At 42.7% G+C, this 57,671-nt stretch carries 42 protein-coding genes (2 of these 42 cut by a window edge); 28 read left to right on the forward strand and 14 right to left on the reverse strand.

What is annotated here, in order from left to right:
• Both LJ707_RS06495 and LJ707_RS06500 read left to right on the forward strand, forming a co-directional pair.
• Positions 1–2,609: the 3' portion of an efflux RND transporter permease subunit gene (locus LJ707_RS06495; protein ID WP_228949999.1), read on the forward strand. The gene continues 553 nt to the left of window position 1, outside the view; only the last 2,609 of its 3,162 coding nucleotides appear in the window; its start codon lies beyond the left edge, outside the window; its stop codon occupies positions 2,607–2,609.
• A 44-nt stretch (positions 2,610–2,653) separates the two neighbouring features.
• On the forward strand, positions 2,654–4,069 hold the full coding sequence (locus LJ707_RS06500) for a TolC family protein (protein ID WP_228950000.1): 1,416 nt from the start codon (positions 2,654–2,656) through the stop codon (positions 4,067–4,069).
• A 1,103-nt stretch (positions 4,070–5,172) separates the two neighbouring features.
• Here the strand turns inward: LJ707_RS06500 and LJ707_RS06505 are convergent.
• Positions 5,173–6,414 carry a glycoside hydrolase family 27 protein gene (locus tag LJ707_RS06505; protein ID WP_228950001.1) on the reverse strand — a complete coding sequence of 414 codons (1,242 nt, stop codon included), beginning with the start codon at positions 6,412–6,414 and terminating at the stop codon, positions 5,173–5,175.
• A gap of 193 nt (positions 6,415–6,607) precedes the next feature.
• Between LJ707_RS06505 and LJ707_RS06510 the strand changes: the two genes are divergently transcribed.
• From LJ707_RS06510 to LJ707_RS06565, 12 genes are all read left to right on the forward strand, one after another.
• Positions 6,608–7,690 (forward strand): glycosyl hydrolase, encoded by a 1,083-nt coding sequence (locus tag LJ707_RS06510; RefSeq protein WP_228950002.1) that lies wholly within the window; start codon positions 6,608–6,610, stop codon positions 7,688–7,690.
• 169 nt (positions 7,691–7,859) lie between these two features.
• The gene (locus tag LJ707_RS06515) at positions 7,860–8,681 is read left to right on the forward strand and encodes a DNA-binding response regulator (protein WP_228950003.1); all 822 of its coding nucleotides are present in this window, start codon (positions 7,860–7,862) and stop codon (positions 8,679–8,681) included.
• A 24-nt stretch (positions 8,682–8,705) separates the two neighbouring features.
• A complete protein-coding gene (locus LJ707_RS06520; RefSeq protein WP_228950004.1) occupies positions 8,706–12,479 on the forward strand; it encodes a two-component regulator propeller domain-containing protein in 3,774 nt (1,257 codons plus the stop codon).
• 549 nt (positions 12,480–13,028) lie between these two features.
• Positions 13,029–16,211, forward strand: a complete 3,183-nt coding sequence (locus LJ707_RS06525) for a TonB-dependent receptor (protein WP_228950005.1) — start codon at positions 13,029–13,031, stop codon at positions 16,209–16,211.
• 23 nt (positions 16,212–16,234) lie between these two features.
• Complete coding sequence (locus LJ707_RS06530) at positions 16,235–17,845, forward strand: RagB/SusD family nutrient uptake outer membrane protein (protein ID WP_228950006.1); 1,611 nt, start codon at positions 16,235–16,237, stop codon at positions 17,843–17,845.
• Between the two features lie 44 nt (positions 17,846–17,889).
• On the forward strand, positions 17,890–19,146 hold the full coding sequence (locus tag LJ707_RS06535; RefSeq protein WP_228950007.1) for a glycan-binding surface protein: 1,257 nt from the start codon (positions 17,890–17,892) through the stop codon (positions 19,144–19,146).
• 307 nt (positions 19,147–19,453) lie between these two features.
• Positions 19,454–22,318: a beta-galactosidase GalA gene (galA, locus tag LJ707_RS06540; protein ID WP_228950008.1), complete on the forward strand. Its 2,865-nt coding sequence runs from the start codon at positions 19,454–19,456 to the stop codon at positions 22,316–22,318.
• 185 nt (positions 22,319–22,503) lie between these two features.
• Positions 22,504–23,964, forward strand: coding sequence for a glycosyl hydrolase (locus tag LJ707_RS06545; protein WP_228950009.1), 1,461 nt, complete (start codon positions 22,504–22,506; stop codon positions 23,962–23,964).
• Between the two features lie 148 nt (positions 23,965–24,112).
• Positions 24,113–25,408, forward strand: coding sequence for a serine hydrolase (locus tag LJ707_RS06550; RefSeq protein WP_228950010.1), 1,296 nt, complete (start codon positions 24,113–24,115; stop codon positions 25,406–25,408).
• Positions 25,409–25,551: 143 nt separating this feature from the next.
• Positions 25,552–26,757, forward strand: a complete 1,206-nt coding sequence (locus tag LJ707_RS06555; protein ID WP_228950011.1) for an Ig-like domain-containing protein — start codon at positions 25,552–25,554, stop codon at positions 26,755–26,757.
• A 173-nt stretch (positions 26,758–26,930) separates the two neighbouring features.
• Positions 26,931–27,902 (forward strand): alpha/beta fold hydrolase, encoded by a 972-nt coding sequence (locus LJ707_RS06560; RefSeq protein WP_228950012.1) that lies wholly within the window; start codon positions 26,931–26,933, stop codon positions 27,900–27,902.
• A 100-nt stretch (positions 27,903–28,002) separates the two neighbouring features.
• Positions 28,003–29,964: a hypothetical protein gene (locus tag LJ707_RS06565; protein ID WP_228950013.1), complete on the forward strand. Its 1,962-nt coding sequence runs from the start codon at positions 28,003–28,005 to the stop codon at positions 29,962–29,964.
• Positions 29,965–30,639: 675 nt separating this feature from the next.
• Here the strand turns inward: LJ707_RS06565 and LJ707_RS06570 are convergent.
• Entirely contained in the window at positions 30,640–31,434 is a 795-nt protein-coding gene (locus tag LJ707_RS06570; RefSeq protein WP_228950014.1) for an alpha/beta fold hydrolase, read from the reverse strand.
• Between the two features lie 33 nt (positions 31,435–31,467).
• Positions 31,468–32,262, reverse strand: a complete 795-nt coding sequence (locus LJ707_RS06575) for a thioredoxin family protein (RefSeq protein WP_228950015.1) — start codon at positions 32,260–32,262, stop codon at positions 31,468–31,470.
• Positions 32,263–32,543: 281 nt separating this feature from the next.
• Here LJ707_RS06575 and LJ707_RS06580 point away from each other — a divergent pair, with 281 nt between their 5' ends.
• The gene (locus LJ707_RS06580) at positions 32,544–33,353 is read left to right on the forward strand and encodes an SDR family oxidoreductase (protein ID WP_228950016.1); all 810 of its coding nucleotides are present in this window, start codon (positions 32,544–32,546) and stop codon (positions 33,351–33,353) included.
• Positions 33,354–33,362: 9 nt separating this feature from the next.
• On the forward strand, positions 33,363–34,283 hold the full coding sequence (locus tag LJ707_RS06585; protein ID WP_228950017.1) for an AraC family transcriptional regulator: 921 nt from the start codon (positions 33,363–33,365) through the stop codon (positions 34,281–34,283).
• 130 nt (positions 34,284–34,413) lie between these two features.
• Here LJ707_RS06585 and LJ707_RS06590 read toward each other — a convergent pair whose 3' ends face one another.
• Positions 34,414–35,154, reverse strand: a complete 741-nt coding sequence (locus LJ707_RS06590; protein ID WP_228950018.1) for an SDR family oxidoreductase — start codon at positions 35,152–35,154, stop codon at positions 34,414–34,416.
• A gap of 74 nt (positions 35,155–35,228) precedes the next feature.
• On the opposite strand from LJ707_RS06590, the gene LJ707_RS06595 reads away from it, so the two are divergent.
• From LJ707_RS06595 to LJ707_RS06610, 4 genes are all read left to right on the forward strand, one after another.
• Complete coding sequence (locus LJ707_RS06595) at positions 35,229–35,594, forward strand: helix-turn-helix domain-containing protein (protein ID WP_228950019.1); 366 nt, start codon at positions 35,229–35,231, stop codon at positions 35,592–35,594.
• Positions 35,595–35,714: 120 nt separating this feature from the next.
• A complete protein-coding gene (locus LJ707_RS06600) occupies positions 35,715–36,191 on the forward strand; it encodes a DoxX family protein (protein WP_228950020.1) in 477 nt (158 codons plus the stop codon).
• A gap of 41 nt (positions 36,192–36,232) precedes the next feature.
• Complete coding sequence (locus LJ707_RS06605; RefSeq protein ID WP_228950021.1) at positions 36,233–37,285, forward strand: alpha/beta fold hydrolase; 1,053 nt, start codon at positions 36,233–36,235, stop codon at positions 37,283–37,285.
• Between the two features lie 54 nt (positions 37,286–37,339).
• The gene (locus LJ707_RS06610) at positions 37,340–37,780 is read left to right on the forward strand and encodes an organic hydroperoxide resistance protein (protein WP_228950022.1); all 441 of its coding nucleotides are present in this window, start codon (positions 37,340–37,342) and stop codon (positions 37,778–37,780) included.
• A gap of 48 nt (positions 37,781–37,828) precedes the next feature.
• Here LJ707_RS06610 and LJ707_RS06615 read toward each other — a convergent pair whose 3' ends face one another.
• Positions 37,829–38,416 carry a TetR/AcrR family transcriptional regulator gene (locus LJ707_RS06615; protein ID WP_228950023.1) on the reverse strand — a complete coding sequence of 196 codons (588 nt, stop codon included), beginning with the start codon at positions 38,414–38,416 and terminating at the stop codon, positions 37,829–37,831.
• A complete protein-coding gene (locus LJ707_RS06620) occupies positions 38,416–40,020 on the reverse strand; it encodes an ABC-F family ATP-binding cassette domain-containing protein (protein WP_228950024.1) in 1,605 nt (534 codons plus the stop codon). The genes LJ707_RS06615 and LJ707_RS06620 overlap by 1 nt, the downstream gene beginning before the upstream one ends.
• Positions 40,021–40,188: 168 nt before the next feature.
• Here LJ707_RS06620 and LJ707_RS06625 point away from each other — a divergent pair, with 168 nt between their 5' ends.
• The 4 genes from LJ707_RS06625 to LJ707_RS06640 all read left to right on the forward strand — a co-directional run bounded on the left by LJ707_RS06625 (position 40,189) and on the right by LJ707_RS06640 (position 43,426).
• A complete protein-coding gene (locus LJ707_RS06625; RefSeq protein ID WP_228950025.1) occupies positions 40,189–41,151 on the forward strand; it encodes a heme-binding domain-containing protein in 963 nt (320 codons plus the stop codon).
• A gap of 10 nt (positions 41,152–41,161) precedes the next feature.
• Positions 41,162–41,593 (forward strand): hypothetical protein, encoded by a 432-nt coding sequence (locus LJ707_RS06630; RefSeq protein ID WP_228950026.1) that lies wholly within the window; start codon positions 41,162–41,164, stop codon positions 41,591–41,593.
• Between the two features lie 71 nt (positions 41,594–41,664).
• Entirely contained in the window at positions 41,665–42,684 is a 1,020-nt protein-coding gene (locus LJ707_RS06635; protein WP_228950027.1) for a sensor histidine kinase, read from the forward strand.
• Positions 42,665–43,426: a LytTR family DNA-binding domain-containing protein gene (locus LJ707_RS06640; protein ID WP_228950028.1), complete on the forward strand. Its 762-nt coding sequence runs from the start codon at positions 42,665–42,667 to the stop codon at positions 43,424–43,426. The genes LJ707_RS06635 and LJ707_RS06640 overlap by 20 nt, the downstream gene beginning before the upstream one ends.
• A 758-nt stretch (positions 43,427–44,184) precedes the next feature.
• Here LJ707_RS06640 and LJ707_RS06645 read toward each other — a convergent pair.
• Complete coding sequence (locus LJ707_RS06645) at positions 44,185–44,592, reverse strand: hypothetical protein (RefSeq protein ID WP_228950029.1); 408 nt, start codon at positions 44,590–44,592, stop codon at positions 44,185–44,187.
• A gap of 110 nt (positions 44,593–44,702) precedes the next feature.
• On the opposite strand from LJ707_RS06645, the gene LJ707_RS06650 reads away from it, so the two are divergent.
• Both LJ707_RS06650 and LJ707_RS06655 read left to right on the forward strand, forming a co-directional pair.
• The gene (locus LJ707_RS06650) at positions 44,703–46,610 is read left to right on the forward strand and encodes a hypothetical protein (RefSeq protein WP_228950030.1); all 1,908 of its coding nucleotides are present in this window, start codon (positions 44,703–44,705) and stop codon (positions 46,608–46,610) included.
• On the forward strand, positions 46,594–47,568 hold the full coding sequence (locus LJ707_RS06655) for a hypothetical protein (RefSeq protein WP_228950031.1): 975 nt from the start codon (positions 46,594–46,596) through the stop codon (positions 47,566–47,568). The genes LJ707_RS06650 and LJ707_RS06655 overlap by 17 nt, the downstream gene beginning before the upstream one ends.
• A 50-nt stretch (positions 47,569–47,618) precedes the next feature.
• Here LJ707_RS06655 and LJ707_RS06660 read toward each other — a convergent pair whose 3' ends face one another.
• Entirely contained in the window at positions 47,619–49,430 is a 1,812-nt protein-coding gene (locus LJ707_RS06660; RefSeq protein ID WP_228950032.1) for a DUF262 domain-containing protein, read from the reverse strand.
• A gap of 753 nt (positions 49,431–50,183) precedes the next feature.
• On the opposite strand from LJ707_RS06660, the gene LJ707_RS06665 reads away from it, so the two are divergent.
• Positions 50,184–50,921, forward strand: coding sequence for a class I SAM-dependent methyltransferase (locus LJ707_RS06665; protein WP_228950033.1), 738 nt, complete (start codon positions 50,184–50,186; stop codon positions 50,919–50,921).
• 248 nt (positions 50,922–51,169) lie between these two features.
• On the opposite strand, the gene LJ707_RS06670 is transcribed toward LJ707_RS06665, so the two are convergent.
• Genes LJ707_RS06670 through LJ707_RS06690 form a run of 5 tightly spaced genes read right to left on the reverse strand, consistent with a single transcriptional unit; the run spans position 51,170 to position 55,412 of the window.
• Positions 51,170–52,078 carry an NmrA family NAD(P)-binding protein gene (locus LJ707_RS06670; RefSeq protein ID WP_228950034.1) on the reverse strand — a complete coding sequence of 303 codons (909 nt, stop codon included), beginning with the start codon at positions 52,076–52,078 and terminating at the stop codon, positions 51,170–51,172.
• Positions 52,079–52,135: 57 nt separating this feature from the next.
• Positions 52,136–52,558, reverse strand: coding sequence for an organic hydroperoxide resistance protein (locus LJ707_RS06675; protein WP_228950035.1), 423 nt, complete (start codon positions 52,556–52,558; stop codon positions 52,136–52,138).
• A 22-nt stretch (positions 52,559–52,580) separates the two neighbouring features.
• On the reverse strand, positions 52,581–53,336 hold the full coding sequence (locus tag LJ707_RS06680) for an NADPH-dependent F420 reductase (RefSeq protein WP_228950036.1): 756 nt from the start codon (positions 53,334–53,336) through the stop codon (positions 52,581–52,583).
• Positions 53,337–53,338: 2 nt separating this feature from the next.
• A complete protein-coding gene (locus LJ707_RS06685; protein ID WP_228950037.1) occupies positions 53,339–54,697 on the reverse strand; it encodes an NtaA/DmoA family FMN-dependent monooxygenase in 1,359 nt (452 codons plus the stop codon).
• A 10-nt stretch (positions 54,698–54,707) separates the two neighbouring features.
• The gene (locus LJ707_RS06690; RefSeq protein ID WP_228950038.1) at positions 54,708–55,412 is read right to left on the reverse strand and encodes a nitroreductase; all 705 of its coding nucleotides are present in this window, start codon (positions 55,410–55,412) and stop codon (positions 54,708–54,710) included.
• Between the two features lie 105 nt (positions 55,413–55,517).
• On the opposite strand from LJ707_RS06690, the gene LJ707_RS06695 reads away from it, so the two are divergent.
• Positions 55,518–55,880, forward strand: coding sequence for a helix-turn-helix domain-containing protein (locus LJ707_RS06695; RefSeq protein WP_228950039.1), 363 nt, complete (start codon positions 55,518–55,520; stop codon positions 55,878–55,880).
• A 322-nt stretch (positions 55,881–56,202) separates the two neighbouring features.
• Here LJ707_RS06695 and LJ707_RS06700 read toward each other — a convergent pair whose 3' ends face one another.
• Positions 56,203–57,671 carry the 3' portion of a DUF262 domain-containing protein gene (locus LJ707_RS06700; RefSeq protein ID WP_228950040.1) on the reverse strand. The gene runs 121 nt beyond the window's last position, so the window shows 1,469 of its 1,590 coding nt (coding positions 122–1,590); the start codon falls outside the window, past its right edge; it ends in the stop codon at positions 56,203–56,205.

The following is a 57,671-nucleotide window of genomic DNA, read 5'->3' on the forward strand; positions in this document are numbered from 1 at the left end:
TGCGTGTATGGCTTAAGCCTGATAAAATGCTGGCCTATAAAGTATCAACCGATGAGGTGATCGATGCTATCCGCGCGCAGAACGTAGAGGCCGCACCGGGTAAAACCGGACAAAGCTCTGATAAATCGCCGCAGATGCTGCAATACGTACTACGCTATCCGGGTAAATTTTTTGATCCGAAGCAGTACGAAAACATTGTTATCCGTGCTGATGAAGGCGGCGCGGTGCTGATGCTGAAAGAGGTTGCCGATGTGGAATTTGGCTCGCTTACCTACAGCATGGTATCCAATACCGATGCCCGCCCGTCAGCCTCTATCATGATCAAGCAAAGGCCGGGTTCCAACGCGCGCGATGTGATCAACAACATCAAAACCCGCATGGCTGAGTTAAAGGAAACCTCCTTTCCAACCGGCATGACGTATAATGTAAACTATGATGTATCCCGCTTTTTAGATGCATCGATACATGAAGTACTACGTACGCTTGTTGAAGCGTTTTTGTTGGTATTTGTTGTAGTCTACATCTTCCTTCAGGATTTCCGGTCAACATTGATACCAGCCCTCGCTGTACCGGTGGCCTTGATAGGTTCACTATTCTTTATGCAGATGCTGGGCTTCTCTATCAACCTGCTCACGCTGTTCGCGTTGGTGCTTGCCATTGGCATTGTGGTTGATAATGCCATTGTGGTGGTTGAGGCCGTACACGTAAAAATGACTGAGGAACATTTAAGCCCGATGGATGCCACTATCAGCGCCATGCGCGAGATCAGCGGGGCTATAGTTGCCATAACCCTCGTAATGTCGGCTGTGTTTGTGCCGGTGGCGTTCATGTCGGGGCCGGTAGGGGTGTTTTACCGGCAGTTCTCGTTAACGCTGGCTATATCTATTGTTATATCGGGTGTTAACGCGTTAACACTTACACCGGCGCTTTGTGCCCTGATGTTAAAGCATGATCATGCCCCGCGTAAAAAGAGTTTTATTCAAAAGTTCTTCTCCGGGTTTAACAAAAGGTACGATGGTTTGCAAAACCGGTATGCTAAGTGGATGAATTACCTTTCGCCACGCAAAGGATTAACGCTCATTATCCTGGCTGGCTTCTTTATCCTAACCTGGGGAACTAACGCGTTATTGCCTACTGGTTTTATTCCGACTGAGGATCAGGGTATGCTGTATGTGAACGTAACCACCCCGGCGGGTGCTACGGTTGAGCGTACGGAGCAGGTGCTGAAACAGGTTGAAGCGCAAACCAAATCTATTAAATCCATTGAGTCAGTATCAACCCTTGCAGGCTATAGTTTAGTGAATGAGATAGCCGGCGCATCTTACGGTATGGCTATGATCAGCCTTAAGCCATGGGATGAACGGGAAGAATCATTAACGGATGTGATCAGGCTATTGGAGGACAAAACGCGCAACATCAGCGATGCCTCCATACAATTCTTTCCGCCGCCAACAGTGCCGGGTTTTGGTAATGCCAGCGGTTTTGAGATACGGATGCTTGACCGCAGCGGCCGGGGTGATCTGCAAAACGCGGCTACCGTAACCCAAAAGTTTGTAAAGGCGCTTAATGACGCGCCGGAGATTATGGGCTCGTTCACCAGTTTCGACCCTAACTTTCCGCAGTACATGATCACCGTCGATCAGCAAACGGCAGCGAAAAAAGGCATCACGATAGACAAAGCCATGTCGACCCTGCAAACGCTGATGGGGAGCTATTATGCTTCAAACTTTATCCGTTTCGGGCAAATGTATAAGGTAATGGTACAGGCTTCGCCGGAGTACCGCTCAAAACCGGAGGATGTGCTAAACCTGCAGGTTAAAAATAATAAAGGCGAGATGGTACCATTTGCCACCTTTATTAAAATGGAAAAGGTTTTCGGGCCTGAGCAGTTAACGCGATATAATATGTATACCTCGGCCATGATAACCGGTGATGCCGCGCCAGGTTACAGTAGTGGCGATGCGCTGAAAGCCATCCAGCGCGTGGCTGATGAAACCCTGCCTAAAGGCTTTGAGTTTGAATGGTCGGGCATGACACGGGAGCAGGTACTCTCCGGCGACCAGGCGATATACATTTTTGCCATCTGTTTGGTGTTTGTTTACCTGCTGCTTGCCGCGCAATATGAGAGCTTTTTGCTTCCGCTGCCGGTTATCCTTTCGCTGCCTACAGGTATTTTCGGGGCCTTCTTCTTTTTGAAAATATGCGGATTAGAGAATAATATCTACGCGCAGGTTGCCTTGGTTATGCTTATCGGTTTGTTGGGTAAAAATGCTATCCTGATCGTAGAGTTCGCTATTCAGCGCCAAAAAGAAGGTTTAACCGTAGTTAAAGCCGCTATTGAAGGTGCTGTATCCAGGCTTCGCCCGATTTTGATGACTTCGCTGGCATTCATTGCCGGTTTAATACCCTTGTGTATCGCCAGCGGCGCGGGCGCTATGGGTAACCGCTCCATAGGTACGGCATCAGCAGGAGGGATGCTATTGGGTACCATATTCGGGTTGATACTTATACCCGGCCTGTATGTAATTTTTGCCTCAATGGCCAATCGTGGTAATAAAAAGAAAGACAAAATTGTACCGGCCGAAGCACCTGAACCAATAACTAATTAACATTAACAATTAATAAGATGCTTAAAAAAGCAAACAGATATATAATGCCTTTAGCTTTTGCAGCCACGTGTTTAGCGGCCTGCAAAAACTACAAGGCTACAACGGCCGAAGCCAACATTAAATTGCCCGATACATTTACGGGCAGTACTGATACGGCCAGTATTGCAAAACTGCCTGTAAAGCAGTTTTTTACTGATCAATACCTCGTCAATCTGATAGATTCGGCATTGGGTGCCAATCCGGATATTTTGACCGCCTTGCAGCGTGTTGAAGTGGCCAGGGCAAATGTGCGGTTCAATGCATCAAAATTACTACCGCAAATAAATGCTACAGCCAATGCCGGCGTTGAAAAATATGGCGACTACACCCAAAACGGCGTAGGTAACTACGACACTAATTTTTCGCCCAATATAAACGACAAGCAGCGTATACCCGACCCGGTTCCAAACTACTTCCTGGGTTTTCAAACCTCGTGGGAGGTTGACCTGTGGGGTAAGTTAAGCAGCCAGAAAAAAGCGGCTTATGCCCGTTTTTTAGCCAGCCAAAGCGGCTACAGGTTGGTGATCACCTCGTTAACAGCGCAGATAGCGCAATCCTATTACCAACTGTTAGCCTTTGATACCGAGCTCAAGATCATCAAAAAAAACATAGCGCTACAAGAAAAAGCCTTAGAGATTATCAGGATACAAAAGCTGGGCGGCCGCGCTACCGAACTGGCTGTGCAGCAGTTTAAGGCGCAGTTGCTGCGTACCAAAAGTTTGGAATACCTTACCCGCCAGCAAATCACCGAAACTGAAAATGAGCTGAATTTTTTAACAGGTAATTTTGATAAGCCAATAAACAGGGATACATCAATCAATTCATCGGCCTTACCGGCTGTACTATCAGCCGGTGTTCCAAGCCAGCTATTATTGAACAGGCCCGATGTGCAGGCGGCAGAATTAGAATTGGCCGCCATGAATGCAGATATCAAGACCGCCCGTCGCAGCTTTTTGCCATCATTAACGCTTACACCCTATGTAGGATATAATGCGTTTAAGTCATCGTTATTATTTGATCCCGGCAGTTTAACCTGGGGTGTTTTGGGCGGACTAACCGCGCCAATATTTAACCGCAAAGCACTAAAGGCCGACCTGCAAAGAACCATAGCTGAAAGTAAGGTTGCCGTTTACAATTATCAAAAGACCATATTAGCCGGTTTTCAGGAAGTTAGTAACGGGTTGAACGGCATCGATAACTATAACAAGTTTTACCAACTAAAGCAGGATGAACTAAAATCTCTGAATAACGCGCTTTCGGTAGCGAATGATCTGTACCTGGTTGGCCGTGCTAATTACCTCGAAATTATTACCGCGCAGCAAAGTGTACTTAATGCCGAGCTTGACCTGGCAAATACTAAGCGTAACATTTATTTAAGCGCCGTTGGCCTGTATAAGGCAGTAGGCGGAGGCTGGCGCTAAAAAGTCATGTCCTTAAATCTTATAAGTTAGTTACAGGAGTTTTATCGAAATCCTTGCCTTCAAGGATTTCGATTTCCTGGTTATGTTCATCAAATACCTCCGATTGCCTCAAATTTAGGTAACCGAATGATTCATTTTTGTTAGTCTGAAACGAGCGCTTTTGACGTAAAAAAGCGCCTAAATCATTGATTTAAGCGCTTTTGGTGGGTTTTGATATCCTTTTAGCGGAATGGACGGGTCCGTTGATTTTTCCGCAATGGCTTTATTATCAATACTTGATCTTTCTGAAAATTAAAAGGTAAGCAATTAGTTAACCTAATAATTTGATCTGTTTTGATTGAGTTTGAAAAAACTAAATCAGATATAACCATTAAAAACTGCGTTTACTAATACTATCTTATCACCAATATTTTCATAATGCTATGATGAATCCAAAAGCACTTTTTGGCATTGAGTCTTAGTGGCCCATCTTGGTGGATATTGAATCGGCGGTTTATCGCCTTGAGCTTTCTGTCGCGGTATAATAACTTTTACAACTTCTTCAGGTCACAATGATCTTATGTAATTGTGCCACCGGCTCTTTTGACTCCGATAGATTTAGCCTGAATTCTTACTTCTTGTGCATAGAAAAAGCAACTTCAATTTGTTCAACTTATAATACTTCCTGTGCTCCAGCTTCGTGAAAAAATATTGTTTTTGATGATTTTTGTGTTTATTTTATCTTTTAAATGCTGTAGTGTTTGTCATTTTGCTAAGGCAAAAGATGCAATGACTATACCGCCTAAAAAGCCGTTGATAGATGTCAACGGCTTTTTAATAGATTATATAATCAATAATTGCAATCTTTCAAATAACTCAATCAAAGCGTAAAAGCTTTAATTATGTATGATTATTAAGTTAAGCATGAACACTGGACTTGTTTGAAAGGAGGCTACTAAATACGCAACGATTTGTTCAAAGGATATGCTCAGCTAAAGATATAGCATTGATAAATCTGATTAATTTATTCAAACATCATAGTCTATTGTATGCATTTTATTAATCGTCTTAACAAATTAACGAGGTTGAGAACGAGTTATATTTGAATTTTGGTTATAAATTCATTATTTCTTAGCAGGCATTAAACGCAATAGCACCACATCACGTGAGGGAATCAAGCGCTTAAACGGTTTTTTGGTCGAGGCCGGTTTACCGGTTTTCCAAAGGTCGGTTATAGCATAGGTTGTACTTTTAGCATTTAAAACCAATTTTGATACAGAATCGGTGATAACCTCCTTTTGCCAGTCAAACGACACTTCTTTTGCAGAAGCATTGCGGTTAAGAAAGCAAACAGCCCATCCGCCGCCTTTAAGTGGCTTCAACCAAGTTTCCACGCTATCTTTAACGCTGTACCGATAACCCTGAACACCCAGTGAGTCCTGGTCAATCGCAATCACCTCTCTCCTGGTAAGTACGGCTTTTGTTTCTTCGTTCATGTTACGAAGATCATTCCCCGCGATCAACGGTGCTGCAATCATGCACCACATTGAAAAGTGAGCGCGTGCTTCATTCACCGGCATCCCGTTGCCAACTTCCAGCATATCCGGATCGTTCCAATGGCCCGGGCCGGCATATTGGCGCAAACCATCCTGTTTCTCCAGTATCTGCATCACACCCCATGATTTCCAGGTACCATGATCTTCAATACAATCAAAACAGTTGTAAATATCACCTGTTGTGCGCCACAAATGTCCAATATTTTTAGCCCAGGTCCAGGGTTTGCTGCTGCCCCATTCACAAATGCTCAGCACTATGGGCCGGCCGGCTTTTTTTAATGCTGCCGCGATGGTTTTGTATGCACCCTCTGCCTGAAGGCCTTCAGTGTTGCACCAATCATATTTCAGGTAATCTACACCCCATTTGGCGTAGGTTTGGGCATCCTGAAATTCGTAGCCCCGGCTACCCGGGCGACCGCCGCATGTTTGCGAGCCAGCATCAGAGTAAATGCCCAACTTTAAACCTTTTGAGTGTATGTAATCGGCCAGCGCCTTCATGCCCGACGGAAACCTCTTTTTGTCAGGATGAATAAATCCAAGGCTATCACGGTCGCCATGCCAGCAGTCGTCAATATTAATGTAAACATATCCTGCATCCCTCATGCCCGAAGAAACCAGCGCATCTGCTATCTTTCGGATCAATTCCTCATCCACATTACAGGCAAACTTGTTCCAGCTATTCCAGCCCATAGGTGGCGTAAGCGCCAGGCCCTGATATTTAGTATAATCCTGAACATAATTATTGCCCTGACCCACAGAAATGCCCGTGCCGGCAATTACAAATAAGATAATAGTTAGAAGTTTTTTCATAGGTTAAATTGATATGGAGTATTCAATTTTTATAAATGGTTACGATTGCAAAAATATAAGCTATTATATAACATAATGTTTAAAAGAAGGGATAAAAATGTTTTAAAGGTGAATGGACATTTGCAACCCTATTTTTAGCTATGCCATACTTTTTCTATCTCAATATTTGTTTGTTATAAACCAATATAATCCGATGAAGAAATTTTACTTATTAAATTTTGCGCTGGCTTTGCTATGCACTTTTACAGCCTGTAAGAAAGAGAAGAAGAGTGAAACGGTAGAGCCGCCGAAGATTGTTAAAGCGGAACAGAAATTCAACATCAGCCCTGCGCCCAGCAACCCCAATGCTGATACAGAAACTAAAGCCCTTTACAGCTGGCTGGTAAGCCAGTTTGGTAAAAAAATGATCTCCGGTAGTACCGCCGAGGAGCCGCATTTTGGCTATCCTAAATTAATGACAGGAAAAACCCCTTTGCTTCGTGGGTGGGATATGCAGCCTTACAGTCCAAGGTACGCTTACGTGTGGGACAACGGCTGCGGCTGCCATACATTTGGCCCTGTATCCAACAGCCCTAACACACCTGATGCTATAACCTGGTATAACAGTAATAACAAAAAGCCAATTATAGCTTTTACGTGGCATTGGCATTCGCCAATGGGGGGTGTAGCAGGTACCAATACCTTTTATACCGCAGAGACAAATTTCGATGCCAGTAAAGCAGTAACCGAGGGTACGCAAGAGTATACAGCAACCATACGCGATATTGACGCGATTGCCGAACAGTTAAAAAAATTGAATGATGCCGATGTACCGGTACTTTGGCGCCCGTTGCATGAGGCAAGTGGTACCTGGTTTTGGTGGAGCGCAAAGGGGGCAACGGTTTATAAAAAATTATGGAATATTTTGTATGATAGGTTAACCAATTATCACCACCTTAACAACCTGCTATGGGTTTGGAATGGCGATAGTGCAGAATGGTACGTAGGCGACGATAAATGCGATGTTGTAAGCACGGATACCTATCGGCCTAATTTTGATTATGGTACCTTAAAGTCAGAATTTGATAAAGTTTATAAAGCAAGTAACGGTACAAAAATAATAGGCTTAAGCGAGATTTCGGTTATTCCTGATCCTGACAACGCGCTGAGCCAGGGAGCACCATGGTCGTTTTTTATGACGTGGCATGAGGCTGTTACAAACGGGCATTCAGAAGATTATCTTAAAGCAGCCTACAACAATCCTAAAGTAATTACACTGGAAAGCTATACTAATTAAAAGTGCCATTAATCCCGATATTAGCATAGAAAATGCCTGTTAACGAATGGTGACAGGCATTTGCTCGTTATCATTATAATAGGTAATTTAACCAAAAGTACGTAGTAAAGCATGTCAACCTGCTTACATTTACCATACTTTATATTATAAACCAAAGTAATGTTTTGCCATGGCAGATCAAATTGATGATGATCATATTAGTGCGGTTGAACGGGAGCAAACCCATTATGCAACCAAAAGGCCTACACTATTAATTGTTGAAGACAGTGACGATTTTCGGTACTTTTTAAAAGACAGCCTTTTGGATGAATACAATATTGTAGAAGCCGTAAACGGAAAGGATGGATGGCAAAAGGCATTGTTTTGCCATCCTAATTTGATTATCAGTGATATTGCCATGCCCGTTATGGACGGAATAGCGCTTTGCAATAAAGTAAAGAACGATTCGCGTACATTTCATATACCAATGATACTGTTAACTGCCGCCAATACCGAAGAAAGTGAAATAAACGGACTTGGCTCAGGTGCTATTGATTACATAACCAAGCCATTCCGATTGCCTGCGCTGCAAAGAAAGATCCGGAATATTATTAAACAGCAGGAAGCTTTTCGCCAAACCTATCAAAAAGTAGTAGAGATCAAACCCTCACAGGTCGACGTTCAGACACCGGATGAAGAATTTTTACAGCAGGTTATTCTAACCATTGAACAAAATATATCTAACACTAACTTTTCGGTAGCTGAACTGAGCGCTTCATTGTTAATTAGTCGTTCAACACTTTATAACCGTATACTTGAGCTTACCGGCAAGGCACCTTTAGATTTTATAAAGTCGTTTCGCTTAAAGCGTGGAAGCCAGTTGATAGACAAGCGTGGCTTTACCATTTCGCAGGTTTGTTACAAGGTTGGCTTTAAGTCACCAAAAACATTTGTAAAGGCGTTTAAGTCTGAGTTTGGTGTCATCCCTTCCAAGTTTAATCAGGATGCCTGACCAATAAAAATTCAGATGTAATTTATGTTTAAGCGTTTTTACGTTTCAGTAATTCTTTTATTGATAGCCTGCCGGGTATTCAGCCAGGCAAACTATCAGTTTTTACATTTGGATATTACGGATGGACTATCAGAGAACGAGATTAACGCGGTGTTTAAAGACGCTAAGGGTTTTATATGGATAGGTACCCCAACCGGCCTTAACCGGTTTGACGGACGGCAGATCAGGGTGTACAAACATGATGCAAGGGACAGCACATCCTTGCTTGATGATTATGTGGAAGGGGTTACAGCCGGGCCCAATAATACGATGTTGGTAGAAACCCGGTCGGGCTTTGTAAGCTATAACCCGGTTACTGATAGTTTTGAAAAGTGGGCCACCCGTAAGTGGCGTGACTATGGTTTACCCCAAGGAAGATTATTAGCTACTAAGGCCTTCGGCAATATCTTTCTGTTTTATTATGAAGGCAAAGGGTTGTTCTTGTATGATCAGCTACTTAAAAAATCAATGATTATGGATGCTCGCGGTATTTTAACCTCGTTGCATTCTAACCAGATCAGTGATTTTGCTATGGATCGAAGCGGGAATGTGTGGGTGATTTTTGAGGATGGCATTATCGACAAGTTTAATTTGAAGCTTAAGCAGGTAATTAAAAGATACAACTATGTTGCCAAGATCAGTAAAGCGCCCAAGAGCGCTTATTTTCGCCTGCTGATTGATAATGACGGTGATTTGTTTTTTTATAACCCGCAAAGTCCGTTTGGTGTTATCCAATTTGAGCCTGTTACCGGCAAGTTTACCCGCTATACACAAAAAACGGATGACTTAGGCTTAAATGCCGATATTGTAACAGACATTGCCTCAAACGGTAAGGGAGGGATTTGGTTAGGTACCGAGCGTGGGGGAATCAATATCCTGAACAAGGCAACAAAAAAATTCACATACTTAAAAGCCGGTGAAGGTGATAGCCGCGGTTTACAACAAAATAGTATAAACATATTATATGTAGACCCAAGCGGAATTGTTTGGGTTGGAACATACAAACGGGGGCTCAATTTTTATCATCCTAAAATATTCAAGTTTTCTCTCATCAGGTTTGTATCAAAACAATTCAACCTCGAAGAAAATGACATTAACGCTTTTGCAGAAGAAAAAGACGGCACAATATGGATTGGAACAAACGGTGCCGGTTTAATTAAATATGACAAGCATCACGGAAAGATCAGGCATTATTTAAATAACTCTCAGGACGAAACGTCTATCAGCAGTAACATAATTACCAACCTGGTGATAGATCATACCGGCAGGCTTTGGGTTGGTACTTATTTCGGTGGATTGTGTTATGTTAATGGCGATAAATTTGTTCGCATAAGGCATGATGCCAACAAGCCAGCCTCGCTTTCTGATGACAGGATATCAGCAATGTTTGAGGATTCAAAAAAACAACTATGGGTAGGAACATCAGGTGGTGGTGTTGAAATCATTGATGTTGTAACCAAAAAGCTCAATCACCTGGCCAATTTTCGGGCAGGAACACCATCTTCTTTATACATAACGGCGATAGCAGAAGACTCATTAAAGAATATCTGGATAGGTACAGCATGGGGATTGGCAAAGTACGACCGCTGTTTGCGTAAAATTACAGAACAGTTTTCAAAGGAGGGTGTAGAAAACTCCTTGATTAGTAATGAGATCAGTGCCTTGATAACGGACAAATCGGGGCTGTTATGGATTGGTACGCGGAAAGGGATCAGTATTTTAAATACAAGCAACGGCAACTTTACCAACCTGTACAAAGAGAAGGGTTTACCTGAAAACAACATATTAACACTTGTAGAAGATGATCATAGTGATATATGGTTTGGATCCCGAAGCGGGCTTATTAAAATTGGTGTTGTACGCAAGGGTAGTAAACTTATGTTTGCCTATAACCGGTATGATGAAAGTGATGGATTGCAAAGCCGGCGTTTTAATGTAGGTGCCGCGGCGAAATTACGAAACGGCGAATTACTGTTCGGCGGGCCAAGCGGATTCAATATATTCAATCCCAAAAATATTCGTCCGTTTCACTATCCTGCAACTATCATTCTCACTGATCTTGAAATGCTGAACCATAGCATCCGGGTGGGTGAAAAAGTGCTCGGTAGCGTGATACTCCAACGGTCAATAACTGATCAAAACGAGCTGAACCTAAAATACAATCAAAACTCGTTTTCATTGGAAGTTGGCTTGCCCGATTACTTCAACTCTAATAACACTTACCTCCAATACCGGTTAAATGGCTTTGATAAACATTGGCAAAATCTTGATAACAAGGTACGCAAGGCAAGGTATACCAACCTTGACCCAGGTAACTATGTTTTTCAGGTAACAGCCTATTATGGTGATAAATCAACCCCTGTTAGCCATTACCAGTTAAAAATTAGCATTGCGCCGCCGCTTTGGAAAACCGGATTTGCGTATTTTACCTACGCACTTATATTCTGTTCTGCATTTTACCTTATTCGGCGGCGGGGGATACGTAAATTAAAAAGAGAATTTGCCGTTGAGAAGGAGTTGCTCAGAAAAGAGCAGGAGCGCCAGCAGGAACGGAATGAGGAAGAAAGATTGCGGGAACTTGACCGTTTGAAAATTAAGTTTCTGACCAATTTAAGCCATGAATTCCGTACTCCTATATCGCTTATCATGGGTCCGGCGGAAGCAATCAGTGCCCGTATAAAAGACGAAAGAAATTCAGAACAGTTAAATTTAATAAAGCGTAATGCCAAAAGGTTAATGAATTTGGTAAACCAGTTACTGGATTTTAGGCAGATGGAAGAGAAGGAATTAAAACTCTATGCCGAAGAGGGGGAACTGATCTCGTTTATCCAGGACGTATCAGACTCATTTACTGATCTTGCCAACAGGAAAAAGATCTCATTTACCTTTCATTCAGATATAGCCGAGTTGCATACCTATTTTGATCATGACAAACTGGAACGCATACTCTTTAACTTGCTGAGTAATGCTTTCAAGTTCACGCCCGGATTGGGTAGCATTAATATTGAAGTATTCAGGCTGGCAGCATCATTTTCTGAAAAGCAAACTATTGCTATAAAATTACATGACACCGGTATTGGAATTGCTGAAGATCAGCAAGCAAATATTTTTGACAGGTTCTTCCAGGCGGATGCTGATCCGCTTATATTAAACCAGGGTAATGGTATAGGCTTGTCTATTACCCGGGAATTTGCCCGTTTACACGGTGGTGAGATTAGTGTGGCGAGTAAGCCAGGAGAGGGGGCTACTTTTACAGTTACCATACCATTTAAAATTATAGATATAGTTGAAAATAGTATTGACACAAATTGGGCTGCAAACAACATAACGCAGCCTGATAAGGCAAAAACAACGGATCAGTTACATGTGCTGACAGACCGGCCGGCAGGGGACCTGCCCAAACCAATGCTGCAATTAAGTGATGAAAACTTGATTAATGCGGTTGCCGGTTATATAGAAGATAATATGCAAAAACCATCTCTGTCAGTTAACGACCTAAGTCAGCATATGGGCATGAGTATAGAATCTTTTCACAAGCGTATGCTGGCAGTTACCGGACAGGCACCTGTTGAATACCTTTTGAATTTTAAACTTGAAAAAGCCGCCAGACTGCTTGAGTGGAGTAAGCTGTCAGTTTCCGAAGTTAGTAACGCAACTGGCTTTACTACACCATCCTATTTTGCCAAAATATTCAAATCAAAATTTGGTATTTCACCAACAGACTATGCGAAATCAAAGCGCCCGAATATTGGTCGTTAATTTCCCGGTAATTTGCGCGTAAGCTATTAATTGTTTTAGCAACAACCTTGATTGGATAATTACTTTCAGCGTATTGCTGGTTAATACCTTAAAATTTAATCGACTTTTCACCTGATATATAGCATATATCATCAGTATGTTATCAAAAATGTTCGCTGCGGAACATTTGACACCCTATTTCTGGAGAAATGCATCTGAGTGACCCGATACATTTGTATCTAAATAATAGCCGGTTACCAATAAGATCATTAATGATCCGATCCGCACAGAGGTGAGGTACTGCTGCCATTATAAACTGAATTATAAACCCAATTTCTGAATATGATTAAATATGTACTCTCTGTACAGTTGTGCCTTTTTTGTGCCTGTATAATGTCTCCAATTGATTTCTTACTGCTGCTTTATCGTAATGATTGACCGATACCATGCCATGTCTGCAAATGCTAACACGATTTTATGTAGACGGATTATATCGTATTAACTGCTTGACTAATAACAAACTAAGTATAAACCACAAATTATGAATCAATTTTACAAGCTTATCAAATTATGAGAATCAGATCAAAAGAAAGAAAAATGTTAGCCGTCTTTTGGATGGTCTCCCTGCTATGTATAAGTTTTACCGGTTTTGCACAAGTTGCAGGTATTACCGGAAAGGTAATAGGTGCTGATGACCGCCTTGGTATTCCGGGGGCTTCTGTAACTGTTAAGGGTACTGCTACTTCTACTGCAACTGATGCTAACGGTAATTTCACTATTCGCGCTAAAGTGGGCGATGTATTAGTTTTTACCAGTATTGGTTATGTGCCCGCTGAAAGTAAGGTAGCCGGTACTGGCCCGGTTAGTATAACGCTGGCAACATCGAGAAGCAACTTAAATGAAGTTGTTGTAATAGGTTATGGTACCCAAAAACGTAAAGACCTTACCGGTTCCATTGCTTCTATTTCGTCAAAAGAACTTGCTACCGCCCAGGCAACAACCTTTGATCAGGCTCTTCAGGGCCGGGTAGCCGGGGTAATGGTGCAAAGCGCATCCGGTCAGCCGGGTGGTGCTGCCAGTGTAACCATCCGCGGTTTAGGAACTCTTTTGGCAAATAAAGATCCTCTTTATGTAATTGACGGGGTTATTATTCCGCCAAATTTCAATTCATCAACCGGGGGTGTGTATTTAGGTAACAATCAGCTTAATACCAATCCGCTATCAACCATCAGCCCTGCAGATATTGCTTCAATAGATGTGTTGAAAGATGCATCGGCAATTGCCATATACGGGTCGCAGGGAAGCGCGGGTGTTGTGGTAATTACTACCAAGCGCGGCAAAGCAGGCGCGCCACGTATTAACTTTGATGGTTATTATGGTACACAACGGGTATACAAGCAGATACCAATGCTTAATCTGCGCGAATATGCCGAATTTGTAAACACCAGAACCGCCATACAAGGTGGCGAACCGAGGGCGGATTTTGTTAATCCGCAATATTTGGGTGAGGGATCAAACTGGCAAAAAGAATTATTTAAGTCTGCCGCTACTTATACCGGAAACCTTTCTATCAGTGGTGGTGATGAGCGCACACAGTATCTGATCGGTGGTAACTACTTTAACCAGGATGGTTTGATCGTAGGGTCGGATTTTAAGAGGCAATCATTCAAGTTAAACCTGGATAACCAAACAACCAGGTGGCTTAAAATTGGCAATAGCCTTACCATTTCAAATGTTAAAGAGAATGTTAACAGCTCACAGTATAATGTTGTTGGCTCAGCGCTTGGCCTTACGCCAGATATTGCTATTCAGAACCCTGATGGTAGCATAACCTTCCCGCCTGATTTTGTTGGTAATTACAATCCTAACCCAATTGCCGCTGCATCATTAAATACAAACACGCTCGGCCGTACACAAATTTTTGGAAATTTATATGCTGAAGTAAAAATTCTTGAAGGCCTTACACTGCGAAACGAATATTCATTAAATATGGATTATGGTAATGTTGACCAGTTTACACCTTCATTATTAATCAATACATCTAAAACACAAAGTCGTTCTTTTGTTCAGGCAACAAATAACAAAAGCTATACTTTCAGAAACTTTCTGACCTATGATCGTACGGTATTTAGTGATCTGAACTTAAACCTGCTGTTGGGGCATGAGGCGAGCACCGGAAAATACACTTACCTTTCAGGCTCGAGGACTGGCTTTGTGGCCAATAATCCTCAGGGGCTAAGTTTGGGTGATGCAAAAACGGCAACAAACGGAGGTGGTTACAGCGACTACGCCAATGAAGCTTATTTCAGCCGCCTTAATTTAAATTACCGGGGCAAATATCTCCTGACCGCCAACGTACGTAATGACGGAAATTCAAACTTTGCCCCCGGTAACCGTTGGGTGGTTACATACGGCTTTGCCGGTGCCTGGGACATTGCGAAAGAGAATTTTCTTTTGAATAACAAGATCATTGATCAGGCTAAATTGAGGTTAGGTTATGGCCTTACCAACAATGCAAACATTCCAGGATACTCTTATGGTGCCGCAGTAAGCCTGCAAACAGTGGGCCTTGGCCAGGGCGCCCGGGTAACTAACATTGCCAATCCGGATGTTAAATGGGAAACAACAAAAGGTTACAACATTGGTGTCGACCTCGGTTTTCTTAAAAACCGTATCCAGTTAACTGCTGATGCTTATTACCGCAAAACACAAAACCTGTTAATGGTTGCTCCGCTGCCTTTGTACGCAGGTATTACCGGTACGGGTCAGTTGAATGCACCAACGGTAAATATCGGGTCTATAGAAAACAAGGGGTTGGAATTTGCGCTGAACACTAAAAACATTCTGCAGAAAGATTTTACTTGGTCGTCTACCATAACAGCCACTATTGGGAATACTAAAATCTTATCGCTGAACGATATGAATGCTTACCTAACCGGTATTATTGATAACGGCCAGATATCGGTAACACGTACTGCGGTAAATGGTGGAATAGGTTCATTTTTTGGCTACATCTCAGAGGGCGTTTACAGAGACGGGGCGGATCTGACAAATTCACCTAAACCCGCTAATCAAACTATCGATCCAAGAAACGGTGTTTGGGTAGGTGATACCAAGTTAAAAGATTTAAATAAGGACGGTGTAATTGATCAGAATGACCAGACATATCTCGGCTCGCCGATACCTAAAATGCAGTATGGTTTTAATAACAATTTTACCTACAAAAATTTTGATCTAACCATATTCTTTAACGGTAACTACGGTAACAAGATATTGAACTATGAGAAAGTGAAACATCAGGACCCTAATGGTGGCACACATTATTTTACCAGTACATTGGATTATGCGAAGCTTGCGTTGGTTGACCCTAACGGATCTGCCACTGATGCAAATAATATTTATGTTACCAATCCCGGAACACTTATTCCGGCCATCAGGATTGCCGGCAACCCCGCAACCAATACATCCCTGTCAAACAGGTTTATTGAGGATGGCTCATACCTGAGGTTGAAAAATATTAACCTGGGCTATAAATTGCCACAAAACCTGCTTACAAAATACAAAATCAGCTCATTGCGTGTATTCGCAAGCTGTACTAACCTGTTTACAATTACCAACTACAGCGGTTTCGATCCCGAAATTGGCAGTGCGTTGCCAAGCAGCAACGGTACCAACTCATTAACTACAGGTATTGACTGGGGGCACTATCCCGCACCGCGTATCTACACTTTTGGATTTAACCTTGGATTGTAACGAGCACTACAAAAATCAAAGTAATGAAACTAACTAAAAAGCTTTTAATAACCACATCGCTTGCAGCCGCTGCAATTTTTACCGGCTGTAATAAAGATTTTTTAAATAAGGGAATTCCGCAGGATCAACTTACCATCAATACATTTTATCAAACTGCCGAGGAATTGCAAATGGTTACCAGCTACCTGTACGGGCAGCCCTGGTTTGACTATAACTGGCCATTCAGTTACCAGATAAGTGAAGTGCAATCAGCTAATGCGGTTACCTACACCTGGAACCAAAATGCTACAGCTTTTTTGAACTTTGCAACGCCTGCAAATAGTTCTGACACTAAATATGGTTGGTCGTCACTATTTAACGTGGTTGCACATTGTAACACCACCATCATCAACGTAACAGAAAAAACACCGGAAACATTAGCTGCTGCTAAAATGACTGCCCTGGGCGAGGCACACTTCATCCGTGCAATGGCCTACTTTCAACTTGTACAGATATTTGGCCCTGTGCCTATCATAGAAGACAATAATAAAATTGCCGCTGACCCAAATGTCAAAACAAACATTGTAAAAGACGTTTACCGTTTTATCATCACAGATTTGAACAATGCTGTTCGTTTGTTGCCTTTAACAAATACCAAGGGCCATGTTAACCGTTGGGGGGCAAAGGGGCTGCTGTCAAAAGTATATCTTACCAATGCCGGCATTAACGGAAACCGTGAACAGGCAAGTTTGGACAGCGCCCGAAAATATGCGCTGGATGTTGCTGCAAACAGCGGTTATGCATTAGCGCAAAATTATTCAGATATATTTTTGAGCAAGAACAACAATGCGCTTCCGGAGCAAATGTTCGGGCTACAGTGGTCGGTTGATGCGGGTTCACCTTATGGTAATAACGATCAGCGTCAGACCCAGATTGAGGGCGACGCCGCTATTGATGATGTAGGCGGCGGCGGCTGGGGCGGATTTCGTGTGAGTGCTGATCTGGCAAAGCTTTTTTCAGATTCAGATTTACGACGTAAAGCAACCTTTATGAGGGCGGGCGATATCTATCCCGAACTTATTACGGCGAATAACCCTAACGGCTACGCAATGACCGATACATCAGCATTATTTATTAAAAAATATGTTATCGGAGGGCCGCTGGCAAACGGTGGGGCAAACATAAGGCCGCAGTTTGGTAATATTCCTACCTATTTGTTACGCCTTTCAGATGTTTACCTGGTGTTAGCAGAAGCTACGCTCGGCTCGGCCGCAAGTACCGCTGATGCAGAAGCATTGCTGTATTTTAATAAGGTACGTACCCGTGCAGGTTTACCAACTGTTTCAACATTGAATTTTCAAACAATTTTTAATGAGCGAAGGCTGGAACTTGCAGGCGAAAACCAATTTTGGTTTGATATTAAACGCTGGCATGACTGGGACGCGGCAGGCGCAACAGCTTTTGTAAAGGGGCAGCACCGTAATATGGCTTCATTCTTTCCGGACCGTGGTACTTATTATGAAACTACACAGCCTGATCAGGGTCAGTTAACCATAGTTACCGGTATTAGTCCGCAAAGTTGGACACTTGGATATCCGGCAGCCGATTTGACAAGTAATCCCAACTTGTCGCAGCCACCTGTACCATATTATTAAACAGAACAAGCACTAACAGAAAATTATTGATATAATATTTCAACATGAAAAATTCATCATTAACCATAAAAGCGATAGTTTATTTGGCACTCGTGTCAACTATGGCTTTGTTCTCCTGCAAAAAAAATCAGTCGGCAGGGCCGCCTACTATCACCGGTTTCAGGCTTTACGCGCAAAGCCCGCTGGATTCAGTTATTGCCGAAGACGCTGATATAAAAGCCATACGACCGGGCGATATGATTGTTATACAGGGTAATAACCTTGATAACATGCGCGCTGTATTTTTTAACGGCTTTCCGGCGGCAATTAACACCGCATTCAGTTCAAAAAACAACTTTGTTGTAGAAGTACCGGGCAACATACCATTTGCCACAATCCCGGAAGCTGATTTTAATACGGTTAAAGTAGTAACTGAAGGCGGAACAGTAATCAAAAAATTCCCTATTGTTGCGCCAAAACCCATTATTACCGGAATATCCAATGAAATGCCTAATCCGGGGGAAACGATAACACTTTACGGTTCGGGCCTGTTTGCGGTTACCAAATTAACGCTGCCCGGCAATATAGATGTACCGGTTACCGGAGTTGTTTCTGATCCGGGGGGCGTATCTGCTGATTTTGAGTTACCTGCAGGTTTTACTAACCAAAGCGGAACTATATCGGTAGAAACAAAATACGGAGTATCTACCTCCATAGCAAAGCTAAATGATGCCACCGGTATGGTATGTAATTTTGATGACTTAAACGGTTTTGATGCCGGCAATACTACTGCAACTGTTATCAATAGTTCAAGTTTATACCCGGGTAACCACGGCAATTATGCAAGAATGAACGTGGAGAGTATGCCCATCGGTGATTGGAACGACTGGCAGGCGGGGCGCAGGCTGGTTCTTAATTATTTTCAATGGGTACCTGTAGGCCAGGTAAATGCCCCTGCTGCTAATTGGGCTGTTAAGTTTGAAATATATGTTAAAAATCCATGGTCCGGCGGATGTATGTTTTTGCACGATTGGTCATGGGGATATACCAGCAGGTACGAACCATGGAAATCTGCAGCTACCGGCGCCTACCAAACCACGGGCTGGGTAACCGTAACCTTACCATTATCCAGTTTCAAAAGCAAACCGAGCACCGGCCCAACTGCTGGCATAGATGGCACAGGCGAAGCAAAAGCAACGGTTGGCGAATTGATTGGCAGCAGCGGGAATAACAGGTTAGGTTTTTTCTTTAACAACGCCTTAACACCTGTTACCAATTTTGATATAGCAATCGATAATATTCGCGTGGTAAAAATTAAATAATTAAAACTGTCAATTAGTTATGCAAGTTGCCCGGTAAGCCAAGTGCCCCAGGCAATTTGCTGCCAGTACCAGGAGGTGTTATTTTTAAACACCCGTCCAAAAAACAGCAAAATAGTATTATTAATGATCTTGATACTATTAGTTTGTGATAGTAGAGAATGTGCATACTTGTGCAAGATGATAACAACGGTTAGGGAAGGATAATATCACTTGCCACAACATTATACAATAATAAAAAATCGGTTCAAATTTTTTATGATGCGATACCCGGCCGCCCCAATTTATGCACACCATCTATTAAAACAATATGTCAAATAACTATAACATGACCATCAAATCCCTTTTACTAATTCTTTTTATTGGCTTAGCAAATCACAGCTTTGCGCAGGAGGCCAAAACAGCTACGCTTAGGCAACGCATATCTTTAGATAACGACTGGAGATTCGCTTTCGGCCATCCGTACGATACTAAATTAGATTACAATAACGGCACGAGCTACTTTTCATACATCACCAAAGCAGGATATGGCGACGGTGCCGCAGCAACTAAGTTTGACGACAGGTCGTGGCGAAAATTGAACGTTCCGCATGATTGGGCTGTTGAAGCTAAGTTTAGTTCAAATGGTAGCTACAGCCATGGATTCAAAGCCATCGGCAGAAGCTTTCCGGAAAGCAGCGTTGGCTGGTACCGCAAAAAGATACAGATTGCGCAAGCGGATTACGGAAAGCGGATTACCATTGCATTTGATGGTGTATTTCGTAATTCAATTGTTTGGGTTAATGGGCAATATTTAGGCAATGAGCAAAGTGGTTATAATGGTTTTGAATATGATATTACAGATTATTTAAACTACGGCGGCGATAATACCATTGCAGTACGCGTAGATGCTACGATGGAAGAGGGCTGGTTTTATGAAGGTGCGGGTATATACCGTCATGTTTGGCTAAACAAAACTAATACTCTACATGTGGCCACCAATGGCACATTTGTAACTACGGATGTTAGCGGAAATAATGCTGCAATTACAGCCAAAGTAACTGTAAGGAATGACGGAAAAACAAACAAAAATGTAACACTACTCCAGCAAATATTTGATCAGAAAGGCAAGTTAGTGGTTGCTAAAACATCCGGCTCGGGTACTGTGCCGATGCTTAAAACATACGATGCAACCGATCAGTTGAGTATTCATAATCCCACTTTATGGTCGGTAGATCAGCCCTATCGCTATAAGCTGGTAACTACATTGATGGATAACAATGTACCTGTAGATCGTTACGAAACGCGCTTTGGTATACGCACCATTAGTTTTGATGCAAACAAGGGCTTCTTTTTAAACGGTAAGAGCCTGAAAATTAAAGGCACCAACAACCATCAGGATCATGCTGGTGTGGGTTCGGCAATGCCGGATGAGCTTCAATATTTCAGGATAGCAGCCCTAAAAGGCATGGGTAGTAATGCGTACCGCTGTTCGCACAATCCACCAACACCTGAACTTTTAGAGGCTTGTGATAGTTTAGGCATGCTGTTGATAGATGAAAACCGCCTGATGGGTATCACAGATTATCATTTGGGCGCGGTAAAAAAGATGATTGAGCGCGACCGTAATCATCCGAGCGTTATCAGTTGGTCAATCGGCAACGAAGAATGGGGAATAGAGAATTCTGAAGTAGGTGCACGCATAGCAACAACCATGCAGGCGTATGTAAAAAGCTTAGATACCACCCGTTCAGTTACAGCGGCCTTTAGTGGCGGCTGGGGTAATGGTATCGCCTCAGTTATCGATGTGATGGGCTACAACTATTTGGGTCAGGAAAATCCTGATGCGCAGCATAAAAAGTATCCATGGCAAAAGGGGTGGGGTACCGAAGAAGGATCTACTTTTGCCACCCGCGGTATCTATTTTACTAATGACAGCCTGCACTATAGATCTGCCTATGATGCCCCGCCAAGGCCTAAGTTTTACAGCATAGAGAACGGCTGGAAGTTTTATGCCGAGCGTGACTTTTTAGCAGGAATGTTTATCTGGACGGGTTTTGACTACCGCGGAGAACCAACCCCTTACAGTTGGCCCTCAGTCGGCTCATACTTTGGTATGCTCGATCAATGTGGTTTTCCGAAAGATAATGTATGGTATTTGAAGTCGTGGTGGGGGAGTAAACCTATACTGCACCTGTTGCCTCACTGGAACCTGAAAGGCAAAGAAGGCCAGCCTATAGAAGTTTGGGCATACAGCAATTGTGACGAAGTGGAGCTGTTTCTTAACAACAAAAGCCAGGGGCGCAAAACTATGCCCAAAAACGGGCATTTGGAATGGACTGTAAGTTACGCACCGGGTGAGCTTAAGGCGGTAGGATACAAGGCAGGAAAGCAAATATTAACCGAAACGGTTAAAACCACCGGTGTGGCCAGCCAGATTACCTTGTCAGCCCATAAAAATACGCTGAAGGCAGATGGAAAGGATATTGCCATCATCACAGTAGGCGCGGCAGATAAAAAAGGTTTGCAGGTACCTGATGCTGAAAACCCGATAAGCTTTGCATTAAAAGGCCCCGGAAGCATAATTGGTGTGGGGAACGGTAATCCAACCTCTATTGAGCCTGACAAATACTTACCATTGTTGGTTAATCTGCCTATCGAGAATTTTAGCGAATTGGCGGTAAACGATACAGTAAATCGTCCTGAAGTGAGCGCTGAATTTAATGACAGCGCGTGGAGAAAGGCATTTAGCAGCCGTTATGACACCACCAAGAAAGCCTGGGTTTACAGAGGCAGTATCAATTTAGCCTATAGCATGACCAGCCAGCCGCTTAAGTTTTATTATAAAAGTATTGGCAAAAAGCAGTCCATCTACGTGAACGGAAATTTAGTTGCAGCAAACCTGAATGAAAACCCGGAGGGTGATGAGATTACTATTGATAACAAATTTTTAAAAGCAGGGCCTAATTCTATAGCCATTATTACAATACCACTGCGTAAAAAGAACGACTGGGATAACCTGAATACCGACCCGGGGATAATTCAATTTGCGCAGCCCGCCGGTGTGTGGAAAAGAAAGCTTTTTAGCGGCCTGGCTCAAATTATTGTTCAATCAACAGGGGAGGCAGGCAAGGTTACACTAACGGCAACAAGTGCAGGTTTAAAAACCCAAAGCATTGATTTAACTGTTAAATAAGGTTATTTTAATAAACCTGCATTCTTTTTTGATTCAGATAAGGGAAGCGTTCTGTTACTGATTATTGTGTCTATCACCAATATAAATTCAAGTAAAACCAATGTGTTGCAGGCTGTCATAAGCCGGCTTGCAGCATAATTGGGTATGGTGAATTTTATGTTTTAAACCAATAAAACCAAATAGATATGAAAACAAACACAAAAAAAATCATCTGCGCACTGGTCGTTTTTTCACTTGCATGGCAAGCTTGTAAAAAGGATTCGCGTGCGCCGGAAGGTGACAATTCGCAACCTGAAAAGAAATCAACCTTAAAAACGGCAGCCACAACCATTACCAAAGAAGCTGAACAGGGAACACTAACCAATGGTGCATCTGTTGTTAGCAACTCAGCAAGTTCAGGCGGGGCTTATGTAAATTTACAAGGCGGCAATGTAAGTGTAACTGTAAATGTACCCAGTAGCGGTAATTATGATGTATATATACGTGTAGCGGCTCCGTCAGGCGTTAAAACAAATAATTATTATATCGATAACACAACCGGTAGCTTTACGGTTCAGCAAAGCGCCAATTATCAAGACTTTAAACTGGCAACTGCAAATCTTGCAGCCGGTAATCATACCATCCAAGTTCGAGCCAATTGGGGATGGATCAATGTTGACAATGTTCGGCTTGTTAGTGTTAGCGCAGCAACATATAATTTAAAAACAACCCTGGCCAACACGGCTTCATCCACAGCAACTCAGCAGCTTTTTGCCTATATGCGGCAACAGTTTCGTACAAGGGTTATCTCGGGGCAAACCGATGGTGCAGAATTTACATTCATAAAAAACCTTACCGGAAGAACACCTTTACTACGCGGGTATGACATGCAGCCCTATAGTCCGCGCTACCCGTATTCATGGGATAGTTCATGTGGTTGCCAATCGTTTGGTGCCAACCTAAGTGCAACAAATACTAATGATGCCATTGCCTGGTATAATAACAACGCCAAAAAACCAATAATACAATTTCAATGGCACTGGCATTCGCCTATGGGTGGCTCACCCGGCACAAATACTTTTTACACCAGCGATACTAACTTTGATGTTACAAGAGCAGTAACCCAGGGTACAGCGGAATATACCGCAACAATAAGGGATATTGATGCCATAGCTGTACAATTAAAAAAATTACGTGATGCCGGTGTGCCGGTTTTATGGCGCCCATTGCATGAGGTTGGCGGCACGTGGTTTTGGTGGAGTGCAAAAGGCCCTGCTGCATTTAAATCGCTTTGGAACTTAATGTATGACCGTTTAACCAACTACCATCAGTTAAACAACCTGATTTGGGTTTGGAATGGCAATGATGCAAACTGGTACGTTGGAAACGATAAATGCGACGTGGCCAGTATAGACTATTACGGTACACCTTTCACATATCCGGTTGTAAAAGATGAATATGATAAGATTTATGCAATAACAGGCGGAACAAAAATTCTCGGCATGAGTGAGAACGGGTCTATTCCGAATATTGACCAAGCCTTTTCACAGGATGTAACCTGGGCTTTCTTCATGACCTGGTATGACCACATTACCAGTGCTAATACTAATGCCATGGTACAATCCTTTTACACAAACCCAAAAGTAATTACGCTTGAAAACAGGTAGTTATGTTATTGAGTAACATTGTAATTAGTTGAACAGGTAAAAGCGTCCATACGTTAATGGTCGCTTTTACCTGTTTTTTTGAACTGATATTAACTAACAAACAGCACCGCCATTTAAAGCATGGTAACATCAACCCAATTTTATATATATGAAAAACATCTGTTTAAGCGGAGTATTTCTGCTTTTGTTCGTTAGCAGCTACGCCCAACAGAAGCAGGTAGTTGCGCAAAAACTCGACTATAAGCCAAACCTTAAAGTTGCCGGAGCGAGTGAAGCCGGAATCAAGCGTATCGACTCATTGATGCAAAGTTTTGTAGATCAAAAAAAAGTAAGCAGTGTAGTGGGCTTTGTCGCCAAAAATGGTAAAGTAGTTTATAATAAAGCTTTTGGCTTTAAAGATTTGGAAAATAAGGTTCCGGCAAGTGTTAATGATTATTACATATTGTTTTCGCAAACCAAAGCAATAACAACCGTTGCCTTTATGACGCTTGTTGAAAAAGGGCTGATTTTCATTAACGATCCGGTTTCCAAGTATTTTCCGGAAATCTCCGATCAGTTAGTAACAGCCGTTAATGATGACGGAACATTTAAAACCCGGCCCGTTGCACAACCCATAACGTTTGCGCATTTAATGTCACATTCTTCGGGCATCAGCGCGGGTTTGGCAGGCAAAATACGGCAGGCAGATATGCAGAAGCAAAAGGATGCTGCGGCTGCTCCGGGGCCGGGGCAGCGAACAGGAGGGGCAGGTACGGCGAGATACCTGAAGGACGATATGACTGTGCTGGCTAAGTATCCTTTAGGGTTTGAACCGGGGAGTGACTGGAGTTACCATATCAGCACCAATATGCTGGCCTATATGATAGAACGTATATCGGGCAAAACATTACGCGAATACGTAAAGTCGTCGGTACTTGATCCATTGGGAATGACCGAAACTGATTGGTATTATGCTCCTTCGGCACGCAACCGCTTTGTAAAAGCATATAGCGCTGTTGACGGAAAGCTCGTGCCTGAATCAAACAAGTATAGTGAAACTACCATAAGCACCGACCAAACGTATGCCGAAGGTGCCATAGGGTTAAACGGCCCTATTGGCGACTATGCTAAATTTTGCCAGATGTTATTGAATAAAGGAGCGTACAATGGTCATCGGATTTTAAAACCAGAGACGATTGATCTCATGACAAAAGTTAACCGTTTGCCGGCCACAAACTCTGGAGGTAAGGGCTTTCAATTCGGGCTTGGGTTTGAGTTGTATAATGCCGAAAAAAAGCCGGTGCCTGCGGTGTCTAACACAGCGTTTGCCTGGGGAGGGTTATACGGTACCGAATACATCATCGATCCTGAAAATAACATGATCGCCTTGTTTTATTTGAACATGCCCCGTCACGAGCCGCTTTATCCTTTATTCCTGGGCAAAGCCTATCAATTGTTTAAATAAAATCTTTGGTAAAGTACAAATGAGCGGAACTGTGCTATAAAAGGTGATGATCTGAATTAATATTATTCACAAACTATTGGTCATGAAACTGCCAATCATTCAAAAGGATATTTTCTAAGTAAAGGACTTAATAAACATGAAAAATGAACATTAATACACAAATACCTTGTCTGCTTAATTATAAAATAAAAAATGCAAACTATTTATTTTTAGGCTTATTTATTCTTTTTTCTGCCTGCAAAAAAAAGACTGAGGCCACTCCGGTTGCACCGCAATTAATAAGTAGTAATCCGGCCAATAATAAACAGGATGTAACACCCGACTTGAAGGAGATTGTACTCAGATTCGATCAAAAAGTTACGCTTTTATCCTCCTCAAAGGTTACATTCAACGAAGAGTTGATTACCTATGTGAAAATTGGCAGCGAAGGCGAACTACAGGTAGCTTTGCCCGAGTTAGAGTATGCTAAAACCTACACACTTGTTATAGCAGCCAATAGTATAAAAGGAGCTAACGGTGTGCTTTTTCCAACCGAAGTAAAATTGACATTCAGCACATTGGGTTTAGTTGCTGAAACACTACCTGCCATGCCGGCCGGCGGGCCCGATGGTGGAACGTATGACAAGCCTGGCCGCAACCCGGCAGGTACGGTTACTACTGTAAACTTTTATTCATCTGTGGCCGGGAAAAACGTTGATATGCTGGTTTATACGCCACCGGGATATAGCACCGGTAAAAAGTATGGTGTTATATACTGTTATCAAGGGTTGGGTGATAAGGCGGCCAACGTATTTAATGGCGATTGGGTACGTGCCGGTATCATCAGTGATAATCTGATCGGGGATAGAAAGATATCAAAAGGAGTAATTATCGTAGCGGTTGATGATCAGTATAATGGCAACTCCTCCAATGTTCAGGATATGACCATAACCGATGCAATTCCTTATATTGATTCACATTATTCTACTTATGCGGATGCTGATCATCGTGGTCTTTTTGGCTATTCGTGGGGCGGTGGGTATACGTTTAATGTTGGCGCTAAAAATCTTAACTATTTCCATTATATCAGCCCTTCTTCAGCAGCTCCCAACAAACAGGCAGATGATGTTTTATTTCCAAATGATGGAGCTGATGCTAAAAAGCTGTTAAAATGTTTGTTTATATCCTGGGCGCAGTATGATTATCAGGGTTTTATCAACCTTAACCAAGCTACAGTGAACTATTGTAAAAGCAAAGGTATTCCTCATGATTCATGGGTTGCCGGGGGACAAGGGCACAGTGGTGGTACATGGAGGCCGGCTATGTGGAATTTCCTTCAACTGGCAGACCGGGCCGGAATTTCGAAATGATGAATCAGCATGCAGAATATAAACCCGCAGGAAAGTTTGATGATACTTAATTAACAAGTTGTATGTAATATTTAACGATTGCAGCTATTTCTGTAGTAATATCATCAACTTATGCCTTACAAAGCAAGCCTGCCAAACTACAACCGTTAACATCAACCAGTTATATTAATAAAATGAGTAATAAGATTATTTCAAGGCATCTGCAATCGTTTTCACTGTGCCGGGCTATTGCAGCGCTATTGATGCTTTTTCCGGCAATTGTTGTAAATGCGCAATCTGTAAAATTTCCGAGTGGATGGTTAGATGGGTATGCCCATGCAAATGGTATCCGCATTCATTATTACCACGCAAAGCCGGCGAGCGGTAAACCTGTAATAGTAATGGTGCATGGTTATACTGATATCGGCCTTAGCTGGACTACCCTGACCCTGAAACTACAGGACGCTTACGATATTTATATGATTGATACCCGTGGCCACGGGTTATCGGACCCATTTACGGCTGCTGATAATGGAGATACAATGATCAAAGATGTGGTAGACTTTGTGCGGGTAATGAAGTTTGAAAAACCAATCTTAATGGGCCATTCTATGGGTGCAGCAACGGTAATGCGGGTTGGTGCAAAATATCCTGAGCTGGCAAAAGCAATTATCATGCTCGATCCTTTTGTAGGAAACCGTTCGCCCCTTGTTACGCCACAATTAAATGGAAATGCCCGCAAGCAAACTACAGTCGCACCAATTAGGCCTGGTATGTTTAAAAGCCCTGATACCCTGGTAGCACAGAACAATACAAAAATTGAAGACCTGATAGCAGCGGGGCACCGTCAAAACCCATTATGGGATAGTGTAGACGTGTATTACTGGGCTTTCTCAAAAAAACAGTATCATGGACCCTACACACCTGAGCAAGGGCAGGCAATGATGGGTACCATGAATACAGCGGATGCGCTTTCAAAAATTAAAGTGCCTTCACTTATTTTAAAAGCCGATGCAGCGCCTGAAGTGCGCAAGGCTAATGAAGAAGCCGCACGGGTAATGCAAAGAGGGCGACTGATACATATTGATGGCGCAGGCCATAATCTGCACCACGATAAGTTGCCAAAAACACTGGAAATACTAACTGATTTTTTTAAGACTTTATAAGATAGCTCTATGCCGGGTTTTTGGCCTAAGGTAAACTATAAGCTGATAATTTACAGGTTTATTAACCTGATTTTTTAAGAAGTATTTAATGATTGAATATATGAAAGACAATAATATTTTTTCTTTAGCATGGAATAAGTTAAAGGCTTGCGTATGCCTCGTTTTCCTATTACAAAGTCATCATGCGTCTGCACAAACCGAGTTAATGCCTTGGGGTAATATTATTGGTTATCGTATTGATGGCCAGTTGATGGAATTTGAAAGCAATTTAAGCGTAGTTAAAAATAACTGGCAGGATATAGTATCAACCGGCAAGGAGAAACAAAGGCCTAAGTATGATCGAAAAGGAACACAGCAGATTGTAACAACAACAATTAACCAACTATCATTCACTGAAACGGTAGAAGAAAAAGGCGCTAACAGTGCAGATATAAAGGTTAAGGTGCAGGCTACAGAAGACGCCGTTGTGGATGGTATATACATCATGTTTACCATTGCGGAGGTTGGTGGTATTAAAACACAAAATATACAAGCACTATTAACTGCGAAAACCACAATGCAGCAGAGCAGATATACCCACACACCCGTTAAGTTCATACGTTTTGTATCTGCGCAGCGCCAAATGCAACTAACATTTTCGGAACCCACCGCACTGATTTTTAAACGGGGAAACGGGGCCTCTGGTGGCAATCTACAGGTGTATATACCTATTCATACAGGCTCCCTGTCAAATGGGGCTATTGCAGAAAAAAGGATCACTATCAAATCATCTGGGGTAGTTGATAAAACTCCCGTTGTGTTGACGATTAATGCCAATGATGAGGGCAGAGCTTTTGATGGCCTGGGTGGGAATTTCCGTTTACAAAACCCTAAAACAGATCCACAGGTAATAGACTATTCATTACAGAACCTGCGTGTGGCCTGGGGCCGGGCAGAAATGCCATGGCGGTTTTGGCAACCCGTTAAAGACAGCAATCCCATCGACTCAGCTAAAGCAGGCAAAATACATCAACATGTAAAGGCTTCGATGGAAATTGCGCAACGTTTATATAAATTGGGTATGCCTGTTATTCTTTCTGCCTGGTCAGGGCCGGATTGGGCCATTGAAGGTGCTCCAAAGTTTCGACCAGGACCTGATGGCGTTTGGGGGAATCCTTTGAATAAAGACAATATGCAGGCAATTTATAAATCTATTGGTGATTACATCGTTTACTTAAATGATACTTATGGGGTGGAAGTCAGTATGTTTTCATTCAACGAATCTGACCTTGGTATTAATATACGCCAAACCGGGCAAGAACATGCAGCATTAATTAAAGGATTGGGTGCTTATTTTGAATCCAGGGGTTTGAAAACAAAACTGTTGTTGGGAGATAATTCAGATGCTACAACATACGAGTTTATATACCCGGCAATTAATGATGCTGCTACACATAAATATATCGGTGCAATTTCTTTCCACTCCTGGCGTGGATGGGAAAAGCAAACGTTGCAAAAGTGGGCTGATGCCGCAACAAAAACGGGTAAGCCGCTGATTGTGGGCGAAGGGAGCATTGATGCACAGGCATGGGGTTATCCGGCTGTATTTGAAGAACCTTTTTATGCGTTGGAGGAAATCAATTTATACACCCGCTTACTAAACATTTGCCAACCCGCCTCTATTTTGCAATGGCAGCTAACGGCTGATTATTCACCACTTGTTGGTGGGGGTATTTTCGATAACGACGAGCCGCTACGCCCAACACAAAGGTTTGGGAATTTGAAGCAATTGGCATCAATACCTGCAGGCTTAAAAGCATTATCTGCAAAATCCAACAAACCATCGGTTTCTGTTGCTGCCCTGGGAGATAAGGCCACAAAGATTTACTCCATTCAAATTGTAAATAATGGTCCAACCAGAACGGCAAATATTAGTGGCTTGCCACTTTCGATTAAATCATTAAACGTGTATGTTACGGATAAAACGAGGTCTATGAAGCAAGTAAAACCAATTACACTCAAAAATGGAAAAAGCAGTTTTATTTTGGAGAAAGGAACTTATACAACACTAACTAACAATTAACTTTCGTTTTTAAGCATCTAATCGGCACAAGCTCACCGCCAATTATGCCGATAGTAGAGAGTGGAGAGGATCTGAACATCTCCTTGTTTTTAACTGTAAACGCATTGGATTTCTATTGATCTCTATGAGTTTTATAAAAATTCAGTTTTTTTAATTTATACCTATTTATCGTCCATTTAAATACCGAAACGGGTGAAATATGAAAATTTTTATAATCATAGGTTTACATTTTTCAATTTAGGTTTGTGACCTATTTATAACTGAAGTTCCAGAACTATTTGATTTTAAAAAATAAATATTTTCTGTATCGCCAATTAGAGTTCTTCAAAATTGCTTTAATATTATTCGGGCAGTAGGGGGAGCTTTTCGAATCCCTTTTTTGTAGGATTTAAAAGTATTAGCTATAGCTAATTTAATGGTTCGAGTTTAGTCCTCTTGGGGCTAAACTCGAACCACTTGGTGAAAGATTTAACATTGCTTACCTGAATTTAAATAGTTCGATTCTCCTTCAAGCTGCTTAGGCGCGGTTCGTGATCTATACTATATAGTTTTTAGAGACCTAAATTATCATCACCTTGGCTATACTGACTTCATTCCCCAAATCGCCGTTTCACTGCAAAAAATGAACATGTTTTTTGAGCTATTAGTGAATGCATGGTGCATATTCGGCTATCCTTATTGTGAACTTTCTGTTGCGGCTACTATAATTTTTGCAACTGCTTCAGGTTGCGACATAAAAATCACATGGCTGCCTTTAATTTCGGTGATCTTAGCCTTAGCACGTTCATACATTGCTCGTTCTGTGGATGGGTTCAAAGCTTTATCCTGTGTCGCGATAATACCATAACTCGGCTTGCTTTTCCAGGCTACATTATGCACGGGTTCTTCAAAGCATTTGCCAATAATTGGCACTTGCGAAGCATTCATAAAGTCGCTTTGTGCTTTGCTTAAGTCACCGGCAAATCCCCCATGAAATTTAGCTGGATCGAAGTAAACATAACTGTACTGATCAGGCGTAGTGAAACCGGCATCAGGTGAAGCTGGTGCCGCGGCTACCCACTTTCCTGTTGTCTCTCCTTTATCGGGCATAAAAGCAGCAACGTATACTAATGCAGCTACCTTTTCATTTACGCCGGCTTCTGTGATTACGGTTCCACCCCAGGAATGGCCCACTAAAATCACCTTTCCATCTTGACGATCAATTACGCTGTTGGTAGCATCAACATCTGCTTTTAATGAGATTAAAGGATTTTGTACAATACTTACGTTATATCCTTTTTTTACGAGAATATCATAAACCGGTTTCCAGCCTGAGCCGTCAGCAAAGGCACCATGCACTAATACAATGTTTTTTATCCTCTTGGGTTGTGCATTCGCTACATGGGTTCCTAAGCTTACAAGTGATGCAATAAACAAAATAGTAAAAACTAATAAGCGGAGGTTTTCTGAAGATTTAATTGATGTTTTCATGATTTTATAAATGTTTTAATAGTTGAACATGAGTTATAGATTAGCAGAAGGTGAAGAAACAGATGTTTTGGCAGCGGCTAATATTTCGCCTGTATCCGGGTTCTGTATAAAGCCGATAAGCTCGAAATTTTGTGAATGAAATTCCTTCGGCAAAGCAATTGTCTCGTCGCCTTGTCCTTGGGGGCCTAAAGAAAATGTATGTAACTGCCGTACTATCTGAGCATGATTAAGGGTTCGACCTTCGTTTTCACCGGCTCTAACTTTGTTTACCGCATGTTTTTGTACTAAGGCAACAACCAATTGACCTTTTGTCGGCTGACCGGCTAACTGATAGTGAATGTTAATGCCTTGAGGTTTTTGTAGCGCCCTTAAGTTTAACGCAGTACCTGCTTTTTCATTTAGTGCAGTAGATAATGAATTTCTAATTGCTCTTTCATCTGAACCTACAAACTCCTGCTTGCCATTCACTATCAATTGGGGTGGATATACCTGACTGGTGAGCTTGCTATGGTACCAGTATTGCCTTTTTGAAAAATCAGGTCTGCTGAATATGTCTTTCCAGCCCAACCGGTTCCAATAATCTACATGGTAGGCCAAAATATAAACAGGTTTGTTGCCTGCTTCTTTTTGAACGCGTTCCAAAAGCTCTTCAGCCGGCGGGCAACTTGAACATCCTTCGGAAGTAAACAACTCTAACAAGGCAAAACCCTCGCTCGAATCAAAATTCAAAGCTTTGCTATTATTAGAATTCTGGCGGCTTACATACACAGCCGAAGTAAGCAACAGCACAATGGCGGCGCACATGGCTGAAAGTTTTATCATTTTCATAATTCTGATCTTTTTGATTTGATTCAAAACTATGGGCAGAAAGTGGCTGGGAAGAGTGAAACAAGGCTGAACCGGACACAACTGATCCTCAACCCCGAAAATTAAAAGGTGAAAGTTGATGTTAGCAGTTTTAGGATGCACTGAGTTTAACCAACCTGATCTAACGATTACCATGTTATTTAGATGAATCATTAACCTGTTATTTTGGATACTTACAAACTCAATACGGATACATTTGAGCCTGTTCTAATGCTGAACTTTGTGATATCAAATCAGAAAAAATGAGCAAAACAATTTTTATCACAGGCGCCTCAACAGGATTAGGCAAAGTAACCGCCAAACTATTTCAAAGTAAGGGCTGGAAAGTCATCGCAACCATGCGCAATCCGGATCAAGATACAGAACTGCGCCAGCTTGAAAATATCACCCTGCTTCCGCTGGACGTAACTAATACCGGGCAGATTAACGATACGGTGAGCAAAGCGATTGCCATGCAAGATATTGATGTTGTTTTTAACAATGCCGGTTACGGGCTTGTCGGCCCATTGGAAGCGGTAAGCGACGAGCAAGTGGTTCGTCAGCTAAATACCAACCTTTTGGGTGTAATACAGGTGACCAGGGCTTTCATTCCTTATTTCAGGGAAAAACAAAGCGGCCTTTTTATCACAACCACTTCTATGGGCGGCTTTTTAACTTTTCCCTTAAACTCAATTTATCACGCCACAAAATGGGCATTGGAAGGATGGAGTGAAAGTTTGTCATTCGAGTTAGGTCTGTTCAATATCGGGGTTAAAACCGTAGCCCCAGGTGGTATTAAAACGGACTTTATAGGCCGTTCCCTTGATCCGGTAACTCATCCGGCTTATGAAGCAGCTATGCAAAAAGTGTTTGGTTTATTCGTAGAGGATAACCTGTCTTCTGCAGAAGAAATCGCTGACGTGGTTTATGAAGCGGCAACAGACGGTAAAGACCAAATTCGCTACGTGGCTGGCGAAGACGCTAAACGGTTGTATGAAAGAAGAAATGCAATTGGCGCGGAAGCCTTTCGCAAGGAACTTGGCAGTATGGTGTTTGGCGACGGAAAGTTTTAAATTAGCAACATGAAAAAGTCCAATCAGCCACCTGTAACGATCCATAGCATCACGGAATTACACCGGCTGGTTGGCCTGCCCGGTCCTGCCCATCCGCTGATCAGTTTGGTAGATAATACCAAGTTGAATATTGAGAGGGAACGTTTCCCAGAAACCTTGATCCTCGACTTCTACAAGATCTCTTACAAGCACACGCTGAACGGCAGGATCGGTTATGGGCAGGGCTATTACGACTTTGATGAGGGCGGTATGATCTTTACTGCACCTCATCAGCTTTTAGCCATTGATAAGGATACGGAATACTATGGGCTTTCTCTGCTAATTCATCCTGACTTTTTGCGCGGATATCAGCTGGGTACCAGTATCAGTAAATATGGTTTCTTCTCTTACGATACTAATGAAGCGCTGCACTTATCGGAAAAAGAGAAGGAGACTATTGTATCGGTGCTGGAAAACATCGGCCAGGAACTCACCAATAACATCGACGATTTTAGCCAGGATCTGCTCGTTTCTTATTTAGAGGTATTGCTGAACTACGGCAACCGGTTTTACAAACGGCAATTTGTTACCCGCAAAGCTGTTAATCATGATCTGCTTACCAAACTGGAAACGATGCTTACTCATTATCTGGACACCCGTCAGGGTTTGCAAAGTGGTTTGCCTACCGTAGAATATCTGGCAGATCAGCTTAACCTATCACCACGTTACTTAAGCGATATGCTGCGGTCTTTAACAGGGCAAAGCGCGCAGCAACACATTCATCAAAAAGTGATCGACAAGTCGAAAGAATATTTGACGAACACCAACCTTTCCGTCGCAGAAATCGCTTACGAGTTGGGCTTCGAATATCCGCAATCCTTTAATAAGCTGTTTAAAAACAAAACTGCGCTTACGCCAGTGGCCTTTAAAGCGCAATTTTTCACCAATTAGTTCAATAAAAAACCCGGCTCGAAGGCCGGGAAATGTAAGAATAAAAAGTGTTCGGTATTAAATTACCGTCGCACCCCTTTAAAGTAATCACAGCACCGTAGAAACTGTTGAATGATGAAGTTGCTGATATTTAAAGACTCATCCCGCCGTCCATCACAATTTCTGCACCGGTAATGAACTTAGCAGCATCGCTTGAAAAGTACGCAACCATTTTAGCTACGTCATCTGCTTCACCAAACTGCTTTAAAGGAACACGTTCCAGCATCCAGGTATCCAGGTTTTTTCTTGCTTCTTCATCCAAACCTAATTTATTCAAGATTTCTGTTTGAGTTGGGCCCGGACTTACGGAGTTGACCCTGATCTTCCTTGGGGCCAATTCAATAGCAGCAGCTTTCATTACGGAGTTTAATGCTGCCTTGCTTGACGAATATACCGATGCATTAGCACCATGCATACTGGCTGTGTTTGATGACAAGAATACCACCGATGCGCCATCATTGAGTAATGGAATGAATTTGCTTAGGGTGAAGTAAGCGCCCTTATAGTTAATATTAATGACCTGATCAAATACTTCTTCGGTAGCTGTTTCAATAGAAGCACCGCCAACTATCCCTGCATTTATGAACAGGATATCTATCTTACCGTATTGCTCGCCGACTGTCGCAGCTAACTGCCCGATCGCGTGAACGTTGCCTTGATCGGCCACTAAGCCTGTAACGCCTAATTGTTGGGCAGCGGTTTCAACAGCTTCCTGTCTGCGCCCGGTGATGATCACCCGAGCGCCTTGTGCTTTTAATTCTTTTGCGGCAGCGTAGCCGATACCGCTATTGCCTCCGGTTACTACAGCAACCCTTCCTTCTAAATTTTTCATGATTTCTATTTTTTTCTGCAAACGTATACTATATTTGGTATAATATTGATACCAGTATCACAGAGTATACCAACATGGATGAGCATTTAGTTAAAGAAGTTCTATCGGAACCCCGAAATCAGAAGGAGGAAATTCAGGCTTTGCAGGACACTATTTATGTAATAGGCGGCAAGTGGAAACTGCCTATCATCAATTCGATATGTAATGGAAACAGGCGCTTCAGAGAGATTGAAAGAAGCATACCAGGGATTACTACCCGCATGTTATCGCGCGAACTGAAAGATATGGAAGCTAATAAATTGTTGAAACGTACGGTTACACCTACCAGCCCGGTAACGGTTGAGTATTCGCCCAGCGACTATTGCCATTCCTTTGCAGATATAATTTTACATATGATCAAATGGGGTAAGGAACACAGGCAACGTTTAAAGGAAGATTAATATGCAAATAGATCTGGCAGCCTTTCCATTTGTAAGGGCTTTTTTTACCCATGTCTTAAGCTCAGATCGGTAAATGTCTAACTGGCGTTTCAGTATGTCCGCTTGAACCATTATCTGCTCATGGCGAGGTTTGATTTGCCACAACTTTGTGTCAACAATCAAAAACAAAACGTCATGAACTTAAAAACATCAAAAACAATTTATTGGTCAGGTGCCATCTTTATCTCACTTTGGTTTGGCGCAAGCGGCTTCTTTGAATTGACTAAAAACCCAATCGTTTGGGACATCACCGTAAAACTGGGTTATCCGCCACACTTCATTTACATTTTAGGCGTAGCTAAACTTTTAGGCGTAGCCGTATTGTTAACTCCTAATCGCCTTCTTAGACTAAAGGAGTGGGTATTTGCAGGCATCTTTTTCGACATCACCTTCGCATTTTTCTCCAAACTTGCAGTATTAGGATTTGCTCCTACCATTGACGCCATCGTTGCATTTACAGCCATTTCCATCACTTACATCATGTTCAGAAAGCTTTACCCGGCAATCTATACAAAATCCGGTTCAGAACAAGTGGTTAACAATATGGAAAGAGTTTAATAGAACAATCGTCAATCGCAACACTATAAATATCAATTGCCATGAAAGAGATTACACCTACCAGCCGTCGCATTCTTATAATTGCGTCTGCCATAATGATAGCCATTATATTGCTAAGTAGTTCAGAGCTGTTACAGGCACAACCTGTGTCTAATCAAAGCACTGCACAGCAAACAAGCCTTTCTGATACCGCTTTTGCAAGAATTAAGCACATAAAGGCTGGTGTGCTTAATATAGGTTACGCTGAAGTTGGACCGGCAAATGGCAACCCGGTTATTTTACTGCACGGCTGGCCATACGATATTAACAGCTATGCACAAGTTGCGCCAATACTTGCAGCACAGGGGTATCATATTATTGTACCATACTTAAGAGGTTACGGCAGCACTACCTTTCTTTCAGCAAAATCAGTACGCAACGGGCAGCAGGCAGCTTTAGCTGAAGATGTGATTGCTTTGATGGATGCCTTGCATATACAAAAGGCCACGCTTGGCGGCTTTGACTGGGGGGCACGTACTGCGGATATTGTCGCAGCCTTATATCCTCAACGTGTTAATGCGCTGGTGTCAGTAAGCGGTTACCTTATCGGTAGCCAGCAAGGTAATAAAGCTCCGCTGCCGCCAAAGGCAGAGCAAGCCTGGTGGTATCAGTATTATTTTGCTACCGAACGTGGAAAAGCTGGCTACGCAGCCAATACTAAAGCCTTCAACAAGTTAATATGGCAGACCGCTTCACCCGATTGGAAATTTACTGATGCCGATTACAATCGCTCTGCCGCAGCTTTCAATAATCCGGACCATGTGGCCATTGTCATTCATAATTACAGGTGGAGGCTTGGGCTTGCTAAAGGCGAAGCAAAATACGATGCCCTTGAAAAACAACTGGCTTTAGCGCCCGCCATTACCGTGCCCACGGTGACATTGGAAGGCGATGCGAACGGCGCGCCCCACCCGGCTCCTGCAGATTATGCAAAGCGCTTTACCGGCAAATACATTCATCATACCCTGACTGGCGGCATCGGCCATAACCTGCCGCAGGAGGCACCGGAAGCATTTGCCAATGCAATTATTGAAGCAGATAGCCTTGCCAAATAACATTCAACAAAAACACACGAATAAACTTTAAATAAAATGGAAAATCAAAATGTTGTGAGCAGTGAAAATACTGCCAATATAGCCATCACAAAAGTGCTGTACACCGCTAAAGTGCATATTACAGGTGGCAGGGAAGGTAATGCTACCAGTAATGATAATCGCTTAAACGTGAGCCTTTCTACACCTGGCGGTTCCGGCAATGGCACTAATCCCGAACAGTTATTTGCCGCCGGATGGTCAGCGTGTTTTATCGGGGCCATGCGCCACAATGCGTCGAGCCTGCAAATACCGCTACCCAAAGACCTTGCTGTTGATGCAGAAGTTGACTTGGGAACTGGCGAAGGTGGTTTTTATCTGCAAGCACGCCTGAATGTGAAGCTACCCGGTTTATCAGCAGAGCAAGCAAAAACCGTGGTAGAAGCAGCACACCAAACGTGTCCGTACTCCAAGGCTACCCATGGGAATATCAATGTGGAGATCAATGTAGCTGTATAAGCATACGATCAAAAAAATGAGGCGCATCAATGGAATGATCCGCATTTTTTATTTGAACATAGTTCGCATGATCAATTCCCTGCGTTCAGCGATCAGTTCATCAAATTGCTGTTCATTCATCACAAAGAATTGCCGGTATATGGGCGACATCATAATTGGGTAGGATAGTAATGAGAAAAGGTTGATCAGAAAATGTTTAGGATCTGTTTTTTCAATCGTCCCCAACTGCATTTCTTTTTCAATTTCATTCAAAAAGGACGATACCGGGCCCTCATCAATTTTTGTCACCAGGTCGTGCCCGGCAGTATTGATCTCGGTAACCAGGAACACTTCCTGAAAAGGGTATTCCATCATTTCATTTGTAAACACGTCAATCAATCCCTGTATTTTTTTCCTAAAAGGCATCTTAGCCGACATTACGTTTCCCAATAGCAGGCTCAAGGCTTGCATAGATTCAGCAAAGACCAAAGCGATCAACTGATCCCTTGTTCTGAAATAATAATGGACAGCCGACCTGTTCATGCCAGCAGCATCAGCGATGTCCTGCGTGGTAGCGTGCAGTTTTCCTTCTTTGAAGAACAGCTTTTTTGCGGTCGATTTAATAAGTTCTTCGGTTCCTGTATCTTTTGCTGGCATTATAATATAGTATACTTTTTAAGTTCTATCATTTTATCTATGACAATTTCTTTTACAAAATACTCGTCGTGTGAGATCACTAATAAAGTTCCTTCGAAATCCTTAACGGCGGCTGTCAGTACTTCCAGGCTTTTAATATCCAGATTATTGGTCGGCTCATCCAGGATCAGCATATCAGGCGCATGATCTGATACGGATAAGCAGCATAATGCCAACTTCATCTTTTCACCACCACTTAAAACACCGCTCTTTTTGTTCCAGGCATTATTATCGAACTGGGCATATATCAACAGCGACCTGAGCTCATGCTCCTGCAATTGCCGGCTGTTGAAGTGCTGTACCTGTTCAAAAACGCTTTTCTCGGTATCTAGCATGGTGTAATCCTGGTCGAGGTACAAATAATTGAAATTCGCCCGTTCTAGTCGCCCGTCCGTTGGTTGCAGCACCCCGACAATGATCTTGAGTAAAGTTGTCTTTCCTGCACCATTAGCACCTTTGATGTGCATTCGGTCGCCCGAACGTATTTGAAACGTCAGCGCGTCCCATAAAGGATGCTTGTCAAATCCATACGTGATCTCCCGTGCGTCAACCAACACCTTGCCTTCATGCATTCCCGATGAGGTAATATCTATTTTGAGAACCTGATATTGCTGAATTTGACTGCGTATTTGTTTGATGTTATCGCTGATATGATCCAATTTTTCGTTTTGTGCGTTCAAGGCCTTTGCTGTACTGCCTTGAGCCTGGCTTTTCAGGCCTCCGGCAATAATGCGGGGCAGCGAGCCGGATTTTCCTTCTGCCTTGCCCCGGCTCTCTATCCGTTGCCTCTTTTCTGCAACCTCTCTTGCTTTGGCCTGGCTTTGTTTCATGGTCTTGGTCTGCTCGTGCAGGTCATTTTCCAGAGCGTTTAATTGTAAGTCTTTCTGTACGCGGTAAAAATCAAAGTTGCCGCCGTAAACCTCTACGCCAGCCAAACTTAGCTCAAGCGTTACCGGTAACAGGTTAAGCAAGGCACGGTCGTGACTTATTACCAGAATTGTTGCGCGACTATTAACAATAAGCCGGTACAGCTGATCGCGGCTATCTGTATCTAAATGGTTAGAAGGTTCGTCAAGTAAGATGATTTCAGGGTCATGAAGCGTGATACCAGCTAAAAAGACTTTAGTCTTTTCACCGCCGCTTAATTCACGCAGTCTTTGTGAAGGCAATAAGTGCTCAAGATGCCACTCCGCCATAGCTGAGTGTAATTTATTTTCGATCTCCCAGTCATCGTTCAGGTCGTTAAAGTGTTGAATGTCTACGCTGCCCTCAGTTATAGCTTTCAGGGCAGCTAATTTCAAGTCAACACCTAAAGCCTGGGCAATGGTCATCTCATCATATTGGCCTAAATGCTGCGGCACATACCATGGTCTGGCCGGACTAATAACGTGGCCTATTGTAGGAGCGACAACACCTGCTACAATTTGCATTAAGGTAGACTTACCGACGCCATTATTACCTACCAATGCAGCTTTATCACTCTTGTTGATGGAAAATGTAATACCGTGAAAGAGTAGTGTTCGGTCAGTATGACTATAATTTACAGAGTTGACAATGATGCTCATAAATATCCAAATTTATGTCATCTTTTTTGTTTAACAAAATTGTTTAATAAATTAGTGACAACATTTGGATGCTTGGTTGTCTAATTCAGGATCTGTTATGTCCACTTCGCGCCAATATGGGTGGTCTAAAATGATGCTGAGCTATAGCTTAGTTAAAAATTACGCAGCATGGTAAGTTCAAAAAAACTCAAAAGGCTTTGGCCGATAGCCGGAATACTGTCAGTGGTAATTATCTCCATACAGTTTATACAGGTTCCGGTGCAAAACGGTAAAACAACACACCCGATAAATGCACCGGAAGAAGTGACCAAAATTTTCAGGAAGGCCTGTTATGACTGTCATTCCAACGAAACGAAACTAAGTTGGTATGATAAGGTAGCTCCGGTATCGTGGCTGGTTAATCATGATGTTGAAGAAGGCCGGTCGCGCTTCAACTTTTCCACCTTTGATACATTGAGCGCAACAGATCAGCAAGTGCGTTTATGGGAAATGGTGAACATGGCACTTGCAGGTAAGATGCCGCTGAACAGTTATACCACACTGCATCTCGCGGCTAAGCTTACCCAGCACGATGTAGAAGTACTTAAAAACTATGTAGTAAGCATCAGCCCGACAAAATACCATGATAGTACGCAGCTCAAAAGCGCTGAAGAAGAGCAAAAGGTTGTGGGAGACGGATCAACAACTTCTAAAAATATACCGGTGGCGCCCAATGGCGTCCGGTTCATTCCGGATTACAAAAACTGGGAAGTGATCAGTACGACCAGCCGCTTTGATAACCATACTATGCGCGTGATCTACGGGAACAAAGTAACCGTTAACGCTATCCGAAATGGGCGTATCAAACCCTTTCCGGATGGTGCAGCAATTGTCAAAGTAGTTTACAACATCATTGAGGAAAAGAATGGTGAAGTTCATCCGGGAGCATTTAACAACATACAGATCATGATCAAGGATGAAAAGCGTTTCCCTGAGAGTAAAGGCTGGGGATTTGGCAAGTTTAATGGTACTGGTCTTAAACCTTATGGTGAAACTGCAGCATTCAACACCACCTGCTACAATTGCCACAAGATAGCTGATGAAACGGGGTATGTATTCAGCATTCCATTAGAAAATAAAGATCTTAAATAAAATGATACGCATGAAGATATTTGCAATGGTACTATGTGTAATTGCCGGATCATACGGATGCGCCAACAATTCCTACAATGATGGCCGCAAAAGAATCGTTTACAACGCTCATGGCCTGAAAGTGATCACCTCTTTTTCTGACCGTAAACAGCAAACCATATCCCTTTTGTATGGTAATGCACTTGCCTTACAAAGTGCCAAAACAGGCATACAAGATAAGGGAGAGTTATTTGAATTGGTAACATTTAAGCAGGCAGATAATAAATATTGGTATGGCAGTTACATTAATGGTGCGGTTCAAAGTATCGAACTGATCACTTCATACGCTACAGATAAAAATGTCATCGCCTTTAAATATAAGATACTTCAAGGCCAAGTTCCGGGAGATGCCGATGCCAGAATAAAAAGCATTATCTCGCACCGGGCCTTGCTGTTTCCATAGCAGTTGAGTAAATAGAGCTAAATAAATAGCTTTGTTCATTATCAGCCCGTTGGCTGATCAATAAAATGTTAATGAAAAGATCACCACTACATATATCACATACCACTATCTGGGTTAGCGCTGTTACCCTGGGTTTGCTTTCATCAGTACCGCAACTGGCCTCTCATAAGTTTAACGTTGCCGAGGCGGCGGTCAACGCCGGTATTACCGCTGCCTTTGCCGTGTTAATGTGGTATTTCAATATCTATATGCTATCACGAAAAAAAGATAGTAAACGCGTGCAAAGCATATCTTACACCAAATTGCTTAGTTCGTTGCTATTCGGACTTGTGATAATGTTCGCGTTGGCATGGGTGCAGCAGCTTATACTGTCTCATATCAATTTCGGACCCACCATGCTGATGGTTGAGGTACGGGGTATACTCATCAACCTGGTATTTTACATGTTTTTAAATCTTTTACAGCAGAACTACGAAAACCAGCATGTCAGTATGGAATTAGACAAGATCAAAAGCGATAACCTGGCGGCTCAGTATGAATTGTTGAAACAGCAGATCAACCCGCATTTTCTATTTAACAGCCTGAATACCTTAAAGGCCATGGTAGAAACGGGCGACAAAGAAGCGGTTGATTTTATCCTCAAGCTTTCCAATTTCTACCGTTTTACCCTGGAAAGCCGTAAGCTTGACCTGATACATGTGCATGAAGAAATGGAAATTATGAATGCCTATCTTTTTTTGCAAAAGGCCCGCTTTGAGGAAGGTTTGAAATTCACGTCAGCGCTTACCGAACGAACTTTGAAGACCCTTATACCACCATTTACACTACAATTATTGATAGAAAATTGCATTAAGCATAATGTTGTTTCCTTAAGCCGCCCTTTACACATCACCATTTACGAAGACGGTGAGTACATCATTGTAGAAAATGTATTGCAGGTAAAAAAAGGAGATGTGAGTTCAACAGGTGTCGGACTGAAAAATATAGGTTTACGTTACAGTCACCTGCTTGATAAGAATATTGAGATTACAAACGACGATAAAATTTTTAAGGTAAAACTGCCACTTATTTATGAACATCATAATAATTGAAGACGAGCTGCGGACAGCCCGCTCTTTGGAAACTATCATTAAAGAAATAAAGCCCAATGCCCGTATCACCGGCCAGTATCAAAGCGTAGAAGATTCAGTCGCGGCGCTTTCTGAAAACACTCAACCCGATTTGATATTTATGGATATTCAGCTGGCAGACGGTTTGTCTTTCGAAATATTTAAATCAGTAAAGATCACCTGCCCGGTAGTATTTTGTACGGCTTTTGATGAATATTCGCTGGAGGCATTTAAGAGCAATGGTGTAGACTACGTTTTAAAGCCTTTCTCCAAGGATGACATCAAAGAAGCCTTGCGAAAGGTGGATGATCTGAAGAATTTTTTTCAACAGAAGACAACGCCTGATATCGAAAGTTTGCTAAAGCGGCTTAGTCCGCAAAACGGCAAAACGAGCTTTTTGGTTTTTAAGAATCAAAAGTACGCCACGGTCCAAACAGATAATATTGCTTTTTTCTACATACGTAATGATTCCACTTCTTTGATGTGTTTTGACGGACAGGAATATGCGCTGAGCCAGTCGCTTGATAGTATTGCGGCTTCGGTTTCAGCAAAGCAATTTTTTCGGGTGAACCGCCAGTATCTGGTCAACTTCAAAGCAATTAAAGAGGTCGAGCATTATTTTTTGCGCAAGCTTTATGTTAAACTCGTAATTGATACGCCTGAAAAGCTGCTGATCAATAAAGAAAAGTCAAACAGTTTTTTGAACTGGATGGAAGAGCGCTGAAATTTCATGTCTGATTGAGCGAATATTTAGCTATGGTTCGAGCCCAGCCATCAAGCCATTGACATCTGATTTTGCTTTGTTCGCCCAGATCAGGATCGAAAAGCTGTTAGAATTTTTCATAGACCATAAATTTTGATTAACCGAATTAATACGTTTTGAACTATTTTGATTTGCTTTGCAATTCATTCAAAATCAATCAATTAAGACCTATTCGGTTACCTCAAAATTAGTGAAATGTAATAGGTAACCGAATAGGTAACCGAACATGTCATTTTTCTTGGTATGAAACGGGCGCTGATGGCATAAAAAAAGCGCCTAAATCATTGATTTAAGCGCTTTAGATAGGTTTTGTAACCATTTTAGCGGAATGGACGGGACCGTGCCGACTTAATTTTTAAACCTTATATTCAACAAGTTAAATTTCTCTTAATCATCTGTTAACCGTGGCGTTAACCGAATAATTTGCCTTTATTTAATTGAATTTATATTATTAGCAATGTAAGGATATTTTATATTTCACCGAAATTTACTTTTCGAAAAAAGAGTAAATCCTTAATTAACCATTGAACGTGATGAGAAATTCACGCGCCCGCAAGCTTACCGGCGAATAAGCAAAGAAGATTGAAGATACGTTGGATAGCAAAGTTTGAACTGAAGCACCTGCTGGATAAACCATACCAAAATGAACCTATTTAGTTAGATCAAAAATGTCTCCTTTGCCAGTTGAAATTTGCATATCGGACGAACCAATTAGCTCATCACCAGGGTTGCCCTGAAGTTGTTCCCTTGGCACCTAAATGTAATGGACATAGTTTGCCCGCTGCCAAAGCTTCCAAAAGCGCTCGCTTCCTCATATCCTCTACGATGAGGTATCTCAACGTATACCCTGATCGCATAATGGAGCGGTCGCCATTATGGTAGATTCTGATAAAAGAAGATCTCCCCGAAATATGGTTTCCGATACGTTGCTTGAGTCCCTTTTTTCCTGTTATAGATCGTCCGACATGGGCCACACGCTTATTAGCGTCATAAATGATATACACCCCGTGGCAATCAGGAATATTGATCCGACCATCAGCAGGGATGCTGATCAGTTCTTCAGAAATGAGGACCTTGAATAATCGCGCGATCTCTTCCGGTTCACTTAAGGGTGATTGTCTTGACATAAACATTAGTAACAGACCATTTTATAACAGGTCCTGTTAAGAAATTAAATACCACTAATATTGAAATAATATATAAATTCATGGTTCATTAATTTTTCTAGCCTTTTCGCATGCAGATAGCTTATTGTTTTATCGAAGACGATGTCAATATCGATGGTCAGGGTATAAACTTTGGGTCACAATATATCTTCTCAACCGCACTTACCGATAACGGTTACGAACTGACCCGGGAAATCAATAGCAATTATGTTCCTAACCTATTCAGAAGGAAAACCAACAACCTGATCGATAACGTTTCCGCTATAGTGGGAGAAAATGGCTCAGGTAAGACCAACCTAATGAATTTCCTAATAAACGGCCTCGAACATTCCCCATTTGGAAATTATGGCTTCATGCTTTTTGTTGACGAAAAGAACAATGTGGTATTGTTAAACGGCAGTATCAAAGACCTAAGTGCTGATTTTCCATTGGAGCTTCAGGAATTTGACCTTAACTATGCTGGCATATATTATAATCCGATCTATGATTTCCAGGATCGCTATAGGGTGAATGACACGCAGATCATCGATGTCTCCTCGAATACATTGATGTATTATGACTACTATGATGATCAGTTCTTCAATAAAGGATTGGACATGATCCAGATGCATAAATTCAAAAATGTCACGAGGCAGGTCCGTTTTATCATCAGTCAGAAGCATGCACAGAAGATCCGACAGTACATCACGCTCCCGCGTATGATTGAGGTCGTCTTCATTGATTCCGAGATCAATCATGATGGAAATGGTATTGATAACGTTTCATATGACTTCCGCCCTTTTTATAAAATGGGAGTTGACCTTTGGCGGTCTGAAAAGGAAAAGATACAATCCCGCCAATTTCATGCTTTCGAAAAAAGTGCAAGGCGCAGGAAAAACGACCCTTTCGCAAAAGAATTGGCTTACGTCGATATCCTTTTGTACTTCTGGAAATTCCTTTTTTATACGCAGGAAAGAAATAATTCAACTTTGAAAGAGGGCCATTTAAGTTCGCTCTCCACAGATGACCCAGCCTTATTACAGCTAAAATTCGAAGATTATATTACCCGGTTCCTTCGGGACCAGAACGACATTTTCGATGCCGACTCTATTATAGGCTTTTTGAATGTTTTAAAGGAGGCGTTCAAAAAGGTAAACGATGTGAGCGAGAACAACGGTTACATCTCGATCTCTTGCACCCCGGTCCAAGTCGAACGTATATTGGACGCCTACGACCTTATGACCGATAGACTAAGTTCGCTACTATATGGAAAACCACCCAACACTTTCCTGAATTTCAACTGGCGTACGATGAGTTCGGGCGAGCGGGCATTTCTTGACTTGTTCGCCCGTGTAGATCACGCGGTCGGCGTCATTGACCGAAAGATCAGCAGTAGCAACAATTTCCGAACGCCGGAGTTCCTGTATCTCTTCTTCGATGAGGGAGAGGTCGGTTTCCATTTGCAGTGGCAAAAGGAATATGTGAATATATTGATGGAAATCCTGCCACGGATCGTTCGTTTGAAGAATGTAGAAAGGCAACCGAAGATGCAGCTGATTTTTACCACACATTCCCCTATTTCTTTATCGGATATACCCAGATATAATACGGTGTACCTTGCCAAGAACGAAGAAGGAAAAATGCATGTGATCAGTGAAAAGGATTCACCCAAATATTCATTTGGCGCAAACGTTCATGAGATCATGTACGATGCTTTCTATCTTAAGGACGGCTTTACCGGTAACTTTTCAAAAAGTATCATCGATGAACTTTTTCAATGGCTTAATGGTGAAAAGGATAACTCCCGTACATTGACATCCAGCTATGTAAAAAAGGTCATCGGTCTCGTCGATGACCCGATCCTGAGGATAAAACTGGAAGAAAGCTATGCTCAAAAAATGGGATTGAATATCGAGCAGGAGGTGCTTGCGGTCAAGATACAGCTCATGCAAAAACGGTTAGCCGAAATTCAAAGCCAGCAAAATGATCAAAATAAGTAAAACTGAATTTCGTGATCTCGACGGGATCAACCAGGAGCATTATGATGCACTGCAGGGAGACATCCTCGCCAGGCTAGAGGCCTCGTTCCTCAGCAAAACCATCAGCCGTTGCCAGCACGATTTTATTTTTGATGAGATTGAACGGATCCTGAAAGGCAACCCTGACGAGTTATTGGAGGTTAACAAAGAGTACAAGACCTATTGTAGCCAGCACCGTTGCAAAAATATCAACAAGGGGCTGACAGGTATTTTTAATTATAAAAGGTTCAGTAATAAGAATACGAAACCGTATTGCGCCTTTGACCTTGCCGCTAAACTCGACGTGCGTGTCTGTCCTTACTGCAACCGGCAGTATACCTTTACTGTGGTCACGACCGACCGCAACATATCGAGGCCGGAGTTCGACCATTTCTTTTCACAGGAAAAGCACCCCTTGCTGGCGCTTTCCTTTTATAACTTGGTACCGAGTTGTAAGATATGCAACAGTACACTGAAACATAAGAAACAGTTTTCGATGGACAAGCACATACATCCATACGTGCATGGATTCGATGGTGCCGTTAAATTCAACTACCATGCGAAAGACAGCCGTTCGGCGATAGGGCTGGGCACGAATATGGAAATCACGGTCACGGTAGACGATTCCCACGCGTTGGCAGAACAATTCAATAACAATGTGCAGGTCTTCAAATTGAAAGAGATTTACCAGGGGCATCGGGACATCGTTGCAGAATTGGTCCGCAAATTCTACATGTCTGACGGGCGGTATCTTGAGACCTTGTTCAGAAGCTTTCCGCAGATCGGTGGCTACGAAGAACTATACCGCCTGGCCTTTGGGAACTACTTTAACATCGCCGATATGGATCAGCGTATCCTTGCCAAACTGACCAAGGACATCGTCACGCATCTGGACTTTATCCTGCCTGTAGCTTCGGGAACAGAAGATCAAACCCCGTAGCGCATGTATAAAAAGGTGTGACCATCCAACGTGGTCACACCTTTTTATCACTAAGCGTACAGTTTCCAGATATCTTTGATCAGGCGCTTCAATATTTCTTGCCGCGCGCTGATCGTGACCGCATTCCAGTTCCCGAACGACCTTAAAGTTTCGGTGGCAAAACCGTTGAATTTGGTCTGTTCCCCGATCTGTATCTCCGAGAATGTCCTTGTCAATAAGATATTCGAGTTCAGATAGGCCGCTCGTTTGACATCGAACCATTCATTGGAAGAGATGTCATTCGAGTAATTCAGACTTTGATTTATCGGTGCTTCCAACAGGGTAAGGTTCCCTAACTTGTAAACTGCATTTGAATAATCATACGGCTGCGGATAATCAGTTGCAGGAACATTGATCCCTGTCTGCGGTAGGATATGCTCTAATTGCTGGCTCTGATAGAAATTGAAATTAGCGGTCGGGAAATTGACCTTTTGACGGATATATTCCTCTGCTTTACCCAATATATATTTGATGCGGTATTGCGGATTAAGATCGCCTTGTGCCTTATTCGCGAACTGCCCGTCAAACTTCTCTTGCTGTTCGAACAGTTCCTTGTTGAACTCCGCGTTCAAGAAAATTTTAAGGTCGTCCATTGTCCTGACCATACGTATCTTATTTGCCCAATTAGCGAATAAGGCTTCGTAGGATTTGGTCAGGGTACGGTTAATCGCATAATAGAAAACAAGGCTTTCGATATTTTTGGCCAGTAACCTGGTCACGTCGGCCTGAATATTATCGGGCAGCGCCATTAAGAGCACCAGATGCTGACGTGAGGTCTTCTTGCTCAGATAACCTATACCGGTGATGCTCGGGTATTCAGGATCAGCATCCCATGAATTGGTAGCCTTGATAAATTTAGCATAGGTCGCGGCTGCCGCTTTCAGCTCCTTGGCAAAAGCGATCGGGTTGGCCTGGTACTTTATCTTCTCCTTTCCTTCAGGGGAGATCATCCATTTGTAGATCTCGTCCTCACGGATCACCCGGCTATGATAGCGGGCGATCAGGAAGTAACGCAGGAACCGAAGCGGCTTGTCGCCCTCCTTACTTTCATCCAGATTTTTGAGCATTTCCCGCCAGGTATTCTTGATGACCTCAAACTCATCCGCCTTGGCATGGCTGAAAAGCAGGTTCTTTAACAGGTCCATCGCGTTCAGCCCTACACCCCGCTCATTGATGGTCTCGAATATCTTCAGCGCACTGCCAAGATCATCCGGCCTGATCAGAACCATTTCCACATTGGCCAGAAAATAACTGACAAAATTCAGCAATATTTCCGGGTCGGTGTTCTTTTGTTCGATAAGGTAATCGTGAACCGTTGTATAAGCCTCCATCATTTTCTTGATGGATGGCGTCGCTTTATCGGTAAAAGGCTTTTCAGAAATAAGCTTCACCAGGTAATCTTTGCTTTCCTCATACTGGAGTGCCAGGCGGGGCGTATGCTTCTTGGTCGCAATATCGTACTTGTACAAGAGCTCCTTGACCACCTTGCGTAATTCTTCCTTTACGGTCTCCAGTTCCTCATCAAGGTCAGCCATATTTTTGAGGACATCACGTATCGCACAGATCGAGATCACGATCGTTGTCAGTCGTTGCTGGCCATCGACCACATCATAAGCGCCGTCCTCTCTTTTGACCACAATGGTCGATCCAATGAAATAATTGCTTTGTTTTCGCGCCGTCGGTGAGAACTCATCCGAGATGTCCTGTAAGAAGCGCGCGACGTGAACATCGCCTGTCCAAACGTATTCCCGCTGATAATCAGGTACTACAAAAAAATAATCTTTTAATTTCTCGATTGAAATAACATCTGCTTTGATTTCCATTGTATAAGGTTTGTTTAAGCTGCAAAATACATTATCCAATCAACTCAGGAAAGCCTGCGGGAATTTAGTTGACCGGCCGTTGGCGCATTGGATTAACAGCACGGATAACACTGTTCGAACAGTTTGGATTCTGTCAGCCAGCTGATGAACCCCACCAGCATAGCATGCTCACTTTTCGACAGGGTGCGTGACAATTCCTGACTCAAAAGGGTGACGTTCAACTGGCAAAGGAGACCGTTTAGATGTGGCCGGATAGAATCATTTTGGTATGGTTTATTCAATAAGCTCGATTCTCCCGATAATAATATAATACGAAAATACGGAGTATCGAACTGGAAGAACTAATAAAGCAGCTGAATAAATATTTGTTATAAAAAATGAGCTATGGGTAAAAAATGGACAAACTTGACTTTTCAAGCTTGTCCGATTCGGCAGTCCCAATAGGATTAAATTCGAACCATTTGACCTCTGATTTGCAGCGTTTGGCACCATTCATTATAGTTCGATCCTGTTCCAGCCTACATTAAAGATGAAGCAGTTACATCAAGATGTAGCTGCTTTCGTTTTTTCTGGTCATATAGTGTTCATACAAGCCAGTCATTCCATGTAGTCAATAAACGAGCAACTAAATCGCTTATAATCAATATTTAAGGGTTGTAAAATCTCTGATCTCTGCCAAATTTTCATGGTACTAATTGGCTGTAGAAAAAGGAAAAAGGGCGGGTAATTTCGAGTTTTTAGGTATTTTTAAATATGGACAGACAAATGCAATTATACTGGAAGGCTTTTGATCAGCTTGTATCCACTGATCATATTATAGATAATGATCTCAATCCTATTTATCATTTCGAAGATCAGTTAGTAGATGGAGCAATAATTGACATTGGCTGCGGGCAAACTTCCCCCTTGATAAGATATGCCGACATCACTGAAAGACGGTTGATTGGGATAGATAATGAGCCATCCCAGCTTGTGAAGTTGCGATCTCGTATGGCTGAGATCGCCGGTGCCGACAGTAAAGCATGGGAATTAATTACAGGCGATTTAATGCATAGCCAACTGCCTAACGGTCCGTATGCAATGGTCATCATGTACAATATTTTACATTTTTTCTCATTAGACGAGTGTAAAGAGGTGATTGCTAAGATCGATCAACACCTGATTACAGGATCACTTATCAGCATTTGTGTGCATTCGACCAAACATCCCGCAAACGATCCAGCAAACTTCGATGCTCTTGCTTACTTTAAACATTTTTTCACGCAAAGCGATCTCGATACATTGTTTCCGACAAATAAGTTTGAACGACTATACCGTGCCGATATAGAACGCGATTATGAGAGAATAAATAGCAAGGTGGCGGCATTATGGGCTGAAAAGGTCATTACGGACATGAAGATTAAAGACCATCGCACGAAAGCTGATATTCGGCGTGATGCTACTACGCAAAAGTCAACAGCGGAAATTATCAACGTATATCGCAAACGTTAATATTTACGAGTGCTAAAATCCAGTCATATCTCCGAAATCTCCACTATGTTAGAGAGTATGATATAAAAGAAAAGCCCTGAAATAGAAGTCCTTTTAAGAAAAAGTTTCGCTTTTAAGACTTTTTGACGTTAAGTAAGTGCTCGCAGGTGGGTGCTTCTCGAACCACTTTGCAGGTGATTTAGAAAGATTGGCATCCCTTGCATTGCGATAGTAACCTTAGTTCGTGCCCAGTCTCTGGATGGATTAAGTTATTCATTTTGGGTCGCCGAAGCGATCAGCGCATGCTTATTCTCCTCTAAAAACTCCTTAACTGTTTTTGCAGGCCTGCCGAGAATGTAGGGTATATCATTTTGAACCATGGACATATACGACATCCTGCCGTCAAGCATTTGCTTTACAAATTCGATGTTCGCGCTTGCGTACCAGCTGTCTGCACCTTTGGAAATCCAATCTTCAATGAGCTGTTTGAACTCTTCAATCCCTTTTTCTTCACACTTGATCTCCAAGCCGGTCACTTCACTCATGAGTTGGGCTATCTCTTTTCCGCTATAGCTTTCAACACTCATCCAGTAATGTTCACCGGCATGCCGTTCAGGCCCACCCACCAGCACATCTGCGGCAACTGCGGCAATATCACTCGATGCGATATAACCCACCCGGCGGTCTTCCCAATAGGTGGTGAAGGTCAGATTCTTGGGTAGGTAAGCAGTTGTCAGAGCTTCCATGAACATATTCGGATGAAGGTGTGTCCAGGCAATACCGCTGGCCTCAATGTATTTCTCGATCATCTGGTGCCAGGCAAAATGCGCATCGGTCGTATCCCACTCGGCAAATACCCCCACATGGACAATATGACTGACGCCTGCTTTTTTCGCAGCATCCACTAGGGTTTTACTTTGCGTAAGCATGCCAACGGTGTACCCGGTTAAAAGAAATACGCGATTAACGCCGGCAAGCGCCAGGGCAAAGGTTTGAGGATCGTCCAAGTCGAGAAACTTGCAGTCTTTTCCTTCGCTGCAAAGCCTATCGACCACTTCCTGTTTACGGGAAGTGATGCGGACGTTGACCGGCTTACCATCCATCTCATAAACGAGTTGTTTGCCGATTGTACCGCTGGCGCCTAGAATAAGTACCGTTGGAATCTGGTTCTTTTCCATTTGATCTATTTTTAATAATATCTATAATTGGATTAGCACAATTTGAGCAGCCCGGATCTAATTATTTGTCGTCGTCAGTTTTACTTCAATATTATTTCGGGTGGCATTGGAATAGGGACATGCCTGATGTGCGCGTTCAGTAAGTCGTTGTGCCTCTTCAAGGGGCACCCCCGAGATATTTACCGCAAGTTCTACCGCCAGTCCAAAAGCACCGCCATCAAAGGGGCCGATGGAAACCTTTGCAGTAACCGAGGTCGTACCGGTTTTGACCTTTTCTAAGCGGATCGTATGGTTCAGTGCACTGTCAAAACAGGCAGCGTAACCGGCTGCAAATAATTGCTCGGGATTGGTGTAATTGTCATTAGCACCACCCATAGCTTTGGGTAATCTTACCTGTAGGTTTAGTACGCCATTATCACTTTTTACCTGGCCATCTCTGCCGCCGGTAGCCGTGGCTTCTGCTGTATATAATACTTTCATTGTTATCTATTTTAAAGGTTATTTATTTGCCTCTTCCCATCTCATGTAAACGGTTGCCGGCTAAAATTTCTTCGTAGGTAGGCCAGGAAACCATTTTTCTAAGGTTGTCCATAATAAAATCCCGGATTGCAGGCGCTTTCCCTTCTTCAGCATTGCCCAATGCCTGTTTTAATTCAGCTTCATTCAGTTCCGTGCAATAGGCCGGGGTACCCGGCTGTTGTCTCCAGGATTCAGCTAAACTTCCGGCATCGACGGTATCAAAACCTGTCAAGTCGACCAGTTGAGCGACCACTTTTTTATGTTCAGGGTTATCGCCGGCTATGGAAATGGCCACTCTTCCTTCCGCACCGGCTGTTTTGCCGTGGTGTTTCAGCGTATACTCCAATATGTTATTAAATACCTTAACCAGCGGGCGATTGAGTATCCCGGAAATGTATTCACTCTCCGTGATCTGTTCCAGTTCCGGGATCTCACCATCCCTGAACGGATAATAGTTTGAAGTATCCATGACCACTACATCCTGCGGTACTTCTTTCAATAAGTCCTTTGGCAGGTCTTTGTACGCACCGAAGGGCATTGAGAAGATGATGGCGTCTACGTCTTTTACCACATCGTGCAGGGTTGCGGCCGTTGCGCCTAATTTGGCGGCTATCTTTTCTAACTCAGGCATTGCCCTGGTATTGGTGACTTTCACCTGATGCCCTGCCTGTGCAAACCTCTCCGCCAGAATACTGCCTATGGCACCGGTTCCAATTATTCCTATTTTCATGTTTTTCATATTTAGTATTTTATAGCTTTTGTTTTAACCCTCGGGTCGATCCCATACTGTTCCGGTGCACCGATATGCTCGCGCAGTGTAGCGCCTTCATAGTCTTCATGAAACAATCCACGCGCCTGCAAAATGGGTACGACCTCATCGACGAAAGCATCGATACCATCATCGAGTATATCTGGCGAGATCCAGAAACCATCACACGCCCCGGCCTCAAACCACGCCTGCATATGATCGGCTGCTTCAACACCCGGACCCACGATCGCGGGATGATAATCAATGATCCCGTGCGCAATAATATCCCGCAGGCTCCAGCCTTCTTTTGCAATTTTCAGGGCGTTAGCAGATCGCGGGTCGTACGGAGAAGGACGGGCTGCATCCAATTGTGCTTTAGAAAGCGGTTCATGCAGGTTATTCCGGTCCAGCCTGATGCCCAGCATTTGCTGGAGGTAAGCTACCCGCTGCGGCATCAAATGTCCCATTAACTGTAGCCTGCGGTCGAGCGCTGTCCGCCGGTCTTTAACGATGGTGGTCATCATTCCCGCGATGAACTTGATCTCATCAGGATCGCGTCCATATTTTATGGCCGCCTCGCGAAAAGCATTGCGTTGCTGTATACCGTCTTCGATGGTGAAGGCTGCTCCGATAACTACATTGGCAAAACGGCCTGCCAATTCATGCGCGTTAGGGCTCCCGCCAGCATGAAAGACGATGGGCTGTCCCTGCTGCGATGGCGGGATATAAAGCGTACCCCTGGCATTTACGTAATTGCCAGTAAAACTCACAGTGGCAATCTCGTCGTGTTTTGCAAACTGTCCGCTTTGCTGGTTATGCACCCAGGCCTCTTTTCCCCAGCTTCCCCAAAATGCTTGGACGAGCTGAACGACTTCGTGCGCCCGCCCGTAGCGGTCTTTGCTGGAAGGAATGGTTTGCCCGTAGATCGCAGCCACATCATTACTGGTGGAGGTAATGGCATTCCAGCCGGCCCGCCCGTGGCTCATGATATCAAGTGCCTTGAATTGTTTGGCCAGCGTATAAGGCGCATTGAAAGTGGTAGAACCGGTGGCGACCAAGCCGATGCGTTTGGTTTCCCGTGCCACTGCAGCCAGGGTCATCATTACATCGAGGTTGAAGTTGGGTGCTTCGGTTTCCAAAAGGGACGTGCTATCGGTAAAGGGGCCGTCCGGCAGAAAGATAAATTGAAACTTGCCCCGTTCCGCTGCCTGCGCATGCTTTACCCGCGCATCATAACTGGTATAACTCGCCGGATCAACACCGGGCGTGCGCCAAGCTCCCGGCTGGAAGCCGTAACCGTTGCCCGACGTTAATCCGATGAGCATTTTTTTGTGGCGACCGTCTATCATCATTAACAGTCAATTATTTGTGAAAAACGACCGTCTTCGCAATGGGTTCGCGCTTCATTTTGAAAGAGTTACCTGGGGCATCGGGGTCAGCGTAACCAAATGAGATACCGAACAGCATCTTCATTTCGTCGGGAACATTTAATATTTCCCGTATGGTGCCGGCGAAAAAGCCCAGGGCGGTTTGCGGAATGCCGGCCAGGCCATGCGCCGTAAGGGATAAGAGGAAAGTTTGCCCATACATCCCTATGTCGCCCCCAACCCGCACGTTATCACCAAATGAAGGCATAAATGGTATGGCCACATGCGGGGCATTAAAAAATCTATAGTTCAGGTCAGCAGCTGCTTTTCTACCTTCTTTATCTTCCCGTGCAACGCCAAAAGCCCCATACATGGTTTCAGCCAGGTTAAAGTAACGCTCCTTGTGATCGGCATGGTACTCATTCGTATCAAAGGTAAAATCCGGAGAAAACCTTCCTGCGTTGTTTTCCTTAATCAACGCTTCTGACAATTCGTTCAGCTTGTCTCCTGAGACGATATGCGTTTCCCAAGGTTGCGTATTGCAATTGGAAGGTGCTAGTTGGGCATCTTCCAGTACCGAGGTGATTATATTATCTGAGACTGGCGTTTCTAAAAAGCCACGGCAGGACGTCCTTGTATAAAGTATTTCTTTAAATGATTGAGTACCGGGGTAAATTTCATTTAATGTTGCTGTTTCCATCGTATCAGTTATTATTTGAAATGAATTGACAAAGTTCCGCAATAAAGGCTTTACTTTGTATAGCCCTTTCCTAAAAGAAAGTGAATTAACTTTAAATGCGTTAACATGGCCGTAAAGAGAGGCTACAATGATTGCCTTAGCACCATTAAGCCGGTGCGCGATTTTTTAGATGTGATGAGTGGTAAGTGGAAGTTTCCCATACTGGTGTCTATAGGCGTAGGCAATGACAGGTTTATGGATATACAGGATAGCATTCCGGGCATTACGCCCAAAGTATTAGCCAAAGAGCTGAAGGAGTTGGAACAGCATCAGCTCATCAAGAGAACAATAGTCAACGAATATCCTATTAAAATTATATATACGAGAAATCCTTATGCGGATACCTTAACCCCGTTAATTTATGCAATGAAAGACTGGGGAATTAACCATCGCAAAAAAGTTTTTGCGGACACTGACCCTGAACTCTAGATTACGTATATCGCTAAGTCAACAAATTAAAAAATTATTTTTGTGTACAGTGGGCGAACCAATTGGTGGAGCAATTGAAGGTCTTGAATGAAATAAACGTTGCTAAAACGGATTCGATTCCCCTTTAGGCTATCATACAAATTGGCAAGTGCAGATTAAACCGTTCAACGAATTGCCGTTTTAAATTGCCCGTGGGACATGTTTAACCTGAGCTGCTGACTTAACCTGAATTCACAAAGAGATAGCTGAAACGGTTAATAATTTTAGACTAGGCAACGAGTAAAAGTGATCTTCAAAATTATACTCTGTGTAATTTTGAAGATCAAAAAACCAGACCAAGGCTTTGAACAAATTGGGACTCGTGGTAAAGCATTAAGTCTTTTCGGCTCAGAAGGATTCCCTGGAAATCACCGATTTGATATAGATTTCGCATTTGATCGCTTAACAAAAAGCGTTCTGCATAATCTGGAAAATTAGGACTGTCAAACATATAAGAAAGATCACGATGTTTGGTTTGAACAACCTCGGCATCAGATTGATCCGGTGTGTAGCTGATCATCGGTACGACGCCTTCAGGAATCTGGTGGTTTTCTAATAGATAATATATTTTGAGTTCATCCACATTTGCAGCATTTATCGGGGTAAAGTCGTTACCCTTATTCAATAAAAATAATACTAATGCTTTTGCTCTCACGCTACCAAAATAGATGGTTTTGGGAAACTCAGAGACGATAAAGGGTGTTCCTGGTTTATCGTTAAAAATCATATCGACATCAGGATCTGTAATAAACTCTTTAAACTGGTTAAACGCCAGTCTCTGTTTGCTTAAAGAATAGATTGTGAAATAGCCAGAGTAAGTAGTTACCCAAAACCAATACTTTAGTTTTTTTAATTGAAAATGTGTCGGCTGTGGTACTTCGTTAAAAAAATAGGTAAGAAAAATCAGCTGGCTACTATACGGCAGTAGTTTACTGTCGATGACCAGTAATTCCTCAAATAAAAACGCAACTGCTCTTACAATGCTTTCAAGTGTACGAATAGCTACAGGAATGAAATTTGATTTCTTTACTAAACCTGCAACTTTCTCATCAAAATAATACTTACCAAATGCGCTTTGGATACATTGTAAGACAAGTTCTCTTTTGATTTTTTCAAAATTATACTCTTTTAACTGGAAAAGCAATCTGTCAATCTCGGTACCTAATCTAAAATTATGCTCCTGATTATAAGTTAGAGCGGACACCATCCAGTCCGGTGATATTTTTGCTCCTTTGGAGTTAATCCGTGAAAATATATCCACTGCGTCCTCAATGCTGCCACCGACAATTTCTATCGAAGGTAACTCATAATCCAAAATAGATGAGGAAAGCGTCCTTGCCCGGTCAATAAGTTCGCTGGCCAACGCCCGGTCTGTTAACGTGGATCTCAAACGCTCTCCGTAGTCCAAGAATGCATAAGTATCGATTAGTGTGTTAACCGGTATAAAAGTAATTTCGGTTGTTGCACTTCGTGAAAATGTAAACTCTTCAGCTATCAGGTCATAATATATCGCAAATTCTTTAACCCGCTCGACCTCGTTTCGTTGAAGCTCTGTATTATCAGGATTGATAAGACAGCCAAACAGCGTAGACAATCGTTGAAAGCCATCAAGTATATATAAATATTGTTCGTTTTGAACCCTTGCTGGAACACGGTAAGGGCCTATCTCTTCTTTGACAAAAAAAGTGTCGTTTGGTTTCCAGAACAACAAGGAGCCAATGGGATAACCCAGTTTTAAACTTTCAAATAGTT

The sequence above is a fragment of the Mucilaginibacter sp. UR6-1 genome (genome assembly GCF_020880975.1).
In the GTDB taxonomy this organism is placed as follows: Bacteria; Bacteroidota; Bacteroidia; order Sphingobacteriales; family Sphingobacteriaceae; genus Mucilaginibacter.

Bases quoted from the DNA above. Each gene is read 5' to 3' on its own strand.
- LJ707_RS06500 (WP_228950000.1), top strand. From the start codon at position 2,654: ATGCCTTTAGCTTTTGCAGCCACGTGTTTAGCGGCCTGCAAAAACTAC.
- LJ707_RS06505 (WP_228950001.1), bottom strand. From the start codon at position 6,414: ATGAAAAAACTTCTAACTATTATCTTATTTGTAATTGCCGGCACGGGC.
- LJ707_RS06510 (WP_228950002.1), top strand. From the start codon at position 6,608: ATGAAGAAATTTTACTTATTAAATTTTGCGCTGGCTTTGCTATGCACT.
- LJ707_RS06515 (WP_228950003.1), top strand. From the start codon at position 7,860: ATGGCAGATCAAATTGATGATGATCATATTAGTGCGGTTGAACGGGAG.
- LJ707_RS06520 (WP_228950004.1), top strand. From the start codon at position 8,706: ATGTTTAAGCGTTTTTACGTTTCAGTAATTCTTTTATTGATAGCCTGC.
- LJ707_RS06525 (WP_228950005.1), top strand. From the start codon at position 13,029: ATGAGAATCAGATCAAAAGAAAGAAAAATGTTAGCCGTCTTTTGGATG.
- LJ707_RS06530 (WP_228950006.1), top strand. From the start codon at position 16,235: ATGAAACTAACTAAAAAGCTTTTAATAACCACATCGCTTGCAGCCGCT.
- LJ707_RS06535 (WP_228950007.1), top strand. From the start codon at position 17,890: ATGAAAAATTCATCATTAACCATAAAAGCGATAGTTTATTTGGCACTC.
- galA (WP_228950008.1), top strand. From the start codon at position 19,454: ATGTCAAATAACTATAACATGACCATCAAATCCCTTTTACTAATTCTT.
- LJ707_RS06545 (WP_228950009.1), top strand. From the start codon at position 22,504: ATGAAAACAAACACAAAAAAAATCATCTGCGCACTGGTCGTTTTTTCA.
- LJ707_RS06550 (WP_228950010.1), top strand. From the start codon at position 24,113: ATGAAAAACATCTGTTTAAGCGGAGTATTTCTGCTTTTGTTCGTTAGC.
- LJ707_RS06555 (WP_228950011.1), top strand. From the start codon at position 25,552: ATGAACATTAATACACAAATACCTTGTCTGCTTAATTATAAAATAAAA.
- LJ707_RS06560 (WP_228950012.1), top strand. From the start codon at position 26,931: ATGAGTAATAAGATTATTTCAAGGCATCTGCAATCGTTTTCACTGTGC.
- LJ707_RS06565 (WP_228950013.1), top strand. From the start codon at position 28,003: ATGAAAGACAATAATATTTTTTCTTTAGCATGGAATAAGTTAAAGGCT.
- LJ707_RS06570 (WP_228950014.1), bottom strand. From the start codon at position 31,434: ATGAAAACATCAATTAAATCTTCAGAAAACCTCCGCTTATTAGTTTTT.
- LJ707_RS06575 (WP_228950015.1), bottom strand. From the start codon at position 32,262: ATGAAAATGATAAAACTTTCAGCCATGTGCGCCGCCATTGTGCTGTTG.
- LJ707_RS06580 (WP_228950016.1), top strand. From the start codon at position 32,544: ATGAGCAAAACAATTTTTATCACAGGCGCCTCAACAGGATTAGGCAAA.
- LJ707_RS06585 (WP_228950017.1), top strand. From the start codon at position 33,363: ATGAAAAAGTCCAATCAGCCACCTGTAACGATCCATAGCATCACGGAA.
- LJ707_RS06590 (WP_228950018.1), bottom strand. From the start codon at position 35,154: ATGAAAAATTTAGAAGGAAGGGTTGCTGTAGTAACCGGAGGCAATAGC.
- LJ707_RS06595 (WP_228950019.1), top strand. From the start codon at position 35,229: ATGGATGAGCATTTAGTTAAAGAAGTTCTATCGGAACCCCGAAATCAG.
- LJ707_RS06600 (WP_228950020.1), top strand. From the start codon at position 35,715: ATGGCGAGGTTTGATTTGCCACAACTTTGTGTCAACAATCAAAAACAA.
- LJ707_RS06605 (WP_228950021.1), top strand. From the start codon at position 36,233: ATGAAAGAGATTACACCTACCAGCCGTCGCATTCTTATAATTGCGTCT.
- LJ707_RS06615 (WP_228950023.1), bottom strand. From the start codon at position 38,416: ATGCCAGCAAAAGATACAGGAACCGAAGAACTTATTAAATCGACCGCA.
- LJ707_RS06620 (WP_228950024.1), bottom strand. From the start codon at position 40,020: ATGAGCATCATTGTCAACTCTGTAAATTATAGTCATACTGACCGAACA.
- LJ707_RS06625 (WP_228950025.1), top strand. From the start codon at position 40,189: ATGGTAAGTTCAAAAAAACTCAAAAGGCTTTGGCCGATAGCCGGAATA.
- LJ707_RS06630 (WP_228950026.1), top strand. From the start codon at position 41,162: ATGAAGATATTTGCAATGGTACTATGTGTAATTGCCGGATCATACGGA.
- LJ707_RS06635 (WP_228950027.1), top strand. From the start codon at position 41,665: ATGAAAAGATCACCACTACATATATCACATACCACTATCTGGGTTAGC.
- LJ707_RS06640 (WP_228950028.1), top strand. From the start codon at position 42,665: ATGAACATCATAATAATTGAAGACGAGCTGCGGACAGCCCGCTCTTTG.
- LJ707_RS06645 (WP_228950029.1), bottom strand. From the start codon at position 44,592: ATGTCAAGACAATCACCCTTAAGTGAACCGGAAGAGATCGCGCGATTA.
- LJ707_RS06650 (WP_228950030.1), top strand. From the start codon at position 44,703: ATGCAGATAGCTTATTGTTTTATCGAAGACGATGTCAATATCGATGGT.
- LJ707_RS06655 (WP_228950031.1), top strand. From the start codon at position 46,594: ATGATCAAAATAAGTAAAACTGAATTTCGTGATCTCGACGGGATCAAC.
- LJ707_RS06660 (WP_228950032.1), bottom strand. From the start codon at position 49,430: ATGGAAATCAAAGCAGATGTTATTTCAATCGAGAAATTAAAAGATTAT.
- LJ707_RS06665 (WP_228950033.1), top strand. From the start codon at position 50,184: ATGGACAGACAAATGCAATTATACTGGAAGGCTTTTGATCAGCTTGTA.
- LJ707_RS06670 (WP_228950034.1), bottom strand. From the start codon at position 52,078: ATGGAAAAGAACCAGATTCCAACGGTACTTATTCTAGGCGCCAGCGGT.
- LJ707_RS06675 (WP_228950035.1), bottom strand. From the start codon at position 52,558: ATGAAAGTATTATATACAGCAGAAGCCACGGCTACCGGCGGCAGAGAT.
- LJ707_RS06680 (WP_228950036.1), bottom strand. From the start codon at position 53,336: ATGAAAAACATGAAAATAGGAATAATTGGAACCGGTGCCATAGGCAGT.
- LJ707_RS06685 (WP_228950037.1), bottom strand. From the start codon at position 54,697: ATGATGATAGACGGTCGCCACAAAAAAATGCTCATCGGATTAACGTCG.
- LJ707_RS06690 (WP_228950038.1), bottom strand. From the start codon at position 55,412: ATGGAAACAGCAACATTAAATGAAATTTACCCCGGTACTCAATCATTT.
- LJ707_RS06695 (WP_228950039.1), top strand. From the start codon at position 55,518: ATGGCCGTAAAGAGAGGCTACAATGATTGCCTTAGCACCATTAAGCCG.